General features: G+C 63.5%; 57 protein-coding genes and 3 pseudogenes (1 of these 60 cut by a window edge). 37 read left to right on the forward strand and 23 right to left on the reverse strand.

The features are described from left to right. Together X738_RS87350 and X738_RS68020 are read right to left on the reverse strand one after the other, a co-directional pair. Positions 1-140: pseudogene (locus X738_RS87350) on the reverse strand (RNA polymerase subunit sigma-70); the annotation flags it as partial. Then, complete coding sequence (locus tag X738_RS68020; protein WP_023801388.1) at positions 140-493, reverse strand: YciI family protein; 354 nt, start codon at positions 491-493, stop codon at positions 140-142. The pseudogene X738_RS87350 and the gene X738_RS68020, both read right to left, overlap by 1 nt. A 242-nt stretch (positions 494-735) precedes the next feature. Between X738_RS68020 and X738_RS68025 the strand changes: the two genes are divergently transcribed. The 3 genes from X738_RS68025 to X738_RS0142645 all read left to right on the forward strand — a co-directional run bounded on the left by X738_RS68025 (position 736) and on the right by X738_RS0142645 (position 4414). Beyond that, positions 736-1695: a TAXI family TRAP transporter solute-binding subunit gene (locus X738_RS68025; protein WP_023801390.1), complete on the forward strand. Its 960-nt coding sequence runs from the start codon at positions 736-738 to the stop codon at positions 1693-1695. 257 nt (positions 1696-1952) lie between these two features. Continuing rightward, a complete protein-coding gene (locus X738_RS68030) occupies positions 1953-4055 on the forward strand; it encodes a TRAP transporter permease (protein ID WP_023801391.1) in 2103 nt (700 codons plus the stop codon). Continuing rightward, entirely contained in the window at positions 4052-4414 is a 363-nt protein-coding gene (locus tag X738_RS0142645; protein WP_031255764.1) for a DUF1850 domain-containing protein, read from the forward strand. Before X738_RS68030 ends, X738_RS0142645 begins: the two co-directional genes overlap by 4 nt. Before the next feature lie 115 nt (positions 4415-4529). Here the strand turns inward: X738_RS0142645 and X738_RS68035 are convergent, their stop codons facing one another. After that, the gene (locus X738_RS68035) at positions 4530-5525 is read right to left on the reverse strand and encodes a nucleoside recognition domain-containing protein (protein WP_023801392.1); all 996 of its coding nucleotides are present in this window, start codon (positions 5523-5525) and stop codon (positions 4530-4532) included. Positions 5526-5644: 119 nt separating this feature from the next. On the opposite strand from X738_RS68035, the gene X738_RS68040 reads away from it, so the two are divergent. Next, a complete protein-coding gene (locus X738_RS68040) occupies positions 5645-6097 on the forward strand; it encodes an Lrp/AsnC family transcriptional regulator (RefSeq protein ID WP_023801393.1) in 453 nt (150 codons plus the stop codon). Positions 6098-6391: 294 nt separating this feature from the next. On the opposite strand, the gene X738_RS83080 is transcribed toward X738_RS68040, so the two are convergent. After that, positions 6392-6538: a hypothetical protein gene (locus tag X738_RS83080; protein ID WP_023801394.1), complete on the reverse strand. Its 147-nt coding sequence runs from the start codon at positions 6536-6538 to the stop codon at positions 6392-6394. Positions 6539-6958: 420 nt separating this feature from the next. Here X738_RS83080 and X738_RS68045 point away from each other — a divergent pair, with 420 nt between their 5' ends. Both X738_RS68045 and ligD read left to right on the forward strand, forming a co-directional pair. Continuing rightward, positions 6959-7465 (forward strand): YciE/YciF ferroxidase family protein, encoded by a 507-nt coding sequence (locus X738_RS68045; protein WP_023801395.1) that lies wholly within the window; start codon positions 6959-6961, stop codon positions 7463-7465. Between the two features lie 60 nt (positions 7466-7525). After that, a pseudogene (gene ligD / locus X738_RS0142650) lies at positions 7526-8547 on the forward strand (DNA ligase D); the annotation flags it as partial. Between the two features lie 3 nt (positions 8548-8550). Here the strand turns inward: ligD and X738_RS68050 are convergent. Continuing rightward, the gene (locus tag X738_RS68050; protein WP_023801396.1) at positions 8551-9225 is read right to left on the reverse strand and encodes an ArsR/SmtB family transcription factor; all 675 of its coding nucleotides are present in this window, start codon (positions 9223-9225) and stop codon (positions 8551-8553) included. Between the two features lie 68 nt (positions 9226-9293). Between X738_RS68050 and X738_RS68055 the strand changes: the two genes are divergently transcribed. The 3 genes from X738_RS68055 to X738_RS68065 all read left to right on the forward strand — a co-directional run bounded on the left by X738_RS68055 (position 9294) and on the right by X738_RS68065 (position 10292). Next, a complete protein-coding gene (locus X738_RS68055; RefSeq protein ID WP_023801397.1) occupies positions 9294-9521 on the forward strand; it encodes a DUF1127 domain-containing protein in 228 nt (75 codons plus the stop codon). A 97-nt stretch (positions 9522-9618) separates the two neighbouring features. Next, positions 9619-9951, forward strand: coding sequence for an NIPSNAP family protein (locus X738_RS68060; protein ID WP_023801398.1), 333 nt, complete (start codon positions 9619-9621; stop codon positions 9949-9951). After that, positions 9948-10292 (forward strand): antibiotic biosynthesis monooxygenase family protein, encoded by a 345-nt coding sequence (locus tag X738_RS68065; protein WP_023801399.1) that lies wholly within the window; start codon positions 9948-9950, stop codon positions 10290-10292. The genes X738_RS68060 and X738_RS68065 overlap by 4 nt, the downstream gene beginning before the upstream one ends. Positions 10293-10493: 201 nt before the next feature. On the opposite strand, the gene mbfA is transcribed toward X738_RS68065, so the two are convergent. Continuing rightward, entirely contained in the window at positions 10494-11477 is a 984-nt protein-coding gene (mbfA, locus tag X738_RS68070; protein ID WP_023801400.1) for an iron exporter MbfA, read from the reverse strand. Between the two features lie 174 nt (positions 11478-11651). On the opposite strand from mbfA, the gene X738_RS68075 reads away from it, so the two are divergent. The 3 genes from X738_RS68075 (at position 11652) to X738_RS68085 (ending at position 13776) form a co-directional block, all read left to right on the forward strand. Beyond that, entirely contained in the window at positions 11652-11975 is a 324-nt protein-coding gene (locus X738_RS68075) for a hypothetical protein (protein ID WP_023801401.1), read from the forward strand. 127 nt (positions 11976-12102) lie between these two features. Next, positions 12103-13080 (forward strand): threonine ammonia-lyase, encoded by a 978-nt coding sequence (locus tag X738_RS68080; RefSeq protein WP_023801402.1) that lies wholly within the window; start codon positions 12103-12105, stop codon positions 13078-13080. 42 nt (positions 13081-13122) lie between these two features. Continuing rightward, complete coding sequence (locus X738_RS68085; RefSeq protein WP_023801403.1) at positions 13123-13776, forward strand: glutathione S-transferase family protein; 654 nt, start codon at positions 13123-13125, stop codon at positions 13774-13776. A gap of 69 nt (positions 13777-13845) precedes the next feature. On the opposite strand, the gene X738_RS68090 is transcribed toward X738_RS68085, so the two are convergent. From X738_RS68090 to X738_RS68105, 4 genes are read right to left on the reverse strand one after another with little or no spacing between them, the layout of a single operon-like run. Further along, on the reverse strand, positions 13846-14982 hold the full coding sequence (locus tag X738_RS68090; protein ID WP_023801404.1) for an ABC transporter permease: 1137 nt from the start codon (positions 14980-14982) through the stop codon (positions 13846-13848). Between the two features lie 8 nt (positions 14983-14990). Beyond that, complete coding sequence (locus tag X738_RS68095; RefSeq protein ID WP_023801405.1) at positions 14991-15911, reverse strand: ABC transporter ATP-binding protein; 921 nt, start codon at positions 15909-15911, stop codon at positions 14991-14993. Next, positions 15908-16861 (reverse strand): HlyD family secretion protein, encoded by a 954-nt coding sequence (locus X738_RS68100; RefSeq protein WP_023801406.1) that lies wholly within the window; start codon positions 16859-16861, stop codon positions 15908-15910. Before X738_RS68100 ends, X738_RS68095 begins: the two co-directional genes overlap by 4 nt. Continuing rightward, positions 16858-17586: a CerR family C-terminal domain-containing protein gene (locus tag X738_RS68105; protein WP_023801407.1), complete on the reverse strand. Its 729-nt coding sequence runs from the start codon at positions 17584-17586 to the stop codon at positions 16858-16860. The genes X738_RS68100 and X738_RS68105 overlap by 4 nt, the downstream gene beginning before the upstream one ends. 105 nt (positions 17587-17691) lie before the next feature. Between X738_RS68105 and X738_RS68110 the strand changes: the two genes are divergently transcribed. Next, positions 17692-18165, forward strand: a complete 474-nt coding sequence (locus tag X738_RS68110) for a CYTH domain-containing protein (RefSeq protein WP_023801408.1) — start codon at positions 17692-17694, stop codon at positions 18163-18165. Then, entirely contained in the window at positions 18162-19109 is a 948-nt protein-coding gene (locus tag X738_RS68115; RefSeq protein ID WP_023801409.1) for a CHAD domain-containing protein, read from the forward strand. Before X738_RS68110 ends, X738_RS68115 begins: the two co-directional genes overlap by 4 nt. A gap of 45 nt (positions 19110-19154) precedes the next feature. Here X738_RS68115 and X738_RS68120 read toward each other — a convergent pair whose 3' ends face one another. The 4 genes from X738_RS68120 to X738_RS68135 form a co-directional block, all read right to left on the reverse strand. Then, positions 19155-20876: a SulP family inorganic anion transporter gene (locus X738_RS68120; protein WP_023801410.1), complete on the reverse strand. Its 1722-nt coding sequence runs from the start codon at positions 20874-20876 to the stop codon at positions 19155-19157. Positions 20877-20995: 119 nt separating this feature from the next. Further along, positions 20996-21265: a helix-turn-helix domain-containing protein gene (locus X738_RS68125; RefSeq protein WP_023801411.1), complete on the reverse strand. Its 270-nt coding sequence runs from the start codon at positions 21263-21265 to the stop codon at positions 20996-20998. A 199-nt stretch (positions 21266-21464) separates the two neighbouring features. Further along, positions 21465-22166, reverse strand: a complete 702-nt coding sequence (locus X738_RS68130; protein ID WP_023801412.1) for a phosphatase PAP2 family protein — start codon at positions 22164-22166, stop codon at positions 21465-21467. 119 nt (positions 22167-22285) lie between these two features. After that, positions 22286-22624, reverse strand: coding sequence for a hypothetical protein (locus X738_RS68135; RefSeq protein ID WP_023801413.1), 339 nt, complete (start codon positions 22622-22624; stop codon positions 22286-22288). 204 nt (positions 22625-22828) lie between these two features. On the opposite strand from X738_RS68135, the gene X738_RS68140 reads away from it, so the two are divergent. Beyond that, positions 22829-24817: a PhoX family protein gene (locus X738_RS68140; RefSeq protein ID WP_023801415.1), complete on the forward strand. Its 1989-nt coding sequence runs from the start codon at positions 22829-22831 to the stop codon at positions 24815-24817. Between the two features lie 90 nt (positions 24818-24907). On the opposite strand, the gene X738_RS68145 is transcribed toward X738_RS68140, so the two are convergent. The 4 genes from X738_RS68145 to X738_RS68160 all read right to left on the reverse strand — a co-directional run bounded on the left by X738_RS68145 (position 24908) and on the right by X738_RS68160 (position 27923). After that, the gene (locus X738_RS68145) at positions 24908-25588 is read right to left on the reverse strand and encodes a GNAT family N-acetyltransferase (RefSeq protein ID WP_023801416.1); all 681 of its coding nucleotides are present in this window, start codon (positions 25586-25588) and stop codon (positions 24908-24910) included. Next, a complete protein-coding gene (locus tag X738_RS68150; protein ID WP_031255767.1) occupies positions 25585-26076 on the reverse strand; it encodes a MarR family winged helix-turn-helix transcriptional regulator in 492 nt (163 codons plus the stop codon). Before X738_RS68150 ends, X738_RS68145 begins: the two co-directional genes overlap by 4 nt. Before the next feature lie 162 nt (positions 26077-26238). Then, complete coding sequence (locus tag X738_RS68155; RefSeq protein WP_023801418.1) at positions 26239-27000, reverse strand: ABC transporter permease; 762 nt, start codon at positions 26998-27000, stop codon at positions 26239-26241. Further along, the gene (locus X738_RS68160; RefSeq protein ID WP_023801419.1) at positions 26997-27923 is read right to left on the reverse strand and encodes an ABC transporter ATP-binding protein; all 927 of its coding nucleotides are present in this window, start codon (positions 27921-27923) and stop codon (positions 26997-26999) included. Before X738_RS68160 ends, X738_RS68155 begins: the two co-directional genes overlap by 4 nt. On the opposite strand from X738_RS68160, the gene X738_RS68165 reads away from it, so the two are divergent. From X738_RS68165 to X738_RS68195, 7 genes are all read left to right on the forward strand, one after another. Then, positions 27910-28119, forward strand: a complete 210-nt coding sequence (locus X738_RS68165; protein WP_128169312.1) for a hypothetical protein — start codon at positions 27910-27912, stop codon at positions 28117-28119. The two genes, X738_RS68160 and X738_RS68165, sit on opposite strands and share 14 nt — an antisense overlap. Before the next feature lie 23 nt (positions 28120-28142). Further along, positions 28143-29501, forward strand: coding sequence for a cytochrome ubiquinol oxidase subunit I (locus tag X738_RS68170; protein WP_023801421.1), 1359 nt, complete (start codon positions 28143-28145; stop codon positions 29499-29501). A gap of 10 nt (positions 29502-29511) precedes the next feature. Next, a complete protein-coding gene (locus X738_RS68175) occupies positions 29512-30516 on the forward strand; it encodes a cytochrome d ubiquinol oxidase subunit II (protein ID WP_023801422.1) in 1005 nt (334 codons plus the stop codon). A gap of 214 nt (positions 30517-30730) precedes the next feature. After that, positions 30731-31501: a transporter substrate-binding domain-containing protein gene (locus tag X738_RS68180; RefSeq protein ID WP_156942636.1), complete on the forward strand. Its 771-nt coding sequence runs from the start codon at positions 30731-30733 to the stop codon at positions 31499-31501. 38 nt (positions 31502-31539) lie between these two features. Next, on the forward strand, positions 31540-32211 hold the full coding sequence (locus X738_RS68185) for an amino acid ABC transporter permease (protein WP_023801424.1): 672 nt from the start codon (positions 31540-31542) through the stop codon (positions 32209-32211). 10 nt (positions 32212-32221) lie between these two features. After that, positions 32222-32881, forward strand: a complete 660-nt coding sequence (locus X738_RS68190) for an amino acid ABC transporter permease (protein WP_023801425.1) — start codon at positions 32222-32224, stop codon at positions 32879-32881. After that, positions 32859-33584: an amino acid ABC transporter ATP-binding protein gene (locus tag X738_RS68195; RefSeq protein WP_023801426.1), complete on the forward strand. Its 726-nt coding sequence runs from the start codon at positions 32859-32861 to the stop codon at positions 33582-33584. Before X738_RS68190 ends, X738_RS68195 begins: the two co-directional genes overlap by 23 nt. Positions 33585-33755: 171 nt before the next feature. On the opposite strand, the gene msrA is transcribed toward X738_RS68195, so the two are convergent. The 3 genes from msrA to X738_RS68210 all read right to left on the reverse strand — a co-directional run bounded on the left by msrA (position 33756) and on the right by X738_RS68210 (position 36560). Then, the gene (msrA, locus tag X738_RS68200; RefSeq protein ID WP_023801427.1) at positions 33756-34496 is read right to left on the reverse strand and encodes a peptide-methionine (S)-S-oxide reductase MsrA; all 741 of its coding nucleotides are present in this window, start codon (positions 34494-34496) and stop codon (positions 33756-33758) included. Positions 34497-34602: 106 nt separating this feature from the next. Beyond that, positions 34603-34881: a hypothetical protein gene (locus X738_RS68205; RefSeq protein WP_023801428.1), complete on the reverse strand. Its 279-nt coding sequence runs from the start codon at positions 34879-34881 to the stop codon at positions 34603-34605. A gap of 629 nt (positions 34882-35510) precedes the next feature. Beyond that, a complete protein-coding gene (locus tag X738_RS68210; RefSeq protein ID WP_023801429.1) occupies positions 35511-36560 on the reverse strand; it encodes a TadE/TadG family type IV pilus assembly protein in 1050 nt (349 codons plus the stop codon). 164 nt (positions 36561-36724) lie between these two features. Here X738_RS68210 and lepA point away from each other — a divergent pair, with 164 nt between their 5' ends. The 6 genes from lepA to X738_RS68235 all read left to right on the forward strand — a co-directional run bounded on the left by lepA (position 36725) and on the right by X738_RS68235 (position 45736). Then, positions 36725-38530, forward strand: a complete 1806-nt coding sequence (gene lepA, locus X738_RS68215) for a translation elongation factor 4 (protein ID WP_023801430.1) — start codon at positions 36725-36727, stop codon at positions 38528-38530. Positions 38531-38633: 103 nt separating this feature from the next. Then, positions 38634-38840 carry a hypothetical protein gene (locus X738_RS85000; protein WP_023801431.1) on the forward strand — a complete coding sequence of 69 codons (207 nt, stop codon included), beginning with the start codon at positions 38634-38636 and terminating at the stop codon, positions 38838-38840. 943 nt (positions 38841-39783) lie between these two features. Further along, positions 39784-40410, forward strand: coding sequence for a CDGSH iron-sulfur domain-containing protein (locus X738_RS68220; RefSeq protein ID WP_023801433.1), 627 nt, complete (start codon positions 39784-39786; stop codon positions 40408-40410). A 255-nt stretch (positions 40411-40665) separates the two neighbouring features. Next, positions 40666-42693, forward strand: coding sequence for a hydantoinase/oxoprolinase family protein (locus X738_RS68225; RefSeq protein ID WP_023801434.1), 2028 nt, complete (start codon positions 40666-40668; stop codon positions 42691-42693). A gap of 166 nt (positions 42694-42859) precedes the next feature. Further along, complete coding sequence (locus X738_RS68230) at positions 42860-45052, forward strand: malate synthase G (RefSeq protein ID WP_023801435.1); 2193 nt, start codon at positions 42860-42862, stop codon at positions 45050-45052. Between the two features lie 141 nt (positions 45053-45193). Continuing rightward, the gene (locus X738_RS68235) at positions 45194-45736 is read left to right on the forward strand and encodes a hypothetical protein (protein WP_023801436.1); all 543 of its coding nucleotides are present in this window, start codon (positions 45194-45196) and stop codon (positions 45734-45736) included. A 61-nt stretch (positions 45737-45797) separates the two neighbouring features. Here the strand turns inward: X738_RS68235 and X738_RS68240 are convergent, their stop codons facing one another. Together X738_RS68240 and gshB are read right to left on the reverse strand one after the other, a co-directional pair. Beyond that, on the reverse strand, positions 45798-47330 hold the full coding sequence (locus X738_RS68240; RefSeq protein ID WP_023801437.1) for a YifB family Mg chelatase-like AAA ATPase: 1533 nt from the start codon (positions 47328-47330) through the stop codon (positions 45798-45800). Positions 47331-47512: 182 nt separating this feature from the next. Continuing rightward, a complete protein-coding gene (gene gshB / locus X738_RS68245) occupies positions 47513-48454 on the reverse strand; it encodes a glutathione synthase (protein ID WP_023801438.1) in 942 nt (313 codons plus the stop codon). Positions 48455-48820: 366 nt separating this feature from the next. On the opposite strand from gshB, the gene X738_RS68250 reads away from it, so the two are divergent. The 9 genes and pseudogenes from X738_RS68250 to X738_RS68290 all read left to right on the forward strand — a co-directional run. Beyond that, complete coding sequence (locus X738_RS68250; protein ID WP_023801440.1) at positions 48821-49588, forward strand: SDR family NAD(P)-dependent oxidoreductase; 768 nt, start codon at positions 48821-48823, stop codon at positions 49586-49588. Next, positions 49585-50538: a 2-dehydro-3-deoxygalactonokinase gene (locus X738_RS68255; protein ID WP_023801441.1), complete on the forward strand. Its 954-nt coding sequence runs from the start codon at positions 49585-49587 to the stop codon at positions 50536-50538. Before X738_RS68250 ends, X738_RS68255 begins: the two co-directional genes overlap by 4 nt. Further along, a complete protein-coding gene (locus X738_RS68260) occupies positions 50535-51176 on the forward strand; it encodes a 2-dehydro-3-deoxy-6-phosphogalactonate aldolase (protein WP_023801442.1) in 642 nt (213 codons plus the stop codon). The genes X738_RS68255 and X738_RS68260 overlap by 4 nt, the downstream gene beginning before the upstream one ends. Beyond that, positions 51173-52054, forward strand: a complete 882-nt coding sequence (locus X738_RS68265; protein ID WP_023801443.1) for an SMP-30/gluconolactonase/LRE family protein — start codon at positions 51173-51175, stop codon at positions 52052-52054. The genes X738_RS68260 and X738_RS68265 overlap by 4 nt, the downstream gene beginning before the upstream one ends. 95 nt (positions 52055-52149) lie before the next feature. After that, positions 52150-53220, forward strand: a complete 1071-nt coding sequence (locus tag X738_RS68270) for a hypothetical protein (protein WP_023801444.1) — start codon at positions 52150-52152, stop codon at positions 53218-53220. Positions 53221-53325: 105 nt separating this feature from the next. Further along, positions 53326-53994: a helix-turn-helix domain-containing protein gene (locus X738_RS68275; RefSeq protein ID WP_031255768.1), complete on the forward strand. Its 669-nt coding sequence runs from the start codon at positions 53326-53328 to the stop codon at positions 53992-53994. A gap of 29 nt (positions 53995-54023) precedes the next feature. Further along, positions 54024-55092, forward strand: a pseudogene (locus X738_RS68280) (extracellular solute-binding protein). Between the two features lie 10 nt (positions 55093-55102). Next, the gene (locus tag X738_RS68285; RefSeq protein ID WP_023801446.1) at positions 55103-55993 is read left to right on the forward strand and encodes an ABC transporter permease; all 891 of its coding nucleotides are present in this window, start codon (positions 55103-55105) and stop codon (positions 55991-55993) included. Further along, positions 55993-56041: the start of an ABC transporter permease gene (locus tag X738_RS68290; RefSeq protein WP_023801447.1), read on the forward strand. It continues 737 nt past the right edge of the window; only the first 49 of its 786 coding nucleotides appear in the window; its start codon is at positions 55993-55995; its stop codon lies beyond the right edge, outside the window. Before X738_RS68285 ends, X738_RS68290 begins: the two co-directional genes overlap by 1 nt.

Consider the following 56041-nt stretch of genomic DNA (forward strand, 5'->3'; position numbering starts at 1 on the left):
GCCGCAAAGGCGTCGGCCAGCGCGTCCTCGGCGCCGGCCACGTCGCGCGTGCGGGCGGCGAGGAAGGCGATGAGCTTGCCGTAGCTTTGCCGGGCGGCCGCTTCCGCCGCCGCCCGGGCGACCTCCAGGTCATTCGTCATCACATGGTTTGTTCCCAGATCGGCCGCACCTCGACTGTGCCGGTGCTGGCAGCTGGGCATCGCGCCGCCCAGGCAATAGCCGCGTCGGCGTCCTCCGCCTCGATCATGTAGAAACCGGCGAGCTGCTCCTTGGTATCGGCATAGGGACCGTCGAGCACGTTGGTCTTGCCGTTGGCCATCCGCACCGAGGTCGCGGCTTGGGTCGGCTTCAGCCGGTCACCGGCCAACCAGGAGCCGGACTTCTTCAACGCCTCGGTATAGGCGCCATAGGCTGCGCTGATCTCGTAGGTCTTCTCCATCGGCGCGGCCGCCATCGCGGCTTCGTTCACGTAGATCAAAAGCATGTATCGCATGGTCTTCTCCATTTTCGAAGGCCGCATCGTTGCGAGCCGAACGTATGTCGCGCGGCCTCGCGCGATTTCGACAGGCTCTGCGAAAATCTTTCGGCTCCGATCGCACATCGCGCAAGCGGCCATGCGTTGCGGCATCACTCAGTCGTTCGTCTAATGGATATTATTGCGGGTTGGCATTTCCCGCCTGCTGTCTAAACTCGCCCCGGGTCGCGCGGTGGCAGATATTTCAGGGAGGAGATCACATGCACAATTTCAGGACGAAATTTATTGTCGCCGGCACGCTGGCGCTGTCGCTGGGCCTTGGCGCGGTGTCGGCCAAGGCGCAGGAATTCATCAACGTGCTGACCGGCGGCACCTCGGGCGTCTATTATCCGCTCGGCGTCGCACTGTCGGAAATCTACGGCAAGGGCATTGAGGGCGCCCGTACCCAGGTGCAGGCGACGAAGGCCTCGGTCGAGAACCTCAACCTGTTGCAGCAGGGCAAGGGCGAGATCGCCTTCGCGCTCGGCGATGCCGTCAAACTGGCCGCCGAGGGCAACACCGAGGCCGGTTTCCCGGGCAAGCTCGACAAGCTGCGCGGCGTCGCCGCCATCTATCCCAACTATATCCAGATCGTTGCCAGCAAGGAATCCGGCATCAAGACGCTTGCCGACCTCAAGGGCAAGAGCCTGTCGGTCGGCGCGCCGGCCTCCGGCACCGAGCTCAACGCCCGCGCCATCTTCGCCGCCGCCGGGCTGAAATACGAGGATCTCGGACGGGTCGAGTATCTGCCCTTCGCCGAATCGGTCGAGCTGATCAAGAACCGCCAGCTCGACGCCACGCTGCAATCGGCCGGCCTCGGCGTCGCCTCGATCCGCGACCTCGCCACTTCGGTGCCGATCAACGTCGTCGCCGTACCGGCGCAGGACGTCGCCAAGATCGGCTCGCCCTATCTTTCGGTGACCATTCCCAAGGGCACCTATGAAGGCCAGACCGAGGACGTCGCGACCGCCGCCGTCGGCAATTTCCTCATCACCCACGCCGACGTCTCCGACGAGACCGGCTATCAGATGACCAAGCTGCTGTTCGAAAATCTCGACCAGCTCACTGCTGCCCACGCCGCCGCCAAGGCGATCGACATGGCCAAGGCGCTCGACGGCATGCCAGTGCCGCTGCATCCCGGTGCCGAGCGGTATTACAAGGAAAAGGGATTGGTGAAATAGGGGTGCTCCCTCCCCCTTGAGGGGAGGGTGCCGAGCGAAGCGAGGCGGGTGGGGTCGGTGCAGGCCGCGCACTGCCGCAACGACCCCACCCGTCCATCCGCCTTCGGCGGCTGTCCACCCTCCCCTCAAGGGGGANGGGGGGGGGGGTGTCGGTGCAGGCCGCGCACTGCCGCAACGACCCCACCCGTCCATCCGCCTTCGGCGGCTGTCCACCCTCCCCTCAAGGGGGAGGGATTGCGCCCGCCAGGAACCCGCCAATGACCGACGCCCATCCCGAAACGCCGACCGTTCTTTCCCCCACCGCCGAAGCCCCGCTCGAAGGGCTGCCGCCGGGTTTCGGCGACGGCTTCGCCGGCAAGGCCGCCTTTCTCATCGCCATCGCCTTCTCCGTCTTCCAGATCTACATCGCCGCCTATGGCAGCCTGCCGAGCCAGGTGGTGCGCGCCATGCATGTCGGCTTCTTGCTGCTGCTCGGCTTTGGCCTGATCGCCAATCTGCGCGCCACAAGCACACCGGCGAAAGCAGCATTCTGGACGCTCGGCCTGCTCGGCTTTGGCACCGGCCTCTACAATTGGGTGTTCTATGCCGATCTCATCCGGCGCTCCGGCTTCCTCAACACACCGGACCTGATCGTCGGCACGGTGCTGGTTGTGCTGGTCTTCGAGGCCGCGCGGCGGCTGATGGGGCTGCCGCTTGCCCTGATCGCCTTGATCTTTTTCGCCTACGCTTCCTTCGGCAATCACCTGCCGCCGCCCTTCATCCATCGCGGCTATGATTTCGCCCAGCTTATCGACACCTTCGCCTTTGGCACCGAAGGCATATACGGCACGCCGGTCTACGTCTCGGCCGCCTATATCTTCATCTTCGTCGTCTTCGCCGCCTTTCTCGAGCGCGCCGGCATGATCGCGCTGTTCAACGACTTCGCGCTTGGCCTGGTCGGCACATGGCGCGGCGGACCGGCCCAGGTCTGCGTTCTGTCCTCGGCGCTGATGGGCACCATTTCCGGCTCCGGCGTCGCCAATGTGGTGGCCAGCGGCCAGTTCACCATTCCGCTGATGAAGCGCTTCGGCTTCCGTTCGGCTTTCGCCGGCGCGGTCGAGGCGACCTCGTCGATGGGCGGCCAGATCATGCCGCCGGTGATGGGCGCGGTCGCCTTCATCATGGCCGAGACGCTGAACATCCCCTATGCCGAGGTGGTCAAGGCAGCGATCATCCCGGCGCTGCTCTATTTCGGTGCCTGCTTCTGGCAGGTGTACCTGGAAGCCGGCAAGGCCGGCCTGCAGGGCATGGCCAAGGCGGACCTGCCCAATCCGTGGCACGCGGTGAGAAGGCATTGGCCGCTGGTGCTGCCGCTGGCCGCGCTCATTTATCTGCTGTTTGCCGGCTATACGCCGATCTTCGCCGGCACCATGGGGCTGGCGCTGACCATCGTGCTCATCCTCGGCACGCCGCTGGCGGCTTTGATCGGGCCGCTTGCCTTCCGCATCGTCTTTTGGCTGGCGCTGGGGCTTGCCGCCGCCTCCTTCATGAGGTTCGGCGTCAACATCCTCAGTTTTGTCATCGCCGGGCTCGTCATCGCCTGCGTCACCTTCAGGGGCGGACGCGAGACGCTGCAGATATGCATAGATTCGCTAGCCGAGGGAGCAAAGAACGCGCTGCCGGTCGGCATCGCCTGCGCCATCGTCGGCGTCGTCATCGGCACCTTGACGCTCACCGGCATCGCCTCCACCTTCATCGGCTGGATCATCTCCATCGGCGAGAACAATCTGTTCCTGTCGCTGGTGCTGACCATGCTCACCTGCCTGGTGCTCGGCATGGGCATACCGACGATCCCCAACTACATCATCACCTCGTCGCTGGCCGGGCCGGCACTGCTGTCACTCGGCGTGCCGCTGGTGGTCAGCCACATGTTCGTCTTCTATTTCGGCATTATGGCCGACCTCACTCCGCCGGTGGCGCTGGCCGCCTTCGCCGCCGCGCCGATGGCCAAGGAGAGCGGCCTCAAGATCGGCATCCAGGCCACCAAGCTTGCCGTCGCCGGCTTCGTCGTGCCGTTCATGGCGGTCTACACCCCGGCGCTGATGCTGCAGGACCCCGGTCCGATCGCCGCCCAGTTCGGTTATCCCGTCGAGGTCGCCTATATCGTTGCCAAGGCCTCCATGGGCATTGCCCTGTGGGGCGCAGCCGCCGTCGGGTTCCTGGCCCGGCGCATGGCCTGGTGGGAACGTCTCGTCGCCTTCGCCGCCGGCGTGCTGCTGGTTGCCGCACTGCCTGTCACCGACGAAGCCGGGTGGGCACTCTCTGTCGCCTGGATCGGCTGGCACTGCTGGCGGGCGCGGCAGGCCACCGGCACCGCATGAGCCTCTGTATCCTCGCAGCCGGCAAGACGGTGACGCTCACTGTCGCCGCCTTCACGCTCGCCTGGACGCATTCGGTGGAAAAGACGCATTGGCAGGAGGACTGGAAGGTGACGCCTTCCGGCTTGGAGATCGCCGAGGCACGGATCAAGGGCTCGGGCGCCGGCATGGAACCGCCGGAAGGCTCGGTGCTGCGGGACGGTTGGTGGGTCTATAAACCCAAGATGGCGCCGCAGCGGCGCCTTGTGCTCGCGGCCTCCGGCGCGACCGGTGAAGGCTGGACGCTGTGCACGGTTCAGGGCTGCCGCGAACTGGGCAAGGCGGCAGGCGACACGACGGTGCTGGAGCTGTGCGAAGGTTAGTACCAGCCGCGGTAGCGGACGGTCGGCAAGCGGGTGCGGGACCTCGTCCTCCAGGGCGTTGTCGGATGTCGAGTTCCGGGCACAGCCACATAAGCAGACCAAAGACGCTCCATCGTTAGCCGCCAAAACCGGATTCCGACTGAGCGAGCCGACTTTCTTCCTTGCGGAAGAATGCTTTGAAAAACAGAATGTCGGAAGCCGACCTGATTGCCCGGGCGATCAACGCGGTTGCGAGCACGGCAAAGATCAGGCGAACGAAAAACACACTGGTGAAGTCTGCACCCAGAGCGATGACAACCAGCGTGTCCTCTATGAGACTGTGGGCAAAGCCCATGAACACGCAAGCGAGGAAGATCTGGCGCGGGTCTACGCTGGTCGTGCGCGCCTCGCGGATCAGCAGTCCCGCGCCATAGGAAATTCCAAGAAACAGACCGACCGCAGTGAACGGCACCGCTTGTGACTGGATGCCGGCAAGGCGAAACAGCGGTGAAAGCCCGTTGTTCAGCCAACCCAGGATGCCCGACATCTTGAGTAGCTCGATCAGCCAGCTTAGTGCGAGGAGGATGACGAGCATGGTTGCCAGGGTTTTGAGCATGCCTGGAAAAAAACTGCTCCAATCAGTGCCTTCGACCATTGGTATCCACGCCGGCTTCAGCGGCTCGGATAGCCATCCGGTTGCTGCGAATATCTGGTGCAGGAGCATGGCAAGGATCAGGCCGCCGCCAATGCGAAGTGCTGCAGTGACCACGAAGCTTGGCCCAACCTTCTGAATGATGCGTTGTTCAATCGGAATGGCATGCGCAAATAGCAAAAGGGTTGAAAGAAGGGTCATGTCGGCAGTGCTCAACGTCGAAACCGGGGCCAGAGTGAACACGGTCACCACCGCGCCCCAAATTCCCACCAGCAATCCCGTTAGCCAGGCAAGAGCGAGCTCGGGCGGCAGTCCAACCAGCGTCATGAGAGGCGCGAAGAACGGAGAGATCGCCCGGATGACACCAAGATCCTGCAGGATCTGTGTGGCTATCGTGACCGGAACGATAATCCGAACCAATTCCCAATAGATTTCAAGCGTTTCCAGCGTCTTTCGATAGAGGGCGGTCTGCACTGCCATGGCGATTGTCTCCGTGATTGACGCCAAATGACTACCGTGAGACGGTTCGCATTTGTGGTCAAAATTTGCGGACTTGTGCAATAAAATTGCAGACCGGTAGACGACGACGGAGGACCGGAATGGACCGGATCGACGGGAAGCTTCTCAAGCTTTTGCAAGAAGACGCTTCGCGAACAAATGCCGACCTGGCGGCGGAGGTCGGGCTTTCACCCTCCAGCTGCTTGCGCCGCATACGGCGGCTAAAGTCAGTCGGTGTCATCGACCGCGTTGTCGCGCTTCTTGATCCGGCCAAGGCCGGCAGGGGGATGAAGGCTATCGTCACGGTCGAGCTGGAGCGCCACGGCGAGCAGCATATGCGCCGCTTCCTCGAGCTTGCCGCCATGGAACCAGGGGTGATCCAGGCCTACAGCGTGAGCGGCTCGACCGACGCTGTCCTTATGCTGCGGCTGATGGATATGCACGAGTTTGACACTTTGTGCGAGCGGCTGTTCCGAGATCGGACGAATGTGGCGCGGTATTACACCATGTTTGTGATTCGAACCGCCAAGGAGACGACCGCAATCCCGCTCTAGCTTTTCGGAGGCAACTTGGCGGAAGGGATCTTGCAGCTACTGGGCGGTCACGCGAGTCCCGGCTGCCTGGTGTCAAACGGCACTTAGCTTGCCGGCGGCGAGATATAAGCCCCAGAATCTCGAAGCCCAGATTCTCGAAGCCCCAGAATCTCAAAATTCTGGAAACTCAGACCCTTGGCGTTGTCGCACGCCGCCTGTCGGCGAGCCCAGGACGTTCCGTGCGATAGGTGGTCGCACGATGATCGGCGGCCGGCCTGCAGATCCGGCTATCGTGACGGCTTTCCATGGTCGTCATCAGTGCGCGCTGATGCCGAGCGTGTGGCCGCGGCGTGCGCAAGCGGGGCCTGGGCCGCGCATGTAATAGCGCTCCGGCCGGTAGGTCGGCGCGACGAATTCGCGGATGGCAGCAGCGTAGCCGATGAGGTGCGTCAAGAAGTTCATTTTCCCTGTCCCTGTCCCGATTTCGGATGTCCCTTCCGAATTGCGTGGGATCATAGCGTCGAGGCGTGAATACTCGGTGAACACGATGTTAATCTTTGGTCAAAAAGGCCTTGGTTCGTGGCTGGAATGCGGCTGATTCGGGGTCTTTCCATGCAGTTCGTCGGCATTCCGGCTAGTGTGACTTTTGCATCACATATGTTTCGTTTGGATGTCGCTCCGACGCGCTTGTGTTTCAACTTTGGCCGGTGCCGCGAAATTTCCGTGCTTGCGCAAATTTCCCTGATTACTCGGGAAAGCCAGGAACCCGTCCGATAGAAGCACGTTGACGCTGAGAGCCGGGACCAACCCCGGCCCAGCGGCTTCCGAGCGGAACCGCCGCCGGAACCCCCAACACAGCAAGAACAATGGAAAGGCAAAGCCATGGGTTTCTTTTCGAAAGACATCAAGACGCTGGACGACCTCTTCGTCCACACGCTGCGCGACATCTATTACGCCGAGAAACAGATCGAGAAGTCGCTGCCGAAGATGATCGACAAGGCGACCGACCCGCAGCTGAAAGCCGGCCTTGAAAAGCATCTCGGCCAGACCAAAGGTCATATCGAGCGCGTCGAGAAGGTGTTCGAACTACATGGCGTGAAGGCCAAGACGGTCAACTGTCCGGCCATCGACGGCATTCTCGAGGAAGCCGATGAAGTCAGCGGCGACATCGACGACAAGGACGTTCTCGACGCCGCCCTGATCGCATCCGCTCAGGCGGTCGAGCACTACGAGATAACCCGCTACGGCACGTTGATCTCCTGGGCCAAGCAGCTTGGCCGCACCGACTGCGCCAATGTCCTGGCCAACAACATCAAGGAAGAGCAGGCGACCGACCGCAAGCTCACCGAGATTGCGGAAGCCAAGGTCAACCTTCAGGCCGCCGAGTAGAAGCTCGATCGAGGCAACGCCGGACAACCGGCTTTGCCTCACTTTCCGTACCTGGGCTTCGACCGTACAATGCGCCACGCTCGTTCCAGGGATTGCGCGAGGACAAACCGGCGGAGGAAGTCGTGCAGGAAAAGCCGAAAGCACCCGCTGGCAGGGCCGACAGCAAGGCAAAGCCTGCCAGCGGCAAGGGCGAGACATCCGCCGCTGTCAAATCCACGGAGGCGGCAGACACCGTCATAAAACTTTCTCACCCGGACAAGCTTCTGTGGCCGCAGGAGAAGATATCGAAGCAGGGCCTGCTCGATCATTACGCTTTGGTCTGGCCGCGCATGCAACAATTCGTCGTCAATCGGCCGCTCAGCCTGGTGCGGGCACCGGACGGCGTCAGTGGCCAACGCTTTTTTCAGAAGCATGCCTCCGCGGGCATGCATGACAAGATCGCCAAGATGAAGGATCCGACCGACGGCGAGGAGATCCTGTTCATCCGCGATTTCGACGGTGTCGCTGCCTTGGTCCAGCTCGGCGTGGTCGAGATCCATATCTGGGGCTGCACCATCGACGAACTGGACAAGCCGGACCAGATCATCTTCGATCTCGATCCCGACGAAGGCGTCGACGTGAAAGCGGTGCGCGCGGCGGCGCTCGAAATTCACGGCCGGCTCGATGCACTGTCATTGCCGAATTTCGTCAAGACCTCGGGCGGCAAGGGCTACCATGTCGTCGTGCCGCTGAAACCGTCGGCGGATTGGGATGAGGTGAAGGACTTCGCCCATGATTTCGCCCGTGCCCTCGAGCAGGCCGCCCCTGATCGGTATACAGCGACGCTGTCGAAGAAGGCGCGCACCGGCAAGATCTTCATCGACTATCTGCGCAACGGCCGCGGCTCGACCACGGTGGCCCCCTATTCGTCGCGCGCCAAGAAGGGCGCCACGGCATCGATGCCGGCGATTTGGGCCGAGGTCGAGGCCGGGTTGGCGCCGAACGCATTTCCGATCGGCGACAAGACGACGCTGAAACAGTTGGCGAAAGCCGATCCCTGGGCGGATTTTTTCAAGCAGGGCAAGCCGCTCAAGCGCGGCTGACAATCAAGCGAGAAACACCCTCTCGAAGGCCTGCTTGCCCATCGGCGAGAAGATTACCGCGCGGCTGTCCTTCTCGCGCCGCGCCCATTTTTCCAGAAGGATCTTATCGAGGATGGCAGCGCCCAGCGTGCCGGCCAGATGCGAGCGCCGCACGCTCCAGTCGAGGCAAGCCCGGCACACCGGTCGTCGCGCCTTGCTCTCGACATCGATGCCGATCGCGGCAAAATGCGAGGCGGCCGACGGCCCGAGCCGGATCTCCTTGTCGTCGCGCAGGAGCACTTGTCGAGCGACTAGACGGTCCAGCATCGCCACGGCCTGCTCGCCGGCGAGATGGTCGTAGCAGACCCGCGCCACGCGCATCGCCGCATCGCGCGGACCCGGCCGCACCCGCTGCGGTCCGACCGCGGCGGCGACGCCGGTGATCGCCTCGATCATGCCAGCCACCTGCGGCCCGGCGAGCCCGTAGTAGCGATGCCGCCCCTGGCTCGCCAGCGTCAGCAGCCCGCCTTCCATCAGTTTCGACAGGTGCGAGCTGGCGGTCGGCAGCGACACGCCGGCCTCGAGCGCCAGTTCGCTCGCTGTCAGCGCCGTGCCACCCATCAGTGCGGTCAGCATGTTTGCCCGCGCCGGATCGCCGACCAGGCTGGCGATGCGGGCTATATCTGGTCCTTCACGCATAATTCGTCCTTCATCGAAGCATGGGCGTCAGATAACCACTATCCTGCGCTGAGATCAAGGAGATGACGATGACCGCAAGAACCGCTTCCCACACCGTGCCTGTCAGCCGCTTCGGCCGGCGGCCGTCTCCGTTCATGATCTTGCGCCGGGCGCATCTGCGGCTGCTGGCGCGGTGGTATGACCGCCATCTGCAACGCCTCGACCTCGCCGAGATTGACGAGCATCTTTTGCGCGATCTTGGCCTGACGCCACAAGACGTTCGCCGCGAATGCGCGAAATCCTTCTGGCAAGCGTGATCAGCATGGAAAATTGCCTAGCACATAGAACCACAGAAGGTTTCGACACCGCTCGAACTGTCGCCGCAACAAATCAGATTCAGCAAGGAGACAAAAGATGACCATCACCTGCTTCATCCGCTACGAGATCGACCCGTTCGGCAAGGCGGCGTTCGAGGAGTATGCCCGCAACTGGGGCCAGGCGATCCCGCGCTGCGGCGCCGATCTGATCGGCTATTTCGCGCCGCATGAGGGCTCGGCCACGACAGCCTATGCCGCCTATAACATCGACAGCCTGGCGGCTTACGAAGCCTACCGTATCAGGCTCGCCGCCGACCCGGCCGGCAAGGCCAATTACGAGTTCGCCCGGCGTGAAAAATTCATCCTGAAAGAGCATCGGACTTTTTTGAAACTCGCATCCGGGCCGCATGCCTCTCTGGTGAAACTGTGATCGCCGTCATCTTCGAGGTCGAGCCGGCAGCGGGCAAGCGCGACGCTTATCTCGGCCTCGCCGCCGACCTGCGCCCGCTGCTCGACGGCATCGACGGTTTTCTGTCGATCGAGCGCTTCCAGAGCCTTGTCGACCCGAGCCGCATCCTGTCGCTGTCGTTCTGGCGTGACGAGGAAGCGGTGAAAGCCTGGCGCAACACGGAGGAACATAGGCAGGCGCAGAGGGCCGGCCGTGGCGGCATCTTTGCCGACTACCGTCTGCGCATCGCCCACGTCGTGCGCGACTATGGCCTGACCGAACGGGCCGAGGCGCCTGAGGACAGCCGGGCGGCGAACGGGTGAGTGGGGCGGCTCTTCCTTCTCCCCTTGTGGGAGAAGGTGTCGCCGAAGGCGACGGATGAGGGGTGTTCCAGCTTGGCACCGACAGTACTCCGTCCAACACCCCTCTACCGTCTCGGCGCTGCGCGCCGATCCACCGCCCGGGGCGAGTCACGGGCCTCGCCCGCCCTTCGGCCCCGACAAGGGGAGAAGGCAAGAGGGCTGCTAGGCATTCCCGATCAGCACTCCAGCCGCAAACACCAGCGCGCCGCCCAGCACCACCTGGAAGGTGGCGCGCCAGAACGGCGTCTGCATATAACGGTTCTGCACAAAGGCGATCGCCCACAGTTCGAAGAACACCACCACGACCGCGAGAATTGTCGCGGTCCAGAAATACGGAATGAGGTAGGGCAAGGCGTGACCGAGGCCACCCAGCGCCGTCATCACGCCTGTGGTGATGCCGCGTTTCACCGGCGAGCCGCGGCCCGACAGCTTGCCGTCGTCGGAGGCGACCTCGGTGAAGCCCATCGAGATGCCGGCGCCGATTGAGGCGGCAAGCCCGACCAGGAAGGTCTGGAACGTGTCGTGCGTGGCGAACGCGGCGGCGAAGATCGGCGCCAGCGTCGACACCGATCCGTCCATCAGCCCGGCCAGTCCCGGCTGCACATAGGTCAGGATGAACTGGCGCTGCTCGGCCGCTGCTTCCTCGGCTTTCACCGCGCCCGACACATGCTTTTGCTCCAGCCGCTGCGCCAGCGTCTCGTGGCCCTGTTCGGCCACCGCCAGATTGTCGAGCAGCTTTCGCGTCGAGGCGTCGCTGGTGCGTTTCGCCGCTTCGACATAGAACAGGTAGGCCTGACGCTCCATAGACTCGGCCTGTTGGCGCACATGTTCGATGCCGAGCGGCCGGACCAGCCAGTCGGGCTTGCGCTCGTAATAGCCCTTTACGTGCTCGCGCCGGATCAGCGGAATGCGCTCGCCAAAACGCTCGCGGTGAAGCTCGATCAGCGAGTCGCGATGGCCATCCTCCTCCTCCGCCATTTCCTCGAACACTTTGGCCGAATGCGGAAACCTATCCGCCAGCCCGTCGGCATAGGCGCGGTAGATACGCCCGTCATCCTCTTCGGAAGAGATGGCGAGCGCCAGGATCTCTTGCTCCGAGAGCGACTCGAAGGGACGGCGACCAAAATCGAAAACACGGGAAAGCATGAGAAATCCGCCCTAGTTTAGAATTATTCTAAACTAGAGTTTGGTGCACCGTTGGTCAATCGGTTGTAGCCGGAGGTTCAAATTTATGGTTGCGGGAATCCTCCGCCCAGCGCCCTTCATTATTGGCGAATGTTCACCTATATAGTGGGCTTAAGCCAAGCGAAAGGAACCCGGATGCCGGCAAAACAGCCCACCCATGCATTTGACCCGAAACCCGTTCTCGACCTGATCGCCAGCATCGAGGCCGATCTGCAGCGCCTGAAGGGCCTGGTCGAGCAGCAGGTCGAGAAATTCGACCCGGCCAATCCGCACAACAAGGCCCCCGACGGCAAGCTGACCGAGGAGGGCGTCGAATGCTGCTACCGCCTGTTCGACGAGGGCAAGTCGCGCTATTCGGTTGCCCAGCAGATGAAGATATCCTTCGCCGCCGCCACCCATCGCTTCAACACCTGGCGCAAGATGGGCGGCGCCAAACGGCAACGGACGCTTTTGGGGTGAGGAGCGGTCGGCGAGGAGCGCCACTCTCTGCTCGCAATCCACGAATTGTCTCGGTCACATTTTTCCAGTGGTGCGCGGCCTGGTTTTCCGTGCACCATGGGGCGGTTTCATTCTGCAGGACCTCACCATGACCACCCCTCCCGGCATCGCCGATATCCACCGCGCAGCAACGCGATTGTCCGGCCTGATCGTCGAAACGCCGCTGATCGAATCACCGGAACTGAACAAGCGTTTCGACGCCAGGATCCTGTTCAAGCCGGAGACGCTGCAGCGCACCGGCTCGTTCAAGTTCCGCGGCGCCTACAACAAACTGTCGTCGCTGAGCGATGAGCAGCGCAGCCGCGGCGTCGTCGCCTTCTCGTCGGGCAACCACGCGCAAGGCGTCGCCGCGTCGGCGGCGATGTTCGGCGTCAAGGCGGTTATCGCCATGCCCACCGATGCGCCGGCAATGAAGGTCGGCAATGTCAGGAAAATGGGCGCCGAAGTGGTTCCGTTCGACCGGTTTCGCGACGATCGCATGGCGGTGGTTCGCCCGTACATGGAACGGGGCATGGTCCTGGTGCCGCCTTTCGACGACCCGGCCATCATCGCCGGCCAGGGAACGATCGGCCTCGAACTGATGGCGCAGGCGAAAGCACTCGGGGTGAGCCTCGACGCGGTCGTCATCCCCTGCGGCGGCGGCGGCCTGAGCAGCGGCATCTCCATCGCGGTCAAGGACGCCTCGCCGGGCACCGCCGTCTGGGCGGTGGAACCCCAGCATTTCGACGACACCTGTCGTTCGCTGGCCAGAGGTGCTCGGGTTTCGATCGAACCCGGCCACACTTCGATCTGCGACGCGCTCCTCACCGCCGAGCCGGGCGCGATCACCTTCGAGATCAACCGCAGGAATCTCGCCGGCGGCATTGCCGTGTCCGACAGAGCGGCGGCACAGGCCATGCGCGACGCCATGGCCCATCTCAAGCTGGTGGTCGAGCCCGGCGGCTGCGTCGGGCTGGCCGCGCTGTCATCGGGCGAGATCGAGCTATCAGGCAAATGCGTCGCCGTGGTGCTGTCCGGCGGCAATGTCGATTTCGGCACCTATGCGGAGATCATGGCGGCGGCTTAGGTGGCGACCGAACCGGCACCATTCAAAAAAGGCTGACACGAAATGAAACTGCTCTTCAGCCGCAATCCCAATCCTCGCCTCGCGGTCGCCGTGGCACGTTATCTCGACGCAAAGCTCGACTTTGAGTTCGCATCGCCCTTCGCTCCCGGGCAGGCTGAGCGATATCGCCCGCTGAATCCCAATCTTTCATTGCCGATACTCGTAGGCTCGGGAAACAGCCTCTGGGAGGCTGACGCCATAGCCTGCCGGCTTTCACGCGACGCGCATTCGGATCTCTGGCGCACCGGCGACGACGAACCCGAGATGATCCGATGGCTCAGTTGGGGTAAAGAGAGCTTCGCAAGAGCTTGCGACGTCGTGCATTTCGAACGCGGCACCAAGCAGCGCTATGGGATTGGCCCGATCGATCAGCACCGGGTTGAGGAGGGGCTGAGAGACTTTCGCACGGCCGCTGCAACACTTGAGGCCGCGCTTTCCGAGCGAGACTGGCTGGTCGAAAACTCGGTCTCCTATGCCGACTTTCGAATGGCGACGTTTCTGCCTTTCAACGATGTCGCCAGATTGCCGCTCGACGATTATCCTTCGGTCAGTCGTTGGTATCGCCAGCTTGAAGAGATCGACGCCTGGCGCGATCCCTTCAAAGGACTGGATGCGCCTGAATTGCCGCCGGTCCCGGATCAGGCCAGACCGGCATAAAATCTCGATCCGAATGGTCATGCATCCAAGGTGACATCTCGGCCATTGCGTGAGCTATTGAGTTGGATCCTAATCCAGCGTCCGGCGGAACCGCACCAGCGCCACGCCGGCAAACAGCGCCACGAACACGACCAGCCAGCCGATTTCGGTCGCGACCGCCGGCAGGTCGGCGCCCTTCAGCATCACCGCGCGGATGATGCGCAGGAAATGCGTCAGCGGCAGGATCTCGCCGAAGATCTGCGCCCAGCCAGGCATGCCGCGATAGGGGAACATGAAGCCCGACAACAGGATCGACGGCAGGAAGAAGAAGAAGGTGAGCTGCAGTGCCTGCATCTGCGTGCGCGCCATCGTCGAGATGGTGTAGCCGAGCAGCACCAGCGCCAGCACGAAGACCAGAACCGCCGCAAGCAGCAGCGACAACGACCCGGTGAAGGGAACCCCAAACAGCAGCTTGGCCGCCGCCAGCACCACCGCCACTTGCACGGCGCCGACCACCAGATAGGGCAGCACCTTGCCGAGCATGATTTCGAGTGGGCTGGACGGCATCGCCAGAAGGTTTTCCATCGTGCCGCGCTCGGTCTCGCGCGTCAGTGCGATCGAGGTCATCATCACCATCGTCATCTGCAGGATGACGCCGAGCAGGCCGGGCACGATGTTGTATTGCGAGATGCCTTCCGGATTGTAGCGTCGGTGCACAACGACTTCGAGCTGGCCTCGGGCAGCTTCGGCGGCCGTCTCCTGCATGCCGCGCGCCCTGAGCAGCGCCTGGTTGGCAACGGTGCCGAGCGTCGAAATGGCCCCGCTGGCGACTGCCGGGTCGGTCGCATCAGCCTCGATCAGGATTTGCGGCTGGTCGCCGCGCTCGACTCGCCGGGCAAAGTCGGCGGGAATGGTGACGACAAAGGCGACGTCGCCACGCGCCATCAGGAATTCCGCCTCGGCGGCATTTTGCGCGACATGGTCGAAGCGGTAGTAGCCGGTGGTCTGCAGCGCCGAAACCATGGCTCGCGTATAGGGATCGCTGCTCATCGCCACCAGGGCGGCCGGCAGGCTCTTTGGATCGTTGTTGATGGCATAGCCAAACAGCACCAGCTGCATTAGCGGCACGCCCAGCATCATGGCGAAGGTGATGCGGTCGCGCCGCATCTGGATGAACTCCTTGATCAGCAGCGCGCCGAGCCTGGCGAAGGAAAAGACGCTGTTTATCCCGTTTTTCATCCCATATTGTCCTTCGAGCCGGACATGAACTGGATGAACACATCCTCCAGGCTGGTCTCGCCCGGCGTCACCGTGACGCCCTTGTGGTCTTTCTCGACATCGGCGAGCGCAGCCTGAAGCGCCGTCTTGTCGGAGCCGACGACGTGCAGCGTCGCGCCAAACGGCGCCACCTGGTCGACACCGGACCGGCCGCTGAGTGCGGCAGCGACCTGGTCGAGGCGCGGACCCTGCACAACGAAGGTCGTCAGCCCGGCATTCCTGACCACCTCGTCGACCGTGCCGGTGGCCAGCATCCTGCCGTAGGAGATGTAGCCGATGCGATGGCAGCGCTCGGCCTCGTCCATATAGTGGGTGGAGACCAGCACGGTCAGCCCGCCGCTGGCCAGCCGATGGATCTCGTCCCAGAATTCACGCCGCGCCTTCGGATCGACGCCCGCCGTCGGCTCGTCGAGCAGCAGCAATCTGGGCTTGTGCATGATGCAGGCGGCCAGCGCCAGCCGCTGCTTCCAGCCACCGGACAGCGTGCCGGCCAACTGGTCCTTGCGCGAGGTGAGGCCAAGATCCGCCAGCGTCCTGGCGACATGCTCGTTGAGCGGCTTCAACCCATAGAGCCGCGCTACGAATTCCAGGTTTTCGGCGATGGTCAAATCCTCGTAGAACGAGAATTTCTGGGTCATATAGCCGACTTCGCGCTTGATCCTCAGACTGTCGGTGCGGATGTCGAAGCCGAGCACCGTGCCTTCGCCCTCATCCGGCGTCAGCAGGCCGCACATGATGCGGATGGTCGTCGTCTTGCCAGAGCCGTTGGGGCCGAGGAAGCCGACGATCTCGCCCTCGGCCACCGTCATCGTCACATGGTCGACGACGGTCTTGTCACCAAAACGCTTGACCAGGCCGTGGACGTCGATGACGTTCATTTGCCGATATCCGCCAGTTCGACATCAACGATCTGCCCCGGTTGCAGCGCGCCGGCGTCGCCCTCCGGCCGCGCCTCGACCAGATAGACCAGCTTCTGCCGGGTCTCGAGCGAGTAGATCACCGGCGGCGTGAATTCCGGGTCCGGCGACACGTAGCTGACGCGAGCCTTCACGTCCGGCCCGCAGCCGTCGCAATGGACGTTGAGCAGCGTGCCGACTTCCACCGACGAGAACGCGCTTTCCGGCACATAGACGCTGAGCTTCACCGCGCCGTCCGGCAGAATCGAAATGACCGGCGCGGTCGGCCCGGCGGTGTCGCCGGGATAGCGGATCACATCGTTGATGCGGCCGGGCGAAGGCGCCGCCAGCACACGCTTCGACAGCCGCCAGCGCGCCTGCTCCAGCGCCGATTGCGCCTGCCTGACCTGATTGTCGGCGGCCTTGATCGTCTCGGGCCGCGCCGGCAGGCCTCCGACAGCGAGATTGGCTTCCGCCTGGCCGAGCTGCGCGTTGGCAGTTTCCAGCGACGCCGAAGCCGTATCATAATCGGCCTGGGTGCCGGTGCCGCGTTTGAACAAATCGCTGGCGCGGGTGTATCTGCGTTTGGCGTCGGCGGCTTGCGCCTTGGCCATGTCGACCTGCGCCTTGAGCACCTCAATCTCTTCCGGCCGCTTGCCGACCTGCAGGTCGGCAAGTTGCGCCTGGGCCTGGGCAAGGGCCGCCTCGGCTTGCGCGACGGCTATTTTTGCGTCGGCGCTTTCCAGCGTCACCACTGGCGTGCCCGGCGCGACGCGATCGCCGCGCTTGACCGAAATCGTCTCGACCTGCGCCACCTCGATCGGCGCGAGCAGCACATAGTCGCCCTCGACATAGCCGACGGCGAGCGGCGCCGCCGGTGCGCAGGTGCTGAAAAGCAGGGCGGCGAGCGGCACAGAGCAGAGGAAACTCATGATCTACGATCCTTCCGGTCGGTTAAGTGACGCCGAGCCAAAATCGCGCCGAGATTATCCGTCACTGCCGCCGCGATCTTGGTGGCCTCGGCGTCGCCGATCGCGCGCCAGCCCATGCGGCGCATCACCGCCTCGCGGCCGATGCGGAAATAGACGACCTGGCCGATCAGCGTGAAAACGGTGAGTCGGGTAGCCTCGCTTTCGGCCGCCTCGCCCGTCGCCTGCTCCCAGATCAGGCAGAGCCGGCGATGCGTCGGCTCGAACACGCCGTCATAGATGCGGTCGAGTGCCGCCGTCGGATGCGACAGCTCACGCAGGACAAACTGCACGATCTCGCCGGCCTCCGGCCTTGCCACGATGAAAGCCACCATCCGCTCCAGCGCGGTGAACAGTTGTGCCCGCGCCGCTTCGGCGTCGCCCGTTTCTGGTTCGCCCGTTTCTGATTCGCTTGAGCCCTGCAGATTGCCGATCGCCTGGCCGGCAATGGTCTGGATCGTGTCGACGATATAGTCGGCCGCAGCGGTGCGAAGCCCTTCCTTGCCGCCGAAATGATAGGCGATCGAGCCGATATTGGCCCTGGCCTCAGCCGCGATCTCGCGCGTCGAGGTGCCGTCAAAACCCTGGCGTCCGAACAGCTTCAGCGCTGCGCGAACAAGTGCCGCGCGCGTCATCTCGGCGGGGGATGCCTCGCGGCGCGGAATTTTGGCGTTTGTCGGTTTGCCCATGATCCGCAGTTTAATCAATCGAATGATTAAAGTCAAGCCTTGCCGATCTCCACCTGTCGATCTCCACCTTGCCATCTCCATCCGCACGCGCTTTAGTGTGGAGCCATGGTCAAGGAAATCGAGCGCAAGTTCCTCGTCTCCGGCGATGGCTGGCGGGATCTGATCGAAGCGGACATCCGCATTCGCCAGTTCTATCTCGTTGCCGCGCCCGACCGCTCGGTCCGCGTGCGTATCAGCGACGGCGCCTCGGCAAAGCTGACGCTCAAATTCGGCAGCAAGGCCCGCGAACGCGACGAATTCGAATATCCGATCCTTCTGGCGGATGCGGAAGAGATGCTGGCCTTCGCAATCGGTCGTGTCATCGAGAAGACACGCCACCATGTTAGGCATCGCGGCCATCTCTATGAAGTCGATGTCTTCGGCGGGATGCTCAGCGGTCTGGTGGTCGCCGAGCTTGAGACGCCGCAGGACGTGCAGGGCGAAATGCTGCCAGATTGGCTCGGCCGCGAAGTCACCGGCGAGCACAGGTTCTACAACGCGTCGCTCGCCCTCGAGGGGATTCCGGAGATCGCCGCATGAGCTATCGCATCGATCCGCGCCTGCCGTTGACCGGCGAGGTCAGGCGCATCCTCGCTGAGGAGATCGGCAAGGCGCTCGTCCATCTGGACGCGGCGCATGACAGGCCGGAGCAGGCGCTGCACAAATGCCGCAGGCGGCTGAAGAAGGTGCGTGCCTTGCTGCGCCTGGTCCGTCCCGGAGACGAAACATTTTGCAGTACCGAGAACCAATGGTACCGAGAGGTGGCTGCCCTGCTTGCCGGCCCGCGCGAGGCGACCGCGCTGGTTGAAACCATCGACCGGCTGGCAAAAAACTTTCCCGAGCAAAGCGCCGGCGGCGGTCTCGATGCCGTTCGCGACACGCTGGTGGCGCGCCAGCACCAATTGCATGGTGGAGTTGGCCTCGGCGCCGCGATAGCTGCCGCGACTGCCGCTTGCGAGGATGGCATCAGCCGCATCGATACTCTGGTCTTGCCCGACCAGCCCGAACAGGCCGCCGATGTGCTTGCCGAAGGCGCCCGCATCACTCTGCGTCGCGCCAGAAAGGCGCTGGACAAGGCGGGCTCCCGCGGTGATGCCGACGATTTCCATGATCTGCGCAAGGCGGCAAAGACTCACGGCATGCATCTGTCGCTGCTTGGAAGGCTGTGGCCGACGCCGATCAAGGCACGGCGCAAGGCGGTCGACGAACTTGGCGAAAAGCTGGGCGAACTGCATGATGTGTTCGTCTTGCGCACGCTTCTCGAGGCCCACGACCGGCCGCTCGGCTCTCCCCAGGAAACGCGACTGCTGAGCAAGCTGTTGAAGCGCTCGGAGAAAAGCCTGAAAAAGACCTGTCTTGCGGCGGCAGCCGATCTGTTCGGCGACAGGCCCAGGCGCTCGACAAAAAAACTCGCGCGCAAGGCGCGCACCGATCTGGCCGCCGCGCCGCACGAAGACGCCAGCGCGCCCGGCGCCGCTGCCTGACGCGGTGCTTGCGTCCGTCCGACATCGCTGACGATGAGGAGAGGGTTAGACCTCTCCCGGCGCGGCATTCTTCAACTGCGCTCGCGCGTCCCTGATCGAGGCGGCGTATGTCACCAGCGGCCGTTTGACGCCGTGGTTGATCAGCATGCGGCGTGTCTGCGGCGACGCGCCTGATATGATGAAGCGCACGCCGGCGCGCCTCGCCTTGTGGGCAGCGCTCTCGATGACGTTGGCCGCCGTTGAATCGAAGAATGGCACGGCCGAGCAGTCGAGGATGAAGTTCTTGCGCTGGTCGGCGATGCGGTCCAGCACCGTGGCGACGGTCGAGGCGGCGCCGAAGAAGAAGGCGCCGGAAATCCGGTAGACGACGGTGTCGGCATCGCTGGCCTCGCTGGAATCGTATGCGCTGGCGGCGCCGGTTCTGTCGGCGACATCGTCCTGCACCAGTCCCTGATCCGGCTCAACCGCAATGCTCTTGGCCATGCGGTCGATGAACAGGATCGAGCCCAGCGCGAAGCCGACGACGATGCCTTCGGTGAGATCACGGAAGATGACGATCAGGAAAGTCGCCATCAGCACCAGCGCGTCGCCGCGCGAGGCACGCAGCAGCGTGGCAAAGGCCTGCTTCTCGAACATGTTCCAGCACACCACCGCCAGCACGCCGGCAAGGGCTGCAAGCGGGATGTAGCTGGCCAGCGGCGCCGCCACCAGCATCAGGGCAAGCAGGAGGGCCGAGTGGATCATGCCCGAGACCGGTCCATGCGCGCCGGCTCGCACATTGGTCGCGGTGCGGGCTAGGGTGCCGGTGGTGCAGATGCCGCCGAACAGGGCGGACGCGATGTTGGCGAAGCCTTGCGCCACGAGTTCGCAGTTGGAGCGGTGCCGCCTTCCTGTCATGCCGTCGGCGACCACCGCCGACAGCAGCGATTCGATCGCGCCGAGCAGCGCAAAGGCTAGGGCGTCCGGCAGGACGTCGATCATCCTGCCGAAGCTGATCGGCGGAAAGGCCGGCATTTGCAGGCTGCGCGGGATACCGCCGAAGCGCGTGCCGATCGTTTCGGCAGGCAGAGAAAACAGCGCCACGACAAGCGACGCCAGACCGATGGCGATCAGCATGGCGGGCCATTTCGGCCGCCACCGTTTCATCAGGGCAATGGCGACGATGGTCAGCAGAGCGACGAAGGTGGCGGCGAGATTGATCGTGCCGGCCGCCTCGCCGATCGCCATCAGCTTCGGCACCAGCGGTCCAGGTTCTTTGCCGGCGAGTTTTAGCCCGAACAGCTCGACGATCTGGCCGGAGAAGATGATGATGGCGATGCCGGCGGTGAAGCCGACGGTCACCGGATAAGGAATGAATTTGATGTAGGTGCCAAGCCTGAGGTAGCCGATGACGAGCAGCAAGACGCCGGCCATCATCGTCGCCAGCAGCAACCCGTCGACGCCGACCCGTGCCACGGTTGCCGCCATCAGCACGATAAAGGCGCCCGCCGGCCCGCCGATCTGGAAACGGCTGCCGCCCAGAGCCGAGACGAGGAAACCGCCAATGATGGAAGTGTAGAGCCCGCGCTCCGGAGACACGCCCGATGCGATCGCGATCGCCATCGACAGCGGCAGCGCCACGATGGCCACGGTCAGTCCGGCGATGGCATCGGCCTTGAAGTGCTCTGATGTGTAGCCTTCGCGCAGCACCGTCGCCAGCTTCGGCGTGAACAGTTCGGAAAATGTCGGCTGCGCCGGTTGATGAATTGCCCGCTGGGTTCGATGCATGGACTGCCTTCCGCTCCTGATGCATGCCAAAAAGTGCACAGCGGCCACGCATAAAACCAAGCAGGCGGCGGGATCGTCGGCAGGACTGTCGGCGGTCGCCGTCGCGACTCTATTTCGGCTCAGCCTGGCGGGTTCTGCGGCACGACCGGCTTGAGGCGCACCCCCCTGCCGCCGCGCTCGCTGGCCTGGTTCTCGCCGATCAGCTCCACGCCGGCCCGGTCGAGGGCCTGGATGACCTTCATCAGCGTATCGACCACGCCCCTGACCACGCCGTCGCTCGCTTCCATGCGCTGAATGGTTGGAAGCGAAACCCCGGCGCGCTCGGCGAGCGTCTTCTGATCGATGCCGGCCAGAGCCCTTGCGGCGCGCATCTGCGCGGCAGTGATCATCGGCTAAAAACCCCCGTCTGAGTCTGCATTCCATGTATAATACCATTATTGTGATGGTTCAAGCATCATCATGCGCATGTCAGACGTGTGCACACCAGGCCGTTTGCATCTTGGCGAGCCTGCGCGCCCGCTGGGCCAGCACGCCCCAGCCGCCGCAACTTAGAGGAGAATTGGCGCAGCGTCGTTCGGAACGGGCGGTTCAGGCGCCGGCGGTCTGCCCGCGCCATCGCTGGAAGGCCCATGCGACCAGCCAGCACAGCATCGCCCAGGCGAAGCCGGCGCACCAGCCGGCCAGCACGTCCGATGGCCAATGAACGCCGAGATAGACGCGGCTGATGCCGACGAGCAGTGCTGTCAGCACGGCAAGTGCCAGCACATAGATCTTGGTCGTTCGCCCAGGCAGGAAACGCGACGCCATGCTGCCCAGCGTCAAATATGTCACCGCCGACAGCATCGCATGGCCGCTTGGAAACGAAAGCGTCGCCACGTCGGCGAGATGCGAGACCAGGTCGGGGCGCGGCCGATCGATTCCGAGCTTCAGCGTGCTCGACAGGGCCTGCCCGCCCGCCACCGCGACGAAGACCAGAAACGCTGCTCCCGGCTTGTGGATCAGCAGCAGATAGACGATCACCGCCACTGTGATCAGCCCGAGCACGATGGCGCTGCCGAGGCTGGTAATGTCGCGCATCGCCCCTTCCAGCCATGGCGGTCCGATCGGATTGTCGGGCTGGCCCGCTTCACGGAAGGCGAGCATGATTTCCGTGTCGAAGGCGTGCGGCGTGGTGTCCCGCGCCACCTCCATCAGTTCCTCGAACCCCCACAGCCCGCCGGCGATGACCAGACCGGACAAAAGCACCGGGAATTCGATCCAGTTGAGCAGCTTGCTTGCAGTATTCTTCATCGACCCAATCGTCCTACAGCGCCGCGCGTCCTTTTGGACGCGCACAGGACGCTGTAGCACTTTGATTTGGCGCATGATCCCCAGCGAAAATCGTTTCCGATTTTCGGGGTCATGCGCAACTACAGTTTTTGCAGATAGGGTCCGAGCGTGATCAGCGCCACCGCTGCGACGGCGAGCACGATGCCGGTCGCCTGCAACGAATTGACGCGCTCGCCGAAGAACACCAGTGCCACCACGTTCACCGACACCAGTTGGATCACCGCCGACAGGCTGAACGACACCGACATGCCGAATTCACGGATCAGCCTCAGCATGATCAGATTGCCCGCTGAATAGAGCGCCAGAGTCAGAAGAATCTTGCCGAGGCTCGGCGCCAGCCCCCATTGCTTGGCCGCCGTCGCCGCCAGCAGGAAGATCACTGTCGAAATGCCGAGCTGCCCCAGTCCCCAGAAACTCACTTTTTTGTTCCTCCCGACGCCGTGCTTGCGCGCCTGCCGCAGATCTTGTTTCGGAAGCGTCGGTCGCGGTCAAGCGGCCTGATCAAAGACATGAAATCGGGCTGGAAATTGGTCGGCAACGTCATCAAACTGTGATCTGCTGGCGATACGCGGTCAGTCAAGCAACACGCTCCAGCCATCCTAAAGAGCCAGAGGCACGCCCCCATGACTGAACATCGCCCCGACGCCCATTTCCGCACCAGCCTGCTCGAGGAAAACGATGGGCCAGGAAACAATCCCACTGACAACCAGACGATGGGCGAAATCATCGCCGCGCGATTCTCGCGCCGTGGTTTTCTGCAGGGATCGCTCGCGGCAACCGCCATCGCCGCCACCGTCAGCCCGCTCGCGCTGATCCTCGCCGACGATGCCCGCGCCGGCGGCGGCTCGGTCTTCAGTTTCGACGAGGTCGAGGCAGGCGTCGACGACAAGCACCATGTCGCTGCCGGCTACGACGCCGACGTGCTGTTGCGCTGGGGCGATCCGCTGTTTGCCGATTCGCCGGAATTCGATCCGACAAAACAGTCGGCGCAGGCCCAGGAAAGACAGTTTGGCTACAATAACGACTATGTCGGCTATATCCCGATCGACGGCTCGGCCGAGCATGGCCTGCTGGTGGTCAACCACGAATACACCAATCCGCATCTGATGTTCCCGGGCCTTGTCACCATCGTCGATGGGGAGGCCAAGCAGGCGCCGCTGAGCAAGGAACAGGTCGACGTCGAGATGGCCGCGCATGGCGGCACCATCGTCGAGATCCGCAAGGCATCAGGCAAATGGCAGGTGGTGCGCGACGGCAAGCTCAACCGCCGCATCACCGCCAACACCGAGATGGCACTGTCCGGCCCCGTCGCCGGCCACGACCGCGTCAAGACCAGTGCCGATCCGACCGGCACGAAGGTCATCGGCACTGTCAACAATTGTGCCGGCGGCGTCACGCCCTGGGGCACCTACGTCATGGCCGAGGAAAACATACACGGCTATTTCTCGGGCGAGCTGCCGGAAGGCCACAAGGAAGCCACCAACTACAAGCGCCTGGGTATTCCCGAAGGCGCCTATGAATGGGCTGCGCATTACGATCGCTTCGACATCGGCAAGGAGGCGAACGAGCCGAATCGCTTCGGCTGGATTGTTGAGGTCGACGTCAACGATCCGACCTCGGTGCCGAGGAAGCGCACTGCCATGGGCCGCTTCAAGCATGAGGGCGCTGAATCGATCGTCGCCAAGGATGGCCGTGTCGTTTTCTATCTCGGCGACGACGAACGCTTCGACTATGTCTATAAATTCGTCACGGCCGGCAAGTTCAACGCCGAGGACCGCGCCGCCAACATGGATCTCCTCGACGACGGCACGCTCTACGTCGCCAAATTCGCCGAAGACGGGTCGATCGAATGGCTGCCCATCGTCTTCGGCCAGGGCCCGCTGACGGCGGAGAACGGCTTTGCCAGCCAGGCCGACGTGCTGATCGAGACGCGCCGTGCCGCCGATCTGCTCGGTGCCACCAAGATGGATCGCCCCGAGGACATCCAGCCCAATCCGACGACTGGCAAGGTCTACGTCATGCTGACCAACAATTCGAAGCGCAAGACGGACCAGGTCGACGCCGCCAATCCGCGCGCCGAAAACGCCTTCGGCCATATCATCGAGATCGTCGAGGACGGTGGCGATTTCACTGCCGCCAAGGGCAAGTGGGAAGTGCTGTTGAAATGCGGCGATCCCTCAGTGGCCGAAGTTGGCGCCACCTTCTCGACCGCAACCACCGCCAATGGCTGGTTCGGCATGCCGGATAATTGCGCCATCGATTCGGCCGGCCGGCTTTGGGTCTCGACCGATGGCCAGGGCCCGAAGGCCACCGGCCGCACCGATGGCCTGTGGGCGGTCGACACCGAAGGCGAGGCGCGGGCGACCTCGAAACTGTTCTTCCGCGTGCCGATCGGCGCCGAAATGTGCGGCCCGCTATTCACGCCCGACGACCAGACCGCCTTCGTCGCGGTTCAGCATCCGGCCGATGGCGGCGAAGACTGGGAGGCTTTTGGCCGTCCCTCTTACTACGAGGACCCGTCGACCCGCTGGCCTGACTTCAAGCCCGATATGCCGGTGCGGCCGTCGGTCGTCGCCATCACCAAACAGGGCGGTGGCAAGATCGCGGTCTGAATCGCCGCAAGGCGCTAGCAGCGCCAAGGAAGGATTTCGTCGATACGAAATCCTTCCTTTTCCTGATGCGCGGGAATGCGCCTGATGGGCTCATTCGGCGCGCTGAACCACGGCCACGTTCATCATGCTTCTCAACCTGAAGCCAATGGACTCGTATAATCCTATGGCCGTGGTGTTGCTGGCATAGGCGTGGAGATAGGGAACTTCGCCGCGCGCCGCTATCCGGTTTGCCACGAACAGCGACAGCAGCCTGCCCAGGCCACCGCCTCGAAATTCCGGATGTGAGCACACCCCGCTAAGTTCGGTATAGCCGGGTTGCTTCATGCGTTCGCCGGCCATCGCCGCAAGTCGGCCCTCGATCTTCACACCCCAAAAATCGCCGAGGCTCAAGGCTTCGAGCGTGAATGGGCCGGGCTTGGTCACCAATGCCAAGGCGAGCATCTCAGCTGCATCGTCCCGCGTCAGACGTTGCACGCGCTCGTCGGAGACCATCTGCAATGGCCGCTCGGCAATCATCTGAACCCCGGGCGCGGTCGAAGTCGCCGAAAGTTCCGCGGGCAGAGCAATGGCGTCCACCTGAAGCAGGATCGCACTCTCGCCTGGGGAGACAAGTTTTCCGAGCGCCTGCAGGCTTTCCGCATCGTCCGCGGCACTGGCAGCGAAGGGAGCTATCGAGGGCCGATACCGCATGGCGAGGTCGTCACCTTGCGCGAAGGCGTGGTGTCGCGTCCGAAGCGCGCTCCACACGGGACGGTCAAGCAGGTGTTTCATTGCGCGGCATCTTCCGGCTTCTTTACACGACGGTCGAGAGGCGCCGCGGCGAGGCCGTCCTCGATGGCGGCCAGCTGATCAAGAAGCGGCCCAGAAAGATCCGCGCACAGATCCGCGACGGCATTCTCGATGCGCGGCCAGACGTCGTGCTTTGCAATATCGACCAGCCGCTGGCCGCGCAGGGTAAGGCAGACAATCCTGCGCCGCTGGTCATCATCCGATGGACTGACCTCGACCAGTCCCAATTCGGCCAGAAGCGACACGCTCCGCGTTACACCTGGCTGCGCGACCCCGAGGGATTGCGCCAGTTCCCCGACTGGCAGCGGGCCCAGCCTGTCGAGCGCAGCCAGCAGCGGGTATTGGCTCGACTGAACCGGCACATCGAGGCAGTCGAGCAGGCGCTGCGTATCCGCCTGCAATTGCTCGCCAATACGCTTCAGCCTGCTGCCCAGGCACAGGAAGCCAAGGGACCTTATGACGTCTTCCATAATCAACCTGCCAGGCAATTGATAACATGATATATAACGTTATATGGAAATCAAGCGCCGCCATCGCACGGCCGCTTTCAAGCGTCGTCACCAGATTTGGTCGTCTTGGGTCGGGAACATCGCTCGGATGCTGGCGCTGCGTCGCCTGGGCAGGCCGTTCAGTCAGTTCCGCAGCCGGTAGCCGGTCCTGAAAATCCACGCGACGATCGCTATGCAGATAAGCAGGAAAACCACGGTCATGCCGAGGCTGATGCCGATCGAGACGTCGGACTTGCCGTAGAAACTCCAGCGAAAGCCGCTGACCAGATAAAGGACAGGGTTGAACAGCGTCACCGTGCGCCAGGTGCCGGGCAGCATGTCGATCGAATAGAAGCTGCCGCCAAGGAAGGTAAGCGGCGTGATGATCAGCAGCGGCACCAGCTGCAGCTGCTCGAAGCTCTTCGCCCAGATGCCGATGATGAACCCGAACAGGCTGAAGGTCACCGACGTCAGCACCAGGAAGGAGAGCATCCAGAACGGATGCTCGATGGTCAGCGGCACGAACAGCGACGCGGTCCCCAGGATGATCAGGCCGAGTATGATCGACTTGGTCGCCGCACCCCCGACATAAGCGATGATGATCTCCAGATAGGACACCGGCGCCGACAGCAGCTCGTAGATCGAGCCGACGAATTTCGGGAAATAGATGGCGAAGGAGGCGTTGGAGATCGACTGCGTCAGCAGCGACAGCATGATCAGCCCCGGCACGATAAAGGCGCCGTAGCTGATGCCGTCGATCTCGGTGATGCGCGAGCCGATGGCCGAGCCGAAGACGACGAAATAGAGCGATGTCGAGATGACCGGCGAGACAATGCTCTGCAGCACGGTCCGAAAGGCGCGCGCCATTTCCAGTTTGTAGATCGCCCAGACGGCTCGCAGGTTCATGCGCCCTTCCTCACCAGGTTGACGAAGATCTCCTCGAGCGAGCTGTTTTGCGTGTCGATATCGCGGAACTGGATGCCGGCCGTCTCAAGGTCGCGCAGCAGCGAGGCGACGCCCGGCCGCTCGCTCTGGTTGTCATAGGTGTAAGTCAGTCGATCACCGTCCGGCGAAAGCTCCAAAGCGTAGCGCGACAATTTCTCGGGTATGGTGGCGAGCGGGCTGCGCAATTCCAGCAACAGCCGTTTGCGGCCGAGTGTGCGCATCAGTTGCACCTTGTCCTCAACCAGCACGATCTCACCGCGATTGATGACGCCGACGCGGTCGGCCATCGCCTCGGCCTCCTCGATATAGTGCGTGGTCAGGATGATGGTGACGCCATCCTCGCGCAGCCGGCGCACCATCGCCCACATGTCCTGACGCAGCTCGACGTCGACGCCGGCTGTCGGCTCGTCGAGGAACAGCACCCTCGGTTCGTGCGACAGCGCCTTGGCGATCATCAGCCGCCGCTTCATGCCGCCGGACAGGGTGATCGCCTTGGCGTCCTTCTTGTCCCACAACGACAGGTCGCGCAGCACTTTCTCGACAAAGGCGTGATTGGCCGGCTTGCCGAACAGGCCGCGGCTGTAGTTGACCGTCGCCCACACGCTCTCGAACGCGTCGATGGTCAGTTCCTGCGGCACCAGCCCGATGAGGCTGCGTGCGGCGCGATAATCCCGGCTGATGTCGTGGCCGTCGACGCTGACCGTGCCCGACGAGCGGTTGACGATACCGCAGACGATCGAGATCAGCGTCGTCTTGCCGGCGCCGTTCGGCCCGAGCAGCGCAAAAATCTCGCCGCGCTCGATATCGAGGTTGATCTCCTTCAGCGCTTTGAAACCGGTGGCGTAGGTCTTGGTGACCCCGGAAATGGAAATGATCGATGGCATGGTTGAAAAACGGCTGCTTGAAAGGAGGTCTGTTGATTTTAGTCCGCTGAATGTCGGTGCGCGCGGCCGGAAGTCAATGGCACTCCTGACATTCTGGACATCGGCGCATCCACCGCTGCCGCAGTCCTGCGGCGTTCCGCCTCGCGTGACGCCACGCCGCTTTGACCGCCTGGCGCATCCGGCCTATCTTCCCTGACACAGCAGCAGCCGGAGCCCGCCATGGACCCGCTCATCCTTTCGCGCATCCAGTTCGGCGCCAACATCTCGTTCCATATCCTGTTTCCGGCTATCACCATCGCGCTTGGCTGGATGCTGCTGTTCTTCAAGCTTCGCTACAACGCCACCGGCGATACCGCCTGGATGCGCGCCTATTTCACCTGGGTGAAGGTGTTCGCGCTGTCCTTTGCCATGGGCGTGGTTTCGGGCGTCACCATGAGCTTCCAGTTCGGCACCAACTGGCCGGGCTACATGGAAATCGTCGGCAACATCGCCGGCCCGCTGCTCGCCTATGAGATACTCACCGCCTTCTTCCTCGAGGCGGCGTTCCTCGGCATCATGCTGTTCGGCTTCCGCCGCGTTTCCAACCGCATCCACACGCTGGCAACCGTGCTGGTGGCCGGCGGCACCACCCTGTCCGCCTTCTGGATCATCGCGCTCAATTCATGGATGCAGACGCCGGTCGGCTTCGAGATGCGCGACGGCGTAGCCCACGCTACCGACTGGTGGGCGATCGTCTTCAACCCGTCCATGCCCTACCGGCTCGTCCACATGCTGCTTGCCTCCGGCCTGACGGTTTCGTTCCTGATCGCCGGCCTGTCGGCGCTGCGCTATCTCTATGGCGACCGTTCGGAATCGATGTGGAAAGCCTTGCGCACCGGTGTCTTCACCGCGGCGGTCCTGATCCCCATCCAAATCTTCGCCGGCGACCAGCATGGCCTCAACACGCTCGAGCATCAGCCGCAGAAGGTCGCCGCCATGGAGGCCAACTGGAACACCGGCCCCAACGTGCCGCTGGTCCTTTTCGCGCTTCCCGACGAGGCGGCAAGGGAGAACAAATTCGAGCTCACCATCCCCGATGGCGCCAGCCTCATCCTCAGGCACAGCGCCAGCGGTGTCGTGCCGGGGCTGAACGACTATGCCGGCAACCACCCGCCGGTGTTCCCGGTGTTCTGGGCTTTTCGCATCATGGTCGGCACCGGCGTCCTGATGCTGGTCGTCTCCTGGTCGGCCGCCTTTTTCCTCAAGCGCCGGCACAGCCTGCCGAGACCGCTGGCGCTGGTGATGGTGCCGATGGCGCTGTCCGGCTGGCTGGCGACACTGGCCGGCTGGTACACCACCGAGATCGGCCGCCAACCGTGGCTGGTCACCGGCGTGCTGAAGACTGTCGATGCCGTCGGCCCGGTCGCCGGCAGCCAGGTCGCGCTGTCGCTCGCGGTTTATCTCATCCTCTATGCGCTGCTTCTGATCGCCTATCTCGGCGTGCTGGTCTATTTGGCGCTGAAGGCGGCGAAGGACGGCGATGCCTCGCCGCTGCCGGGCGTTCTCGACGCGCCGCTGTCGCAGCCGGCGGCGAAATAGGAGAACGGCGATGACCCTCGACTGGCCGACATTGCTCCCCCTCATCTTCGCCGGCCTGATGGGCCTTGCCATCCTGATCTACGTCATCCTCGACGGCTTTGATCTCGGTATCGGCATCCTGTTCGCAGCCGCCGGAGACGCCGAGCAGGACACGATGATCGCCGCAATAGGCCCGTTCTGGGACGCCAACGAGACCTGGCTGGTGCTGGCCGTTGGCCTGCTGCTGGTCGCCTTCCCGCTGGCGCACGGCACCATCCTCACCGCGCTCTACATTCCGGTCTTCCTGCTCCTTGTCGGCCTGATCCTGCGCGGCGTTGCCTTCGATTTCCGGGCCAAGGTGCCGGCCGGTCACAAGCATCGCTGGAACCGCATCTTCTTCCTGGGCTCGGTCATCGCTTCGCTGGCGCAGGGCTACATGCTGGGGATCTATGTGCTGGGCCTTGATGTCGGCCCCGGCGGCATGGCCTTCGGCGCGCTGGTGGCGCTCTGCCTTGCCGCCGCCTATGCGGCGATGGGCGCGGCCTGGGTCATCTACAAGACGGAAGGCGAATTGCAGAAGAAGGCGGTGCTATGGCTGCGCCGGGCGCTGGTGCTGACCGCGCTCGGCATGGTCGCCGTGTCGCTGGCCACGCCGCTCGCCAGTCCGCGCATCTTCGACAAATGGTTCGTCTGGCCGGCCATGCTCTATTTGTCGCCGCTGCCGGTCCTGTCGGCGGTGCTGTTCGCATGGCTGTGGCGGCAGACCTTCCATCTCCCCAGGGCCGGCGACCGCCATGCGCTGACGCCGTTCCTGACGCTGGCCGCCATCTTCACGCTGGGCTTTGCCGGCCTCGCCTGGTCGTTCTATCCCTTCGTCGTGCCCGACAGGCTGACCATCTGGCAGGCGGCGTCCGCGCCGGAAAGCCTCGCCATCATCCTGGCCGGCACGGTGGTGGTGCTGCCCATCATCATTTTCTATTCGTTTTATGCCTACCGCGTCTTCGGCGGCAAGGCGACGGATCTGACCTACGACTGACTGGCAAACCGCCGAACTGCACAATATTTAGGCAGTCGATTGCTCGGGCGGCAGCGGCTCGTGAAGACTGCCTTGCCAATCCCACCTTGCCAATCCCGCCGGGAAAGTCCGATTCGCAGCGATTTCGATGGTTTGGCATGTCTGTTGCTTTGCCCTGGCAACCAATTGGTTTGTCCAGTCAAAGGGAAAGATAATGAACCGTCGCAATGTCTGCATGCTGACCTTCGCCGCCGCCGTTGGAATGGCCATGGCTTCGTCTCCGCAGGCGCGGGCCGACGCCTTGAGCGACATCGCGGCGCGCGGCACCGTCCGCATCGCCGTTCCACAGGATTTCCCGCCCTTCGGCAGTGTCGGCGCCGACATGACGCCGCAAGGCTACGACGTCGACATCGCCAATCTGATTGGCGAAAAGCTCGGCGCCAAGGTCGAGATCGTCCCGGTCACCAGCGCCAACCGCATTCCCTATCTCCAGACCAACAAAGTCGACCTGGTCATTTCCAGCCTCGGCAAGAATCCCGATCGCGAGAAGGTCATAGACTTTTCCGAAGCCTATGCTCCGTTCTACAACGGCGTGTTCGCTCCAGCAGACGTCGCCGTCGCAAAAGCGGAAGACCTCGCCGGCAAGACCGTTGGCGTCACCCGCGGCGCGATTGAAGATCTCGAACTGACCAAGGTTGTGCCCGCGAGCGTCGAGATCAAGCGCTACGAGGACAATAACGGTACTATTTCCGCTTTCCTTTCGGGCCAGGTCGAGGTGATCGCGACCGGGAATGTCGTCGCCGCCGCCATCCTCGAAAAGAACCCGCCCAAGCGGCCGGAGCTCAAGTTCCTGATCAAGAACTCGCCCTGCTACATCGGCATGAACAAGGAGCAGCCGGCGTTGATGGCCAAGATCAACGGGATCATCGCCGCCGCCAGGTCCGATGGCGCCCTTAACGCGATTTCGCAAAAATGGCTGAAGGTGGACCTGCCGGCTGAGCTGTGATCGCCGCCCGCCGCGTGTGGGAGGTCGGATAGCAAGCCATGACCTATCAATTCGATTTCAGCTGGCTGATCGGATCTCTGCCGGTGCTGCTCAAGGGCATCCGGATCACCGTGCAGCTTATCCTGATCGGCGCGGTGTTCGGCGTGGCATTGGGCATTGCCTGCGCCTGGGTGCGGGCGCAGGGGCCGAAATGGCTAAAACCCGTCGTTGCGACCTATGTCGAGCTGATCCGCAACACGCCCTTCCTCATCCAGCTGTTCTTCATCTTCTTCGGCCTGCCGTCGCTTGGCATCAGGATGTCGGAACTGACCGCCGCCAACCTCGCCATGATCGTCAACCTCGGCGCCTACAGCTGCGAGATCATCCGCGCCGGCATCCAGGCCACGCCACGCGGCCAGTTCGAGGCCGGCGCCAGCCTCGCCATGACCCCGTTCCAGACCTTCTGGCACGTGGTTCTGGTCCCGGCGCTGCAGCGCATCTGGCCTGCGCTGTCGTCGCAGATCGTCATCGTCATGCTGGGTTCGGCCGTCGTTTCGCAGATTGCCGCCGAGGACCTGACCTTCGCAGCCAACTTTATCCAGTCGCGCAATTTCAGGGCCTTCGAAACCTACTTCGTCTCCACCTTGATCTACCTGGCGCTCGCCATCCTGCTGCGCCAGCTGCTGGCCGGCCTGGGCGGGATGCTGTTTCCGAGGAAGGCGTCGCGATGAGACAAGCGCCATGATCGAGTTCAGCTTCTGGGACATCCTGCGCAACCTGCTTCTGGCCGCCCGCTGGACCGTTGTCCTCTCGCTGGTCTCCTTCATCGGCGGCGGCATCGTCGGTGCGGCCCTGCTTTTCCTGCGCATCGGCGGCCGGCGTGGGATGCAGTTTCTGTCACGCGGCTACATCCAGCTGTTTCAGGGCACGCCGCTCCTGATGCAGCTCTTTCTGGCTTTCTTCGGTCTTGGCCTGTTCGGCATCGACGTTCCCGCCTGGCTTGCCGCCTGTGTCGCGCTCATCCTGTGGACCGCCGCCTTCCTCGCCGAAATCTGGCGCGGCTGCGTCGAGAGCATTGCCAAGGGTCAATGGGAGGCGTCAGCCAGCCTCGGCATGGGTTATCTCCAGCAGATGCGTTACGTCATCCTGCCGCAGGCGCTGAAAGTGGCGGTGCCGCCGACCGTCGGCTTCTCGGTGCAGGTGGTGAAGGGCACCGCGCTCACCTCGATCATCGGCTTCGTCGAACTGTCGAAGGCCGGTTCGATCGTCACCAACGCGACATTCCAGCCGTTCACCGTCTATGGCCTGGTCGCGCTCATCTATTTTGCTTTGTGCTGGCCGCTGTCGAAATCCAGCCAGCTCCTGGAAAGGAAGCTCAATGTCGCTCATCGCAATCACTGAGGTGAAGAAGCGTTTCGGCGACAACGAGGTGCTGAAGGGGATTTCCATCGACGTCGCGGCGGGCGAGGTCGTCGCCATCATAGGCAAGAGCGGTTCGGGCAAGTCGACGCTGCTGCGCTGCATCAACGGGCTGGAGACCATCGATGAAGGCTCGATCGTTGTCGCCGGCGCCCAGTTCCTGCCCGACGAGGTGCATCTTAAGGCGCTGCGCCTGAAGGTCGGCATGATTTTTCAGCAATTCAACCTGTTTCCGCATCTCACGGCCGGCGGCAATGTCATGCTGTCGCAGATGGTGGTGAAGAAGACGCCGAAAAAGGACGCCGAGGCGGTCGCGCGAAAAATGCTCGACCGCGTCGGTCTCGCCCATAAGTTCGACGCCTTGCCGGATGAACTGTCCGGCGGCCAGCAGCAGCGCGTGGCCATCGCCCGGGCGCTCGCCATGCAGCCGATGGCGCTGCTATGCGACGAGATCACCTCGGCGCTCGACCCCGAACTCGTCGCCGAAGTGCTGGCCGTCGTCAAGGAATTGGCCGCGGAAGGCATGACGCTGGTGATGGTCACCCACGAGATGCGCTTCGCCCGCGACGTCTGCTCGCGGGTCGTCTTCATGCATCAGGGCCGCGTCCATGAGATCGGCGCCCCCGAGGACGTTTTTTCCAATCCCAGGACGCCGGAGCTCCGGCAGTTTCTGGGCGTGCAATAAGCTGTGTTGATATTCAGCCGGCCTGCAACCGGCGCTACTCGCGTACCCGAAAGTACGCTCCGTTCCGGTTCTCGGAATCCACCATTTTCGGCGCGGCCTGACCTGGTACCTCACCACACCTGACGCCGACATGCGTCCATTAGGACGCACCAGGTACACACTGGCAAAAGATCAGCTCTTGTTGCCGGCCAGCACCAGCACCGGCTTGTCGCTGTAGAGGTCTGGAAACAGCGTCTTCAAATTCTCGACCTTGGGCAGGTCGTTGTAGACGATGTAGGGATAGGTCGGGTTCAGCGTCAAAAAGTCCTGGTGGTAGTCCTCGGCCGGATAGAATTTTTTCCCGGTCTCCAGCGTGGTCACGATCGGCTCCGGAAACACCTTGGCCTTGTCGAGCTGGGCGATATAGCTCTCGGCGATCTTCTTCTGCGCGTCGTTTTCGGCAAAGATCGTCGAACGGTATTGGGGGCCGCGGTCCGGGCCCTGGTAGTTCAGCTGCGTCGGGTTGTGCGCGACCGAGAAATACACCTGCAGCAACTGGCCGTAAGTGACTTTGGACGGCTCGTAGATGATCTCGACGGCCTCGGCATGCTCGGTCCGGCCGGTGCCGACCGTCTCGTAGATGGCGGTGTCCTTGTCGCCGCCGGCATAGCCGGAGACGGCGCTGGTCACGCCCTTGACGTGCTGGAACACGCCTTGCACGCCCCAGAAGCAGCCGCCGGCGAAGACCGCCTTGGCCGCGCCGGCGGCGGGTTTTTCGTCCACCGCCGGCGGCGGGATCACCACCGCCGCCTCGGCCGAGATTGCCGGCGTCTGCCACAAGGCGGCGCCGGCCGCCGCGAGCATCAGCGCCGCAAGCGCGCCCCTGGCGACGTTCATCAATCGTTTCGCGGCGGTTTTTTCAATGCCGGTCATCTCTGATCTCCCTGCATGAGTTTAAGACTATACGACAGATAGGTCCGTCGCGGTCTCACATTGCCGTGCGGCGCGTGCACCGGCCGCGCCCGGTTCCGGACGCGGCCTACTTGGCCGTCCCCATCGCGTCGCAGGTCTTGGTCGCCTCGTCCTTCTTCATCGCGTCGGTTTCCATGGCAGCCTTGTCCATGCAGTCCTTCATCTCTTCGGCCGCCATCGGATCCGCGGGCTTCATCGCGTCGGTCGCCGGCTTCATGGCGTCAGTCGCCATCGCACCGGCCGGCTTCATCGCATCTTCGGCGCGCGCAACGCCGCCGGCAAAAAGCGCCGTCGAGCAAAGCGCCAAGGCAAGTGCCGGCAAGGTCAGGCGGGTGAGGTTGGTCATGATGGTCTCCAGGTTGGTGGCGCGCCGGAATGGCGATCACATCAGCTCTTCGCAGCCGCCTGGGCTTTCGTTACAGCCATCACCGCTTCGTGATCGGAAGGCTCGTTGTTTTTGCAACGCTGGATATTGGCGAAAGCGGGTGCGACATCCAATCTCCCTCCTTGTGGGGGAGATTGGCAGCTCAGGCGCCTGCCCCTATTGCGTAAGCACTGTTTGCGAAGGCCGCTGATTGAAGTCGCNCGTTGTTTTTGCAACGCTGGATATTGGCGAAAGCGGGTGCGACATCCAATCTCCCTCCTTGTGGGGGAGATGTCCGGCAGGACAGAGGGGGGCGACGTAAAGCGCGGCGAGGCAGCCCTTGCGTGCAGTGGCCTCGCTCCCTAATGCCAGGTTAATGCATCGATAACCGGAGAGGCGGTCGAATCTCCTGGCAACAGGGGTGGATCACGGCGGCGGGATTTTCGATCTTGGCAAGGCCGCGGGACAGCGCCCCCCTCTGGCCTGCCGGCCATCTCCCCCACAAGGGGGGAGATTGGCAGCTCAGGCGCCTGCCCCTATTGCGTAAGCACTGTTTGCGAAGGCCGCTGATTGAAGTCGCNGGGGGAGATTGGCAGCTCAGGCGCCTGCCCCTATTGCGTAAGCACTGTTTGCGAAGGCCGCTGATTGAAGTCGCACTTGCCGGTCACGGTGTAGAAGAAGTCGGCGTTGGACACCGGAGCCGGTACGGGATTGCCGCCGTCTTCCCAAGCCTGCTGGCTGGGTTGGCCGCACGGCACGGCGGTGAAGATGTCCACCAGTTTGCCGTTCGCGACTTCAACGCCGTCGATGTACAACCGGTTCGATGTGTTTGCGTCATTCGACTTGAGCTTGGGTGTTTGGGCCGATGGCACATCCATCTGCAGATACAGCACATCCATCAGGCTGACGTCGATCACCGCGCCGGCGCCGTTCGCGGGGTACATAGTGTTGGTGCAGGTGGTCAGGTATTTCTTGTTGCCGCTCGTCTGGGTAATCGCCCCGGTAGGCAGGCCGTTAAAATTCTGCACCGTCTTGGTCGTGCATTTCTGTTCCTGGACCTTCGTGCTCGTCGCTCCGTTGACCGTATACACTGTCGACGTGCCGTAGCCTTTCGGATCACCAAAATTGTTGTAGACATAAGTGATCTTCATCAGCGGATTGATCGCCGTCTCGGTGAATTTCGTGCCGTAGAGCGTCATTGTCTTGTTCCAATGGCCCGAAACCTTGTCGACCTTGAACGTGGTCTGCACCAGCGCCGGCCGCTTGCGCACTGCCGACGCGACGCCGATCTGCACCGTGTCGACGTGGGCGATCTGCATGAAGTTCGTCGGCATGGCAAACTTGGCCGAAGCATCGATGCTGGCGGTGCCGTCGGCGGCGACGACGAAGCTATCGAGCTTGGCGGTGCCTTGCCCGCTATTGGCCGTAAACGACTCCTGCAGTTTCACCTGACGGTCCGCCAGTGACGTGCTGGTTGGCAGCGTCGTGATCGACAGCGTCGCGGCATCGAGCGCATTCTGCATCGATCCCTTGGTCGCAACGGCTGAGTTGTAGTCGATTGAAAAGCCCAGAGCGGCACACATCGGGATAAGCATGATGGCGAGTATCGGCGCGAGGGAGCCGCTCTCGGAATTGAGAAAATGACGTCCAGATTGTGGCATTGCTTGGCCCCCCAAACGGTGACAGCTCCTGGCCTGTCACGCAGGGCGCGAACTATGCCCTAATCTGATGGACCAAAGTTTAACGGCTTTGCGTCCGCCGGCGGCTTATGCGCCGCGCCCGCCGCCGCTTGCCCGGGCAAGCTGCCCCTGCTAAAGCGCGCGACATGACCACGCCGATCAAGAACATCCGCAATTTCTCCATCGTCGCCCATATCGACCATGGCAAATCCACGCTTGCCGACCGGCTGATCCAGTCCACCGGCGGGCTGGAGCTGCGCGACATGAAGGAGCAGGTGCTGGACTCGATGGATATCGAGCGCGAGCGCGGCATCACCATCAAGGCGCAGACGGTGCGATTGAAATACCGCGCCAACAATGGCGAGGATTTTATCCTCAATTTGATCGACACGCCCGGCCATGTCGACTTCGCCTACGAAGTGTCGCGGTCGCTCGCCGCCTGCGAGGGCTCGCTGCTGGTCGTCGATGCCTCGCAAGGCGTCGAGGCGCAGACATTGGCCAATGTCTACCAGGCCATCGACAACAACCACGAGATCGTCGTGGTGCTGAACAAGGTCGACCTGCCGGCCGCCGAGCCCGAGCGCATTCGCGAGCAGGTCGAGGAGGTGATCGGCATCGACGCCTCCAACGCCGTGCTGATCTCGGCCAAGACCGGCCTCGGCATCCCCGACGTGCTGGAGGCGATCGTCAACGATTTGCCGCCGCCGCGCGAGGGCGACATTGCTGCCCCGCTCAAGGCGATGCTGGTCGACAGCTGGTACGACGCCTATCTCGGCGTCATCGTGCTGGTCCGCATCATCGACGGCGTGCTGAAGAAGGGCCAGACCATTCGCATGATGGGCACCGGCGCCAAGTACCTGGTCGAGCGCACCGGCGTCTTCACCCCGGCCCGCATCAATGTCGACGAGCTCGGCCCCGGCGAGTTCGGCTTCTTCACCGGCTCGATCAAGGAAGTCGCCGACACCCGCGTCGGTGACACCATCACCGAGGACAAGCGCCAGACGGCACAGGCCCTGCCCGGCTTCAAGCCGGCGCAGCCGGTGGTGTTCTGCGGCCTGTTCCCGGTCGACGCCGCCGATTTCGAGGATCTGCGCGCCGCGGTCGGCAAATTGCGCCTCAACGACGCTTCTTTCTCATACGAAATGGAAACCAGCGCCGCGCTCGGCTTCGGCTATCGCTGCGGCTTCCTTGGCTTGCTGCATCTGGAAATCATCCAGGAGCGGCTGGAGCGCGAGTTCAACCTCGACCTCATCGCCACCGCGCCCTCGGTCGTCTATCGCTTGGCTCTGAACGACGGCACGACGAAGGAACTGCACAACCCGGCCGACATGCCCGACGTGGTCAAGATCCAGGCGATCGAGGAGCCGTGGATCCGCGCCACCATCCTCACCCCCGACGAATATCTCGGCGGTATCCTAAAACTCTGCCAGGACCGGCGAGGTATCCAGGCCGATCTGTCCTATGTGGGCAAGCGCGCCATGCTGACCTACGATTTGCCGCTCAACGAAGTCGTGTTCGACTTCTATGATCGCCTAAAATCGATCTCCAAGGGCTACGCCTCCTTCGACTATCACCTGACCGACTACAAGGAAGGCGACCTGGTTAAAATGTCGATCCTGGTCAACGAGGAGCCCGTCGACGCGCTGTCGATGCTGGTCCACCGCACGGCGGCGGAAAAGCGCGGCCGCCAGATGTGCGAGAAGCTGAAGGAACTGATCCCGAACCATCTGTTCAAGATCCCGATCCAGGCGGCAATCGGCGGCAAGGTCATCGCCCGCGAGACGATCTCGGCCCTGCGCAAGGACGTCACCGCCAAATGCTACGGCGGCGACGTCTCACGCAAGCGCAAGCTGCTCGACAAGCAGAAAGAGGGCAAGAAGCGGATGCGGCAGTTCGGCAAGGTGGATATCCCGCAGGAGGCGTTTATCCAGGCGCTGAAGATGGGCGATTGAGGTAGCCGGTCGGCGACCGCGCGAAGCGCGGCGCCGAGACATCGATCCGGTGGATAGATATTTCTGATAAGATCGTTGTCCGGAGACTGCATAGGAGGCCACGATGGCTACTGAGTCGAAGGAGAAACAGTACCAGAACTTCAAGCATGCCGCCCGCAAACTGAAAACCGACGAGTCCGAGGAAAACTTTGACCGCGTGTTGAAGAAGGTGGTGACCGCAGTCCGCCACGCATCAGACTGTGCGGTGAACTCGGCCCCGGCGTATCCACCGGGGCCTTGTGACTGCGGCGTAATCAAAGCTCGACGATGATCCCGAGCTTCATTGCTTTGTCGCCACGTTTGTAACCATCGCGCGGGCCGCTGAACGACACGCCATTGTGTGCGGCGCTGACTGCTCTATCTATTCTGAACAGCTTCCATTCAGTGTGCTCATGCGAGGCACTTGCGCCGGACACCTGATATGCGCGTAAGAGAGTCTGCCCGTCCCTACCGTGGCCTAGTGCGTGCGGTTCAATGACTCGAAGGCCGGGATCGTACACGAGATGTACAAGGAGTCTGTTTCGGATTGCATGTTCAAGGGTCGGTATCATTGTCGTCACCTTCTGACGTTGTACACGTCGTCAGGCTTGACACTGCGAGCCAAAAGACTCAGAACACTCTTGCAAGGGAGTGCAGCTTCCGCGCCTGACGACCATCATCTGCGGAACCTGAACTTTAGAAACCGTCGCTGGGTACCAGCCTGCGACGGTTTCGTTTTTCAGGCGTCAACACCCTGCATGACGCCGGGACATGGTCCCCGTCAAGTTGTTTTCCCCGCCTTTATTCCGGCCTCTACTTGGCACGTTAAAAGCCATATTGAATCATAGGCTTAGAGGACGTTACGGCGGTATCCTTTTTCGGATAGCTTCGGCTGTATACTTTATCGGCTCAAAAACAGGTCAAAACCGGCCCTGAAATTCGAATCACTAGCTGATTGGAGCCATTCCCCTCCGGCTGGGTAGCACCTAGTGCGATATCAGCCGAGCGATAATGGCTTCGTCTGGTTCGTTGTCGGTGAAATCCTGAAAGACCAGCTTGGCGTGTTCCGCCCAACGCTCTTCAGCCAGGTTTAGCTCTTTGACCAACTTCCGGAATGGATGCCTTCACGCCCCTCTCTGTCCTGCCGGACATCTCCCCCACGAGGGGGGAGATCGCTACTTGACGCCCTTCGCGCAGCAGCCTTAGCCTGCCCGCATCCACAGGAGATCCCACCCATGGCAGGCACGGTCGAAGGCGAAAAAATCGATGTCGGCTTTTCCGGCCGGCGCTGCATCCATTCGCGCAATTGTGTGCTTGGCGACCCGCATGTGTTCGTGCCCAACGCGAAGGGCCAATGGATCCATCCCGAGGCGGCCAGCGTCGAGAAGATCGTGGCGATCGCCGAAAGCTGCCCATCGGGCGCCATCACCTACATCAGAAAGGATGGCGGGCCGCAGGAACAGCCGCCGGTGGTCAACACCGTGCGCATCAGGGAAAACGGCCCGCTGGCGCTGCATGCCGAGATCGTGCTCGACGGCGAGACGTCTTTTCGCGCCACGCTGTGCCGCTGCGGCGCTTCGGAAAACAAGCCGTTCTGCGATGGCAGCCACACCAAATCAGGCTTTACCGCCACCGGCGAGCCGGCGCTGAAGGACACGCCGGCGCTGGACGCGAGGAATGGCCCGCTCACCGTGACGCCGACCAAGAACGGCCCGCTCAAGCTCGAGGGCAATCTCGAAATCGTCACCGGCACCGGCCACACGGTCGACCGCACCCCACGCACCTTCCTCTGCCGCTGCGGCCATTCCGCCAACAAGCCGTTTTGCGATGGCAGTCACAAGCGCGTGGGGTTTGTGGGGTAGCTGGCCTTGGAATCTCCCCCCTCGAGGGGGAGATGGCCGGCAGGCCAGAGGGGGTAGCTGCGCATCAAGCGCCGACTCTTCTTTCGCCCTAAAAGAGCTTGGCACTCGACGCGAAGCGACCCCCTCTGTCGCCTTCGGCGACATCTCCCCCTCGAGGGGGGAGATTAGGTGCCGTGGCCCAGCGCTCGCGGCTTTATCCGCCGTTCCGTATCAGCTAAGGGGCGGGGACGAAATTCCCCGGACCGCTGCCAGAATATGACCGCCAAGACCAAATCCTCCCCCCTGTTCCTCGGCATAGACACCGGCGGCACCTATACTGACGCCGTGCTGTGGTCGGAAGCCGGCGGCCCTAACGGCAAAGTGCTGGCCAAGGCCAAGGCGCTGACCACCCGCCACGATCTGGCGGTCGGCATTTCGGGCGCGGTCGATGCGGTGCTGCAAAAAGCCGCCACCGATCCGGCAGCAATAAAACTGGTGTCGATGTCGACGACGCTTGCCACCAACGCGCTGGTCGAGGGTCAGGGCGGCCGCGTCGCGCTGGTGATGATCGGCTTTTCCGAGGGCGACCTTGCCCGCGACGGGCTGAAGGCCGCACTTGGCACCGACCCTGTCGTGTTCTGCCCCGGCGGCCACGATGTCCACGGCAATGCGGCAAAACTCGATCTGTCCGGGCTGGAGGCAGCGCTGCCGGAACTCGGTGCCTCGGTGTCCGGCTTTGCCGTCTGCGCCTATTTCGCCACTCGCAACCCGGCGCATGAGCTAAGCGCGCGGAACCTGATCCGCGGCATAACAGGCCTGCCGGTCACCGCCAGCCACGAGCTTTCGGCCAAGCTCGGCGGCCCGCGCCGGGCGCTGACGACGCTGCTCAACGCCAGGCTGATCTCGATGATCGACCGGCTGGTGGCGGCGACCGAGGGCTTTCTTGCCGCGCGCGGCATCGCCGCCCCGCTGATGGTAGTGCGCGGCGACGGCGCGCTGGTTTCCGCCGCCTTCGCCCGCCAGCGGCCGATCGAGACGATTCTTTCAGGCCCGGCCGCCAGCCTTGTCGGCGCTCGCCACATGACCGGCCTCGACAATGCAGTCGTCTCCGACATCGGCGGCACCACCACCGACGTTGCCGTGCTCGACCGGGGCCGTCCCAGGCTTGACCCGGAAGGCGCCACCGTCGGCGGCTTCCGCACCATGGTCGAGGCGGTCGCCATGCGCACCTTTGGGCTCGGCGGCGATTCCGAAGTGACGCTGGAGGACGGCGCGCTCAACCCAAGAATCCTGCTCGGGCCGCGCCGCCTGGTGCCGCTGGCGCTGGCCGGCATGATGCATGGCGAAGCGGTGACCGTCGAACTGGAACGCCAGATCCGCGCGGCCAACCCCAGCCGCATGGATGGCCGGCTGGCGGTCAGGACCGGCGTGCCGGAGCGGCTGGCTGCCGGCCTGACCGGCGCCGAGGCCAAGCTTTATGAGCTGATCGGCGCGACCCCGCTCGCCGTCGACCGGCTTTTGACATCAAATGCTCAGAACGCCACCTTGAACCGGTTGGTGTCGCGCGGGCTGGTGCATGTCGCCGGCTTTACGCCGTCGGACGCCGCCCATGTGCTGGGCAAGCAGGCCAACTGGGATGCCGCCACGGCTCGGCTCGGTGCCGAGCTGTTCGCCCGCAAGCGCGACGGCCGCGGACAGGCGATCGCCGCCACGCCGGAGGCGATCTCGGAACGGGTGCTGACCACACTGACCCGGCTGTCGGCGGAAGTCATCCTCGAAACCGCCTTTGCCGAGGACGGGCTGGATGGCGCGGCGACCGTGGCGCACGCGCTGGTCCAGCGCGCCGTCGATTCCCATCCCGGCATCGCACGGCTGAGCGTCGCGCTCGACCGCCCGGTCATCGGCCTCGGCGCCTCGGCGCCGCTGCATTATGCCGGGCTGCCACCGCTGGTCGGCCATGACTGCGTGGTGCCCGAAGATTCCGATGTCGCCAATGCGCTCGGCGCCGTCGTCGGCCAGGTCAGGGTTTCGGCGGAGGCGCGCGTCAGCCAGCCCCAGGAAGGGCTGTTTCGCGTCGCCTCAGGCGAAAGCGTGCGCGACTTCAATGACGAGGCGGCGGCGATCGCGGCAGCGGAAACCGATGTCCGCGCCATTGCCGCCGGGCGGGCCAGGGACGCCGGCACCGACAGCGCCGAAATCGAGATCGCCAGCGAATTCCGCGTCTCGACCGTCGAGGGCCAGCGCATGTTTATCGAGGCGCATGTGGTGGCGGTGGCGTCGGGCAGGCCAAGGATCGCGGTATAGGGCGCCTTGTGGGAGAAGGGGGAGCCGCATCAGCCTGCGTCAACGCAAAGGGTGAGGCGTCATTCGAAATAGAAGCGAATTGCCTACCTTCACCCTAAGCTGAATTGACCCTGCCACCTTGACATGTCAAAGGCCCGGCCAAAGCCTTTCGTCTGGAGAAGCCCCGATGACCGATCGCGTCGAAATCGCCGGATTGCGGATTGCCCGCGAGCTTTATGATTTCGTCGTGAACGAGGCGCTGCGGGGCACCGGCATTGCAGCCGACGCCTTCTGGACCGGCTTCTCGGCCATTGTGCATGATTTGGCGCCGAAGAACCGGGCTCTGCTCGCAAAGCGCGACGCGCTGCAAGGCCAGATCGACCAGTGGTATCGCGACAATGGCGCGCCCAGCGACATGGATGCCTACAAGGATTTCCTGAGGGAAATCGGCTATCTCGTGCCGGAAGGGCCGGCCTTCTCCGTCACGACGGACAATGTCGACCCCGAGATCTCGGTGGTTGCCGGGCCGCAATTGGTGGTGCCGCTGATGAACGCGCGTTACGCGCTGAACGCCGCCAATGCGCGCTGGGGCTCGCTCTATGATGCGCTCTACGGCACCGATGCCATTCCCGAGATCGACGGCGCCGAGAGGGGCGCCAGGTTCAATCCCGAGCGCGGCGCCAGGGTCATTGCCTGGGCGAAGGGTTTTTTCGACGATTCGGTCCCGCTGACGACCGGCAAATGGGCAGGGGTGAACGGGCTTTCCGTGGCCAACGGCATGCTGCGGCTGGGCGAGGGCGCCGGCGCCACCACGCTCGCCGATCCCAAACAGTTTGCCGGCTATCGCGGCGACGCCGATAATCCCGAAGCCGTCCTGCTCACCCGCAATGGCCTGCATATCGAGATTGTGATCGACCGCAGCAACCAGATCGGCAAGACCGATCCGGCAGGCATTGCCGACGTCGTGCTGGAATCGGCGCTGACCACCATTCAGGACTGCGAGGATTCGGTCGCGGCGGTCGATGCGCAGGACAAGGTTTTGGTCTATCGCAACTGGCTCGGCCTGATGAAGGGCGACCTTGCCGAGGAGATCACCAAGGCCGGCAGCACGTTTACGCGAAAACTCAATCCCGACCGGTCGTACACCGCGCCTGATGGGGGCACGCTGTCCCTGCCCAGCCGCTCGCTGATGCTGATCCGCAACGTCGGCCACCTCATGACCAATCCGGCGATTACGGACCGCGACGGCAACGAAGTGCCGGAAGGCATTATGGATGCGGCGATGACGGCGCTGATCGCGCTGCACGATGTCGGCCCGAACGGACGACGCGCCAATTCCCGCGCGGGCTCGATGTATGTCGTAAAGCCCAAGATGCACGGGCCGGAGGAAGTCGCCTTCGCCGTCGAGATATTCGACCGTGTCGAGGCGCTGCTCGGCATGGCGAAAAACACCATCAAGATGGGCATTATGGACGAGGAGCGGCGCACCACCGTCAACCTCAAGGAGGCGATCCGCGCCGCCAAGGATCGCGTCGTCTTCATCAACACCGGTTTCCTCGACCGCACCGGCGACGAGATCCACACCTCGATGGAAGCCGCCCCGATGATCCGCAAGGGCGACATGAAGCAGGCCGCCTGGATTGCCGCCTACGAAGCCTGGAACGTCGACACCGGGCTGGAATGCGGGCTGGCCGGCCGCGCCCAGATCGGCAAGGGCATGTGGGCGATGCCCGATCTGATGGCGGCGATGCTGGCGGAAAAGATCGCCCATCCCAGGGCCGGCGCCAACACCGCCTGGGTGCCGTCGCCGACAGCGGCGACGCTGCACGCCACCCACTACCACAAGGTCGACGTCGACGCTGTGCAGGCGGCGCTGAAGAGCCGCCCCAAGGCAAAGCTCGACGACATCTTGTCGGTGCCGGTAGCGGTGCGGCCGAACTGGTCGCCGGAGGAGGTCCAGAACGAGCTCGACAACAACGCGCAAGGCATTCTGGGCTATGTCGTGCGTTGGATCGACCAGGGCGTCGGCTGCTCGAAAGTGCCTGACATCAATGACATAGGCCTGATGGAGGACCGCGCGACGCTGCGCATCTCCTCGCAGCACATCGCCAACTGGCTGCATCACGGCGTGTGCACCTCAGACCAGGTGATGGAGACGATGAAGCGCATGGCCGGCGTCGTCGACCGCCAGAACGCAGGCGATCCGCTCTACCGGCCGATGGCCCCTGACTTCGACAAGTCGATTGCCTTCCTCGCCGCCTGCGACCTCGTCTTCAAAGGCCGGGTCCAGCCCAACGGCTACACCGAGCCGGTGCTGCACGCGCGGCGGTTGGAGCTGAAGGCAAAGGAAAGACCCTCGATAGCGCGCACAGAGTTCTAGTATAACCCGACGGATATTAGCAATTGCTAAAACATCGTTGTCCCGGTGCACGCGATCTGCTACGATTTAACCACCGACAAACGGCTCTGGGAGGCCGTGCGTCCGACATCATGCACAAGAACTCAAAACCGGAGAACGGCCATGACACGGCTTCTGACGGTCGCTGCCCTTGTGGCGGCGGGCAGTTTGGTTGCGATGCAAGGCGCAGCCGCCGATGACGCTGCGATGATCAAGAGCGCTGAATCCGCCGCACCCCCCGCTGTATCAAGCGGCGCTGCGATCCACGCCATGGATGAGAAGGGTGCAATGCGCACACTGCGCGAGGGCACAAACGGCTTCTGGTGCATGCCGGACAACCCGGCCACACCTGGCCCGGATCCAATGTGTGGAGATGCCAACGCGATGGAATGGGCGATGGCGTGGATTGGAAAAAAGGAACCGCCCAAGGGCAAGGTCGGCTTCCTGTATATGCTGGCAGGCGGCACCGATGGCAGCAACACCGATCCTTATGCGACAAAGCCCGAGGAAGGCAACAATTGGGTGGAGACCGGACCGCACGTGATGATCGTCAACGCAACGGACATGATGCAGGGCTATCCGGCTGACCCCAAACCTGACACGTCCAGGCCATATGTGATGTGGGCGGGCACTCCCTACGCACATCTCATGATCCCGGTTAAGTAGCTGCCGCGGCGGGCCGGGCCGGTCACCCTCCCTCAAGGGACCCTCAAGGGGGAGGGGAACGTCACGCCGCCTGCGCCATTCGCTCCGAGCTCATGCGGTACGAAATCGCCTCGGCCAGATGGATGCGGCCGACAGTCTCGCTGGCCTCGAGATCGGCCAATGTCCGCGCCACCTTTAGCACCCGGTGATAGGCCCGCGCCGAAAAGCCGAGCTTTTCACTGGCATCCCTGAGCAGCGACAGGCCTGATGCATCCGGCATCGCGATCTCCTCGATGACAGAGGGGGAGCAGTGCGCGTTGGTGGTGACGGAGGTCGCGCCGAGCCGCTCGAAACGTTCGCGCTGGGTTGTCCGCGCGCGGGCCACGCGCAGCGCCACGTCGGCACTTTTCTCCGCCCGGTCCGGCCGGATCAGATCGCTGGCCGAGACCGCCGGCACCTCGATCCGGAGATCGATGCGGTCGAGCAGCGGGCCTGATATGCGCGCCTGGTAGTCGGTGCGGCAGCGGTCGCCGCGAAGGCAGCGATAGCCCGGCTCGCCGGCCATGCCGCAGCGGCACGGGTTCATCGCCGCGACCAGCTGGATGCGCGCCGGATAGGTGACGCGATGATTGGCGCGGGCGATCATGCAGTCGCCGGTCTCCAGCGGCTGGCGCAGCGCGTCGAGCGCCTGCGGCGAGAATTCGGGAAACTCGTCGAGGAACAGCACGCCGTGGTGGGCCAGCGAGGCCTCGCCCGGCCGCACGCGCAGGCCGCCGCCGACCAGCGCCGCCATCGAGGCCGAATGGTGCGGCGCGCGGAACGGCCGCCGGTCGGTCAGCTTGCCTTCACCAAGCTCGCCGGCCACCGAGGCGATCATCGAGACTTCGAGCAATTCCCTCGGCGCCAGCGGCGGCAGGATCGACGGCAGCCGCTGCGCCAGCATCGATTTTCCCGATCCTGGCGGACCGATCATCAACATGTTATGGCCGCCGGCCGCCGCCACTTCGAGTGCCCGCTTGGCGGTCTCCTGGCCCTTGATGTCGGCAAGATCCGGCAGGTCGCGCGCCGAGGCATGGATGCCGGCCTCCGGCCGCGACAGCACTTGCGTGCCGCGAAAATGATTGGCGATGGCGATCAGGCTGCGCGGCGCCAGAATGTCGAAATCCTTGCCGGCCCACGCCGCTTCCGGGCCGCAGGCGAAAGGGCAGATCAGGCCCTTGCCTTCGGCATTGGCGCCGATCGCCGCCGGAAGCGCGCCGGCCACCGCGGCGATGGTGCCGTCGAGCGACAGTTCGCCAAGCACGACGTAGCCGGCCAGCATGTCGCCTGGAATGGCGCCAAGCGCCGCCATCAGGCCAAGCGCGATCGGCAAATCGTAATGGCTGCCTTCCTTGGGCAGGTCGGCAGGCGCCAGATTGACGGTGACCTTCTTCGACGGCATCGACAGGCCCGATGCGTGCAGCGCCGCCTGCACCCGCTCCCGGCTTTCGGCAACCGCCTTGTCGCCGAGGCCGACGATGTGCATGTTGACCTTGCCCGGCGCGATCATCACCTGCACGTCGACCGGCACGGCCTCGATGCCCTGGAAAGCGACCGTGCGGACCCGCGCAACCATTTTTCTGCCCCCGGACATGGGCTCGCCCGAAGCCCATGCGATCATGCCGCGAACGGCGTCATCTGAGACAACCACAGATTTTGCGCAAAGGCAAGAACATTACGGGAACAATCGAACGTTGTGCCTTGATGGCGCCGCATCGGCTACGGATCGGAAAGCCCCTGTTCCGCCAAGCATGGACGCTACTTGCGCTTGTCCTCAACCGCATCCCAGAACAGGCTGGCGATATCGGCGCCACCAAAACGCTCCACCTCGCGCACGCCGGTCGGCGACGTCACGTTGATCTCGGTCATGTAGTCACCGATCACGTCGATGCCGACGAGGATAAAACCGCGCTCTTTCAGCGACGGGCCGATGCGGGCGCAGATCTCGCGTTCGCGCTCCGTTAGTTCCGTTTTTTCGGCGCGGCCGCCGACATGCATGTTGGAGCGGGAATCAGTCTCGGCCGGCACCCGGTTGATGGCGCCGACCGGCTCGCCGTCGATCAGGATGATGCGCTTGTCGCCGGCTCGCACCTCCTTCAGATAACGCTGAACGATGTAGGGCTCGCGGAACATCTGGCCGAACATTTCGAGCAGCGAGGCGAGGTTGCGATCGGCCTCGTGAAGGTGGAAGATGCCGGCGCCGCCATTGCCGTAGAGCGGCTTGACGATGATGTCGCCGAACTCCCTGCGGAAGGCGGCAACCTCCTGGCTGTCCTTGGTGATCAGCGTTTCCGGCATCAGGTCGGGAAACTGGGTGACGAAGATCTTTTCCGGGCTGTTGCGCACCCAGGCCGGGTCATTGACCACCAGCGTCCTGGGATGGATGCACTCGAGCATATGCGTCGTGGTGATGTAGTTCATGTCGAACGGCGGGTCCTGCCTGAGCAGGACGACGTCCATCTCCGACAGGTCGGTCCGCACTTTCTCGCCGAGCGAATAGTGATTGCCCTTCTCGTCGCGGACCTGCATTTCCTCGACGCCGGCAAACACCTTGCCGTCGCGCAGCGACAGCCGGTCGGGCGTATAATGGAACAGCTGGTGGCCGCGCCGCTGCGCTTCCAGCGACAGCGCAAACGACGTGTCGCCGGCAATCGAGACGGTGGAAATGTGGTCCATCTGGACAGCGATTTTCAGGGGCATGGCGGATCTCCGGCGGATCGGATGGGCTGCTTGCCCTTACAACCTCCCCGGTCATCTGCCAATCGCGACATTTTGAGGATTGCCTGCTGGGCGTAGCTGAGGCGCAGGCGGAGCGCCTTGCCCAGTTCGGCTGCGCCGGCAGCAACGATTCCTGTTCGGCTGACGAGTGACTTGTCAGACATAAGCCCGCGAATTTGCTTTTTCTCCCTTGCTCCCCCGACCGGGCTGGCTAGGATGCGCGCCGACCGAGCCTACGGTGCCGCGCGTCCTTTTGGATGCGCAAACGACGCTGTAGCACTTTGATTTTGCGCATGATCCTTCCGAAAATCGAAATCGATTTTCGGGGTCATGCGCAGGGAGAAAAAAATGATGCCATCGGCGCGCTTTGCCGACCTTGAGGGCGCTTCGGTGCTGATTACCGGCGGCGGCTCCGGAATTGGCGCGGCGCTGACCGAGGGTTTTGCCCGCCAGGGGGCAAAGGTCGCCTTCATCGACATCGCCGACGCCCCGAGCCTGGCGCTGGCCGACCGCATCGAAAAGGATCTCGGCCGCCGCCCCCTCTATCTCAAGACCGACATACGCGACGTCGAGGCGCTGCGGGCTTCGGCCGCCAGGGCCGCAGAGGCGCATGGCGACGTCACCGTGCTGGTCAACAATGCGGCACTTGACGATCGCCACGCGGTAGAAGACGTCACTGTGGAGTTCTGGGACAACAACCAGGCGGTCAACCTGCGCCCGCATTTCTTCTCCGCACAGGCGGTGGCGCCGGGCATGAAGCGCGCCGGCGGCGGCTCGATCATCAACTTCACGTCGACGTCGTTCCTGATCAACCACCCCGACATGCCGGCCTATACCGCCGCCAAGGCGGGGATCGTCGGCCTGACCAAGGGGCTTGCCGGCAAGCTCGGCGCCGACGGCATTCGCGTCAATGCGATCGCACCCGGCTGGGTGATCACCGAGCGGCAGAAGCAGCTCTGGGTCACCGAACAGGCGCTCGCCGCCCACGTGGCCAAGCAATGCATCAAGCAGGTGATGCAGCCGGAAGACGTCGTCGGCACGGTGCTGTTCCTGGCGTCGGACGCTTCGCGCATGCTGACCGCACAGATGCTGATCGTCGACGGGGGCTTCCTGTGAACTCAGCGAGCAACGTGCCTTCTGTGGCCGCCGTCGATTGGGGCACCACCCGTCTCAGGGTCTGGCTGGTCGATGAGGCCGGAAATGTCCTCGCCGAGCGTCGCGGCGACGACGGGCTGATCACCGCGCAGGCGGCCGGGTTTTCGACCATCCTCGAAGGACATTTGGCGGCGATGGGCGCGCCGGAAGCGATGCCCGTGATCATCTGCGGCATGGCCGGCTCTCGCCAGGGCTGGCTGGAGGCGCCCTATGTCAGCGTGCCGGCGCCGATCGGCGCCATCCTTGCCGGTGTTGCGCGCGTTCCCGGCCAGCGCCGCGACATCCGCATCGTGCCGGGCCTTGCCCAGCGCCAGGCCGACGCGCCTGACGTCATGCGCGGCGAGGAAACGCAGCTTGCCGGCGCCGGTTTGCCGGCAACAAGCCGCCATCTCGTCTGCATGCCCGGCACCCACTCCAAATGGGTGCTGGTCGAGGACGGCGCCGTTGCCGGTTTTGGCACCTGGCCGACCGGCGAGCTGTTTTCGGTGCTGGCGGCGCATTCGATCCTGCGCCATTCGCTGGGCGAGCAGCCCAAGCCGGTTGCACCAGGCAATCCGTTTTTCCAGCGCTGGTGCGAGATCGCGCTGGCCGAGGGCGGCGATGTCATATCGAGGCTGTTCTCGATCCGCGCTGCGGGCCTATTGCAGGACCTGAAACCCGACGATGCCGCTGCTTGCCTGTCCGGCCTGCTGATCGGCGGCGAGATCGCCTCGGCCAGCCGCCGCTATCGAAAAGGCGCGGCGTCGATCGTGCTGGTCGCATCCGGCGCGCTCGGCACCCTCTACACTGAGGCGCTCGGTCTTGCCGGGCTTGCGGTGAGAGCCGTCGATGCCGACGAGGCGGTGCGTGCCGGCCTGATAGAGGCGGCGCGCAAAAATGGCATGATTGCTGGAAGCGGAGTTGCCGCATGACCGAGACCGCATCGTTTCCGAAGCTCGAGCGCGGGCTTGTCGCCATCCTGCGCGGCCTCAAGCCGGACGAGGCGGTGGCCGTCGGCCGGGCGATCTTCGAGGCCGGCATCGAAGCGATCGAAGTGCCGCTCAATTCGCCGGATCCGTTTGTCTCCATCGCGAGAATTGTTGAGGCGCTGCCGGCGACGGCATTGGTCGGCGCGGGGACTGTGTTGACCGCAGCCGATGTCGACGGACTGAACAAGGCCGGCGGGCGGCTGCTGGTCAGCCCCAACATCGATGCGGAGGTCATGGGTCGCGCCATGAATTACGGCATGGTGACGATGCCGGGCGTATTCACGCCGACCGAAGCCTTCCAGGCCATCCGGCTCGGCGCCTCGGCGCTGAAATTCTTCCCGGCCAGCGTGCTCGGCGCGGCCGGGATCGCGGCGATGCGCGCCGTTTTGCCGGCTGAGACGCTGGTCGGCGCGGTCGGCGGCGTGTCGGAGAAGGACTTTGCCGGCTACAAGGCGGCCGGTGTCAGCGTCTTCGGCCTCGGCTCCAGCCTGTTCAAGCCTAGTATGAGCGTCGACGAGGTGGCAACGCGGGCGCAGGCCGCAGTCGCGGCTTGGGACGCAGCGTTTGGAGCAGCGCCATGAGCGAAGCCATCATTTCGGTTTTTTCCGACCATGTCTGTCAACTCGGCGAAGGCCCGAGCTATGACCCCGCCACCGAAACGCTCTACTGGTTCGACATCGTCAACGGCCAGCTTCTGGAAAAGCCCCTGTCCGGCGGTGCCGTCAAAATCCACGAGCTTGGCCAAATGGCCAGCGCGATCGCCGTCGTCGACGACAAAAGACAGTTGATCACCACCGAAACCGGCCTGCATGTCCGCGACGTGGCGACCGGCAAAATGACGCTGCATACGGCCATCGAGGCCGACAATCCGGCGACGCGCTCGAACGATTCGCGCGTCCATCCCTGCGGCGCCTTTTGGGTCGGCACGATGGGCAAGGGCGAGGCAAAGGCCGCTGGCTCGATCTATTGGTTCTTCAGGGGTGAATTGCGCCGGCTCTATTCAGACATCACGGTGTCGAACTCGATCTGTTTTTCCGAAGATGGAACCGTTGCCCATTACACCGATACCAGCACCGGCCTGTTGATGCGCGTCGGCTGCGATCCGGCGACCGGCCTGCCGGCTGGCGAGCCAAAAATCTTCGTCGATCACCGCAAGGCCAAGGGCTATATCGACGGTTCGGTGCTCGATCGCGACGGTGTCCTGTGGAACGCCTGCTGGGGCGGCAGCGTCGTTGAAGCCTACGGGCCTGACGGCAAGCTCATCCGTTCGGTCGCGATGCCGGTGACGCAGCCGTCCTGCCCGGCCTTTGTCGGCAGGAATGCCGACCGGCTGGCGGTCACCTCCGCCTGGTCGGGCAAGGATGAGAAACAGCGCCTGCTGGATCCGCAAGCCGGCATGACGTTTCTGCTCGACATTCCGGTCAACGGCCGCTTCGAGCCGCGCGTGCTGATTGGCTAGGCTGACGTCGATTTCGCGAAAGCCTGATACATCCGCCATGCGAGAGTAGGCAGTCGCGCTGCCAGGCCCGTTCATCGCCAGGAATCGTTGATGCCATGTCAAGCCGCAGGCCGAAGCTGATCCTAGTCTACGAGCCGGAAAACGCCTGCTTCGAGCGGCTGGTTGCTGATGGCCACGTGCCGGGGCGCGCCGCCGAAATCGCCTCCTATCTGGCGCAATCGACCGACATCGCCCCTGAGTTCGACGAGCTGGCCGCAGCCTGCCAGACGCGCGGCCTGTCCTTCGCGCCGGTGGCGCTCGACGATGCCGCAAATCTGCTTGCCGGTGAGGATCCGAAGACGACGCTGGTGTGGACGCTGACCGACGGCATCGCCTATTTCCGTGGCGGTGCGGCGCCGGCGCTGGCAAGGCTGAACGGCCTGAAGCTGCTCGGCGCCGATGATGCGCTGTTTGCGCTCTGCCAGGACAAGTTCCGCTCCGGCGCCGTGCTCGGCGCACTCGGCCTGCCGGTGCCGCAATCCGGTTTGGCACGCGACGGACGCTGGCTGGTCGAGCCACCGGCTTCGCCAGCCGGCTGGTTCGTCAAGCCGAGCCGGCTCGGCGCCAAGATTGGCATCTGGCCGGATTCGCGCAGCAGAGATCTCGGCCACGCGCTTGAGCTTAGCCGGCGCGTCTTCGCTGCCTATCGCGACGATGTCGTCGTGCAGCCCTACGTCACCGGGCGCAATGCGCGCGCCAGTTTTCTCGGTCTGAATCCGGACACCGGCGTCGAAGCACTCGGCATCGTCTTTGTCGAGTCGGGAAGTGATTTCCAGACAATGGAAGACAGCCTGGCGCTCTACGGCGACACCGGCGAGGCTGCCAGGGCGGCGGGAACATATGCCGAGCCGGTGCTGCTGCCGGTTGCCGCCAGCCAGCCGCGAGCCGATGCAAGGATCCGACGGATCGCGCAAAGCCTGATCGCCGGGCTTGGCCTGCGGGATGTGTTTTCCGTCGATTTCCGGATCGAAGCCGACGATAGCATCCACCTCATCGAGTTCGAGGTCTGCCCGGGCCTGCCTTGCTTCGATTTCCGCGCCTATTGCCGCACGCAATGGCAGATGGGCCTCGCCGATGCGATGGCCGCGACCGCCGCGAGCCGTTTTTTCGCCTCGCCCACGAAATGAGCAGCGCCCGCGTACCCAGCCGCGTACGGGCCAGGACCGTGCCTCGACAAACGGCTTGCGTTCCGACATTTCACTTAATAGGGTGTTAAGTGAAGGAGGCACTCGGTGAAAGTAGACCCTGCGACATTCCCGGAGTTGGCCGCGCTGGCGACGACGGAAGCCGGCAAGGCCAAGCATGTCGGCGGCCGGATCAAGGCCATTCGCATGGCCCGACGCATTTCGCTTCGCCAGCTGGCTGACATGGTCGGCACGACGGCGAGCTTCATCAGCCAGCTCGAGCGCAATCTGAGCGGCGCCAGTGCCAGCACCCTGATGCGGATCGCGGCAGCCCTGGATCTCGGCATCAACGAGCTGTTCGAGCAGACTGAAGGTGGGTTCCACAAGGTGCTTACCAGAGCCGACCGCCCCCTGCTGCCGATCAGCCACGGTTGCCGAAAGACGCTGCTGTCGCGTCGGCCGATCCATGAATTCGAGGTTTATTCGGGGGAGTTCGACGTCGGCGGCTCGACCGGCGACGACGCTTACACGCATGGCGGCAAGCACGAGATGTTCGTCGTCCTGAAGGGCACTGTCGAGTTGACGCTGGCAGACGAGCGCTTCGTCATGAACGAAGGCGACAGCATCGAATACGCCACCTCGACGCCGCATCGTACAGAGAATGTCGGCAAGAAGCCGGCGCAGGTGCTCTGGATCATCGCGCCCCCGACCAGTGGCGCGGCGGAACTCAATCGATACACGCCCGGACAAGGCTCGCAGCCGGACGGACCGAACTAATGCGGGTGCACATAAATGGGAGATTAGACATGAAGACCAAGATCGGACAGGTGGCCGCGCTCGGGCTGCTGATGATCACCACAGCAGCGCTTGCGCAGAGCAAGCCGGTGGCGGGCGAGGTGGCAGAGGGCTCGCTGAAGGGCAAGACGCTCACCTTCGTCTCGTATGGGGGCATTTATCAGGATGGTCAGATCGCCGCGCTGAAAGAGTTCGTCGACAAGTCAGGCGTGACGCTGCTCAGCGACGGGCCAACCGAGATCTCGAAATTGCAGGCGCAGGTCGAGTCCGGCAATGTCACCTGGGACGTTGTCGATAGGCGATTTCCCGCCCTACGTCTATTGCGGCAAGCTGTTCCAGAAGCTGGACTTCTCAAAGATCGATACGGCCAACATTCCGGAGGGCCAGATCAGCGAATGCAGGGTGCCGGCCATGAACTATGGCGTGGTGCTGATGTACAACACCGAAAAGTACAAGGATAACGCGCCCAAGAGCTGGAAGGATTTCTTCGACATCGAGAAATTCCCGGGCTCGCGCGCCCTGGAGGGCAGCGGCGATCTGTCCGGCGGCATGATCGAGCAGGCGCTGCTCGCCGCCGGCGGGTCGGTCGAAAACATGACCGTTGCCGATATCGACAAGGCTATCGAGAAGGTGAAATCGCTCGGCCCGGACACGATCTTCTGGAAGACCGGCGCCGATTCCCAGCAGCTCGCCGAATCCGGCGAAGCCGACATGATCGCGATGTGGACCGGACGTGCCATGACCGCGGTGAAGAACGGCGCGAAGTACACGCCGGCGTGGCAGGACTGGCTGGTGGTGATGGATCAGATGACCATTCCGATGGGCGTCAAGGACCCCGACGCGGCGCATGCGCTGATCAACGCCTATCTCGGCAAGAGCGCGCAGGAGACGCTTGCAAAAACCACCTCGTATACCCCGATCCACAAGGACGCGAAGCCCGAAGTGGACGAGATCACCGCGGCGTTCATGACCAACACGCCGGACAAGCTGAAGCTTGGCTATCAGCAGAACATCAAGTTCTGGGTGGAGAACTTCGAGGTGGCGAACGAAAAGTGGAATGGGTTGATGGCCGGCAATTAGGTCCGCCGCCGTGGCAACGAGAGCAATCGACAGCCGGGACACTGTTCCGGCTGTCACGGCAGACGGCCGGCGGCGCTGGTTTCGTGGACAGGCTTTCTGGCTCGTCGCGCCGGCGCTGCTGCTGCTCGTCATCTGCCTGGGCCTGCCGCTCGCCATCGTGACCTTGCGCAGCTTTTCCGAGCCGCAATGGGGATGGCAGAACTATGCCTGGTTCTTCGGCACACCGGTCAATCTGACGGTGCTTCAGCGGACCTTCGCGATCTCCGCCTGGGTGACGCTGGTATGTCTCATCGCCGGCTATCCCTATGCCTATGTGATGACCGCGGTCGGACCCAGGATGCGGCTCGTCCTCATCCTGTGCGTGCTGGTGCCGTTCTGGGTGAGCGGCGTGGTGCGCACGCTGGCATGGGTCATCCTGCTGCAGGATTCCGGCGTGATCAACTCCGTCATCAGGGCAGTCGGCCTCAGCCCGGTCAAGCTGATCCGCACGCAGACAGGCGTGGTGATCGGCATGGCGCAGGTGCTGTTGCCGTTCATGATCCTGCCGCTCTATTCGGTGATGAAGACGATCGACCTGCGGCTCATGCAGGCGGCACGGAGCCTCGGCGCGAGCCCGGCGCGCGCCTTTGCCCAGGTCTATCTGCCGCTCTCGCTTCCGGGCGTCTACGCGGGCGCCATCATCGTCTTCATTCTTGCACTCGGCTTCTACATCACCCCGGCGCTGCTCGGTGGTCCGCGGTCGACCATGCTCTCGACCCTGATCCAGAACCAGGTGCTCAGCCTACTCAACTGGGGCCGCGGCGGTGCGATGGGTGTGGTGCTGTTGATCGCCACCTTCGTCCTGCTCGCGCTCGCAGCGCCGCTGTCGCGTCAACCGCACAAGACGGGCTCGAGGCGCTGATGAAACAGCCCGGTCGAATCCTGCTCGGTCTGTACTGCCTGCTGGTCG

The organism is Mesorhizobium sp. L48C026A00, from assembly GCF_000502375.1.
In the GTDB taxonomy this organism is placed as follows: domain Bacteria; phylum Pseudomonadota; class Alphaproteobacteria; order Rhizobiales; family Rhizobiaceae; genus Mesorhizobium; species Mesorhizobium muleiense.

Coding starts and splice junctions, on each gene's coding strand:
- X738_RS68020 (WP_023801388.1), bottom strand. CDS start 493: ATGCGATACATGCTTTTGATCTACGTGAACGAAGCCGCGATGGCGGCC.
- X738_RS68025 (WP_023801390.1), top strand. CDS start 736: ATGCACAATTTCAGGACGAAATTTATTGTCGCCGGCACGCTGGCGCTG.
- X738_RS68030 (WP_023801391.1), top strand. CDS start 1,953: ATGACCGACGCCCATCCCGAAACGCCGACCGTTCTTTCCCCCACCGCC.
- X738_RS0142645 (WP_031255764.1), top strand. CDS start 4,052: ATGAGCCTCTGTATCCTCGCAGCCGGCAAGACGGTGACGCTCACTGTC.
- X738_RS68035 (WP_023801392.1), bottom strand. CDS start 5,525: ATGGCAGTGCAGACCGCCCTCTATCGAAAGACGCTGGAAACGCTTGAA.
- X738_RS68040 (WP_023801393.1), top strand. CDS start 5,645: ATGGACCGGATCGACGGGAAGCTTCTCAAGCTTTTGCAAGAAGACGCT.
- X738_RS83080 (WP_023801394.1), bottom strand. CDS start 6,538: ATGAACTTCTTGACGCACCTCATCGGCTACGCTGCTGCCATCCGCGAA.
- X738_RS68045 (WP_023801395.1), top strand. CDS start 6,959: ATGGGTTTCTTTTCGAAAGACATCAAGACGCTGGACGACCTCTTCGTC.
- X738_RS68050 (WP_023801396.1), bottom strand. CDS start 9,225: ATGCGTGAAGGACCAGATATAGCCCGCATCGCCAGCCTGGTCGGCGAT.
- X738_RS68055 (WP_023801397.1), top strand. CDS start 9,294: ATGACCGCAAGAACCGCTTCCCACACCGTGCCTGTCAGCCGCTTCGGC.
- X738_RS68060 (WP_023801398.1), top strand. CDS start 9,619: ATGACCATCACCTGCTTCATCCGCTACGAGATCGACCCGTTCGGCAAG.
- mbfA (WP_023801400.1), bottom strand. CDS start 11,477: ATGCTTTCCCGTGTTTTCGATTTTGGTCGCCGTCCCTTCGAGTCGCTC.
- X738_RS68075 (WP_023801401.1), top strand. CDS start 11,652: ATGCCGGCAAAACAGCCCACCCATGCATTTGACCCGAAACCCGTTCTC.
- X738_RS68080 (WP_023801402.1), top strand. CDS start 12,103: ATGACCACCCCTCCCGGCATCGCCGATATCCACCGCGCAGCAACGCGA.
- X738_RS68085 (WP_023801403.1), top strand. CDS start 13,123: ATGAAACTGCTCTTCAGCCGCAATCCCAATCCTCGCCTCGCGGTCGCC.
- X738_RS68095 (WP_023801405.1), bottom strand. CDS start 15,911: ATGAACGTCATCGACGTCCACGGCCTGGTCAAGCGTTTTGGTGACAAG.
- X738_RS68100 (WP_023801406.1), bottom strand. CDS start 16,861: ATGAGTTTCCTCTGCTCTGTGCCGCTCGCCGCCCTGCTTTTCAGCACC.
- X738_RS68105 (WP_023801407.1), bottom strand. CDS start 17,586: ATGGGCAAACCGACAAACGCCAAAATTCCGCGCCGCGAGGCATCCCCC.
- X738_RS68110 (WP_023801408.1), top strand. CDS start 17,692: ATGGTCAAGGAAATCGAGCGCAAGTTCCTCGTCTCCGGCGATGGCTGG.
- X738_RS68115 (WP_023801409.1), top strand. CDS start 18,162: ATGAGCTATCGCATCGATCCGCGCCTGCCGTTGACCGGCGAGGTCAGG.
- X738_RS68120 (WP_023801410.1), bottom strand. CDS start 20,876: ATGCATCGAACCCAGCGGGCAATTCATCAACCGGCGCAGCCGACATTT.
- X738_RS68125 (WP_023801411.1), bottom strand. CDS start 21,265: ATGATCACTGCCGCGCAGATGCGCGCCGCAAGGGCTCTGGCCGGCATC.
- X738_RS68130 (WP_023801412.1), bottom strand. CDS start 22,166: ATGAAGAATACTGCAAGCAAGCTGCTCAACTGGATCGAATTCCCGGTG.
- X738_RS68140 (WP_023801415.1), top strand. CDS start 22,829: ATGACTGAACATCGCCCCGACGCCCATTTCCGCACCAGCCTGCTCGAG.
- X738_RS68145 (WP_023801416.1), bottom strand. CDS start 25,588: ATGAAACACCTGCTTGACCGTCCCGTGTGGAGCGCGCTTCGGACGCGA.
- X738_RS68150 (WP_031255767.1), bottom strand. CDS start 26,076: ATGGAAGACGTCATAAGGTCCCTTGGCTTCCTGTGCCTGGGCAGCAGG.
- X738_RS68155 (WP_023801418.1), bottom strand. CDS start 27,000: ATGAACCTGCGAGCCGTCTGGGCGATCTACAAACTGGAAATGGCGCGC.
- X738_RS68165 (WP_128169312.1), top strand. CDS start 27,910: ATGATCGATGGCATGGTTGAAAAACGGCTGCTTGAAAGGAGGTCTGTT.
- X738_RS68160 (WP_023801419.1), bottom strand. CDS start 27,923: ATGCCATCGATCATTTCCATTTCCGGGGTCACCAAGACCTACGCCACC.
- X738_RS68170 (WP_023801421.1), top strand. CDS start 28,143: ATGGACCCGCTCATCCTTTCGCGCATCCAGTTCGGCGCCAACATCTCG.
- X738_RS68175 (WP_023801422.1), top strand. CDS start 29,512: ATGACCCTCGACTGGCCGACATTGCTCCCCCTCATCTTCGCCGGCCTG.
- X738_RS68180 (WP_156942636.1), top strand. CDS start 30,731: ATGCTGACCTTCGCCGCCGCCGTTGGAATGGCCATGGCTTCGTCTCCG.
- X738_RS68185 (WP_023801424.1), top strand. CDS start 31,540: ATGACCTATCAATTCGATTTCAGCTGGCTGATCGGATCTCTGCCGGTG.
- X738_RS68190 (WP_023801425.1), top strand. CDS start 32,222: ATGATCGAGTTCAGCTTCTGGGACATCCTGCGCAACCTGCTTCTGGCC.
- X738_RS68195 (WP_023801426.1), top strand. CDS start 32,859: ATGTCGCTCATCGCAATCACTGAGGTGAAGAAGCGTTTCGGCGACAAC.
- msrA (WP_023801427.1), bottom strand. CDS start 34,496: ATGACCGGCATTGAAAAAACCGCCGCGAAACGATTGATGAACGTCGCC.
- X738_RS68205 (WP_023801428.1), bottom strand. CDS start 34,881: ATGACCAACCTCACCCGCCTGACCTTGCCGGCACTTGCCTTGGCGCTT.
- X738_RS68210 (WP_023801429.1), bottom strand. CDS start 36,560: ATGCCACAATCTGGACGTCATTTTCTCAATTCCGAGAGCGGCTCCCTC.
- lepA (WP_023801430.1), top strand. CDS start 36,725: ATGACCACGCCGATCAAGAACATCCGCAATTTCTCCATCGTCGCCCAT.
- X738_RS85000 (WP_023801431.1), top strand. CDS start 38,634: ATGGCTACTGAGTCGAAGGAGAAACAGTACCAGAACTTCAAGCATGCC.
- X738_RS68220 (WP_023801433.1), top strand. CDS start 39,784: ATGGCAGGCACGGTCGAAGGCGAAAAAATCGATGTCGGCTTTTCCGGC.
- X738_RS68225 (WP_023801434.1), top strand. CDS start 40,666: ATGACCGCCAAGACCAAATCCTCCCCCCTGTTCCTCGGCATAGACACC.
- X738_RS68230 (WP_023801435.1), top strand. CDS start 42,860: ATGACCGATCGCGTCGAAATCGCCGGATTGCGGATTGCCCGCGAGCTT.
- X738_RS68235 (WP_023801436.1), top strand. CDS start 45,194: ATGACACGGCTTCTGACGGTCGCTGCCCTTGTGGCGGCGGGCAGTTTG.
- X738_RS68240 (WP_023801437.1), bottom strand. CDS start 47,330: ATGGTTGCGCGGGTCCGCACGGTCGCTTTCCAGGGCATCGAGGCCGTG.
- gshB (WP_023801438.1), bottom strand. CDS start 48,454: ATGCCCCTGAAAATCGCTGTCCAGATGGACCACATTTCCACCGTCTCG.
- X738_RS68250 (WP_023801440.1), top strand. CDS start 48,821: ATGATGCCATCGGCGCGCTTTGCCGACCTTGAGGGCGCTTCGGTGCTG.
- X738_RS68260 (WP_023801442.1), top strand. CDS start 50,535: ATGACCGAGACCGCATCGTTTCCGAAGCTCGAGCGCGGGCTTGTCGCC.
- X738_RS68265 (WP_023801443.1), top strand. CDS start 51,173: ATGAGCGAAGCCATCATTTCGGTTTTTTCCGACCATGTCTGTCAACTC.
- X738_RS68270 (WP_023801444.1), top strand. CDS start 52,150: ATGTCAAGCCGCAGGCCGAAGCTGATCCTAGTCTACGAGCCGGAAAAC.